Raw genomic sequence first — 55618 nt, 5'->3', positions numbered from 1 at the left:
CATCATACGGGGCCGGCAGTTTACCCCTGCCCGGCCGCCCGGCTCAACGCGCTCGCACCGCGCCGGTGTGCAAATCGGCCCAGATGTGGCCGTTGGCGTAACTGAGGAACTGCACATACACCGTGTCGTTGCGCAGCAGGTCCATCACCACGCGGTATTGAGCGAGCGGGTAAAACAGCGTCAGGGTTTTGCTTTTGTCGTCGTAAAGCGGCTTTTTCAGGCTTTTGCTTTCGCCATCGAAACTCACCAGCACCTGATTGATGGTCGCGCCTTTATTCAGCGACTTGCCCTTGAGGCGAATCAACAACGACGAAGTGACCGGAATCGGCTGCTGATTCGATTGACGCTGCGCGCCGACCACCACCGAATATTCGCTGACCTGCAGCAGTTGCTGCTGCTCGGGTTCGGCGTCGCGCAGGGTCAGGTCGTCCGGCGGCAGGAATTGACTGTGCATCGGCGCGGCGGCCAGCGGCAGGCTGAGGGTCAGAAACAGGGCGGCGAGAATGCGGATCAAGAGGCGCATGACAGGCTCCGGAGGGCGGGGCCAAGCACTCTAGCATGGGTATCACACAAACAAATGTAGGAGAGAGCCTGCTCGCGATAGCGGTCTGTCAGCAACGTAGATGTTGGCTGGTATGACGCTATCGCGAGCAGGCTCACTCCTACAGGGGGATGGTGCAGAGGATTACATGCCTTTAACGGCGTAGATCCCATTGGCGTTGCGCCAGTAGCCCTTATAGTCCATGCCGTAGCCGAAGATGTAGCGGTCGATGCACGGCAGGCCGACGAAATCGGCTTTCAGGTCAGGGCGCGCCTTGCGGTCGTGGTCCTTGTCGATCAGCACGGCGGTGTGCACTTTGCGCGCGCCGGCGTGTTTGCAGAAATCGATGATCGCGCCCAGGGTGTGACCTTCATCGAGGATGTCGTCGATGATCAGCACGTCGCGGTCGATGAACGAGACTTCCGGCTTGGCTTTCCAGAACAGGTCGCCGCCGCTGGTTTCGTTGCGATAACGGGTCGCGTGCAGGTAGGACGCTTCCAGCGGGAACTGCAGATGCGTCAGCAGTTTGCCGGAGAAGATCAGGCCGCCGTTCATCACGCAGAAGACCACCGGGTTGCTGTCGGCCAGTTGTTCGTTGATTTGTGCACCGACGCGGGCGATGGCCGCCTCGACTTCAGACTCGGTGTACAGGCAGTCAGCCTCTCGCATGATTTGACGGATATGCTCGAGATCAGCGGACATGGCGCTCTCCAGGGGTTGGCGGGTGGGGGGCATGGTTGCGAAAAGCGGGCAAAGGTACGCATCTCGCAGGACCGAATCAAGCTCTTATGGACTAACGTACAGAATGTCCTATAGGACATCACTGTCGGATAGATTAATCTAGGCCGGTTTTTTTGCCCGCCGCCGGAGCCTTTCCCATGCCCATCCTCGAGATCCGCCATCCGCTGATCCGTCATAAACTCGGCCTGATGCGCCGCGCTGACATCAGCACCAAGAATTTCCGCGAGCTCGCTCAGGAAGTCGGCGCCCTGTTGACCTATGAAGCCACCAAAGATTTGCCGCTCGAATCCTACGACATTGCCGGCTGGTGCGGCACCGTGTCGGTGGAGAAGATCGCCGGCAAGAAGATCACCGTCGTGCCGATCCTGCGCGCCGGTATCGGCATGCTCGAAGGCGTGCTGAGCCTGATCCCGGGTGCCAAGGTGTCCGCTGTGGGCGTTGCCCGCAACGAAGAAACCCTGCAAGCGCATACGTATCTGGAAAAACTGGTTCCGGAAATCGACGAACGCCTGGCCATGATCATCGACCCGATGCTCGCCACCGGCAGTTCCATGGTCGCGACCATCGACCTGCTGAAAAAGGCCGGTTGCCGCGACATCCGCGCCATGGTCCTGGTGGCCGCGCCGGAAGGCATTGCCGCCGTAGAAAAGGCGCACCCGGACGTGACCATCTACACCGCGTCCATCGACGAACGTCTGAACGAGCACGGTTACATCATCCCTGGGCTTGGCGACGCCGGTGACAAGATCTTCGGCACCAAGCAGAAGGACGCGTAAGCATGCAGCAAGAGTTCAACGATCCGCTCTGGCGCACGGTGCTGTCCGGCGCGCAGATGCTGTTCGTGGCGTTCGGCGCTTTGGTGCTGATGCCGCTGATCACCGGCCTTGATCCGAACGTGGCCCTGTTTACCGCAGGTCTGGGGACGATCCTGTTCCAGATCGTCACCGGGCGGCAGGTGCCGGTGTTTCTGGCGTCGAGCTTCGCTTTCATCACCCCGATCATCCTCGCCAAGGGCCAGTTCGGCCTCGCCGCGACCATGGGCGGGGTGATGGCGGCCGGTTTCGTCTACACCTTCCTCGGCCTTGCCGTGAAGATCAAAGGCACCGGTTTTATCGACCGTTTGCTGCCTCCGGTGGTGATTGGCCCGGTGATCATTTCCATCGGCCTGGCCATGGCGCCGATCGCCGCGAACATGGCGATGGGCAAGGCTGGCGACGGCACCGAGCTGATCCACTACCAGACCGCCATGTTGATCTCGATGCCGGCACTGCTGACCACGCTGATCGTGGCGGTGTTCGGCAAAGGCATCTTTCGTCTGGTGCCGATCATCTCCGGTGTGCTCGTCGGTTTCGCCATGTCGTTTTATTTCGGCGTGGTCGATACCGCGAAGATTGCCGCGGCGCCCTGGTTCGCCCTGCCGCACTTCACCGCGCCGGAGTTCAACTGGCAGGCGATTCTGTTCATCGTTCCGGTGGCGCTGGCCCCGGCGATCGAGCACATCGGCGGCGTGATTGCCGTGGGCAGTGTGACCGGTCGCGATTACCTGAAGAAGCCGGGCCTGCATCGCACCCTGCTCGGTGACGGCATCGCCACCACCGCGGCCGGGCTGTTCGGCGGCCCGCCCAACACCACCTACGCTGAAGTAACCGGCGCGGTGATGCTGACCAAAAACTACAACCCGAAAATCATGACCTGGGCGGCGATTTTCGCCATCACCCTGGCGTTCATCGGCAAGTTCGGCGCGCTGCTGCAAAGCATTCCGGTGCCGGTGATGGGCGGGATTCTGTGCCTGTTGTTCGGTTCGATCGCGGCGGTGGGCATGAATACCCTGATCCGCCACAAAATCGACCTGGGCGAAGCGCGCAATCTGGTGATCGTCTCGGTGACGCTGGTGTTCGGCATTGGTGGTGTGCTGGTCGGCACCGGCACTGGCCCGGATGACTTCGGCCTCAAAGGCATCGCACTGTGCGCAGTGGTGGCGATTGCGCTGAACCTGATCCTGCCGGGCAATGACGGCTGGAAGCAGAAGAAGGCGGATGAGCCGCTGATTTAAGTCTTTAGATCTTCATCGTCTGAGACATCGCTATCGCGAGCAGGCTCACTCCTACAGGGGTACGCATTCCAAATTGTAGGAGTGAGCCTGCTCGCGATTTGCTTTAGAGGGCCAGCGGCGCTCGTTCGCAGAGAGTCGCCAACGCCCTGGCCCATTGCGGGTCGTCGTTCAGGCAGGGCACCAGCACCAGCTCCTCGCCCCCCGCTTCGCGGAATTGTTCCTTGCCGCGATCACCAATTTCTTCCAGCGTCTCGATGCAGTCAGCGACGAACGCCGGGCACATCACCAGAATCTTTTTCACGCCACTTTTGGCCAGCTCATCCAGCCGCGCTTCGGTGTAAGGCTCGATCCACTTCGCTCGCCCCAGGCGCGACTGAAACGATACCGACCATTTTCCGTCCGGCAAGCCCACGCTCTTGGCGAAGGCGGCGGCGGTACGGAAACATTGCGCCCGATAACAGGTCGCCAACACCGCCGGCGAGGCGGTCTGACAGCAGTCGGCGCCCTTGAGGCAGTGCTTGCCGCTCGGGTCGAGTTTGGTCAGATGCCGCTCCGGCAAGCCATGAAAGCTCAGCAGCAAATGATCGTAATCCTGCTGCAGATGCGGGCGGGCGCTGGCGGCCAGTGCTTCGATGTATTCCGGCTGATCGTAGAACGGTTGCAGGATCGATAACTTCACGTCGAGCTTGTTCTCGCGCAGCACGCGTCGCGCTTCTTCGATCACGGTGGTCGTGGTGCTGTCGGCGAACTGCGGATACAGCGGCGCCAAGGTGATTTTCCTGTGCCCTGCTTTCACCAGCCGCAACAGACAGGTTTCGATCGACGGCTCGCCATAACGCATCGCCAGATCCACCGGGCCGTGTTTCCACGTCTCGGCCATTTGCGCTTGCAAGCGGCGGCTGAGCACCACCAGCGGTGAGCCCTCCTCCCACCAGATCGACGCGTAGGCATGCGCCGATTGCTCTGGGCGCTTGATCAGGATCAGCGACACCAGCAGCCGCCGCAGCGGCCATGGCAGGTCGATCACGTACGGGTCCATCAGAAATTGATTGAGGTAGCTGCGCACATCGGCCACCGAGGTGGAGGCCGGAGAGCCCAGGTTGACCAGAAGCAAAGCGTGATCGGTCATGCAACGTCCTATTTCAGAGGCGGCTGGAGAGATCATCCAGGGCCGCGCGTAAATCCGTAAAGCGGAAGGTAAAGCCCGCTTCGAGCAAACGTGCCGGCGTGGCGCGCTGGCCGCCGAGCAATAACAGTGACAGCTCGCCGAGCATGACCTTCAGCGCCAGGGTCGGCATCGGCATGAACGCCGGGCGGTGCAAGACACTGCCCAAGGTCTTGGCAAATTCGCGGTTGCGCACAGGTTTCGGCGCGCAGGCATTATAAGGACCGCTCGCCTGATGATGGTGCAGAAGAAAATCAATCAAGGCGATTTGATCTTCGATGTGAATCCACGGCATCCACTGCCGACCATTGCCCAAAGGCCCGCCAAGCGCGAGCTTGAACGGCAGCAACAGCCGCGACAAAAAGCCGCCCTCGGCCGACAGCACCAGACCGGTTCGCAGCAGCACTACGCGGATGCCGAGGTTCTCGGCGCGCAGGGCGGTCTCTTCCCAGGCGATACACAGCTGGCTGGCAAAATCGTCGATGCCGGGCGGCGATTCTTCTGTCAGCTCGCGTTCGCCACCGTCGCCGTACCAGCCGATCGCCGAGCCGGATATCAGCAACGCCGGTTTCTGTACGCGAGTTTCCAGCCACGCCAGCAAGGTCTCGGTCAGGGTGATACGGCTGCTCCACAACAACGCCTTGCGTCGATGGGTCCACGGCCGGTCGGCAATTGGCGCGCCGGCGAGATTGACGATTGCGTCCAGCGGCTCCTCGCCGAGGTCCTCCAGTCGTGCAATCGCGCGAACGCCCGGCCCACAAATCTGCGCGACCTTGTGCGCGCGTCGACTCCACACGGTCAGGCGATGCCCCTGCTCCAGCCAGTGCCGGCAGAGCTGACGTCCTATCAAACCAGTACCGCCGGTCAGCAATATGTGCATGACATCTTCCTCGCGTGGCGTTTAACCCGGATCACTAGTCTATTTTTATAGGCAGGGATCTTTTCGATCGAGCAGGCTCTATGGTTTAACAATAGGCCAAGCTGTCAGAACGAGAATGCTAGAAGTTATACCAAAAAACATAATTGTACAGGTTTCATCGACGGCGTAGTCTGTACAGAAAGGTAAACGAGGCCCCTATGACTGTACCTATCGCAATCATCGGCACCGGCATCGCCGGACTCTCCGCCGCTCAGGCTCTGACAGAGACCGGGCATACCGTTCAACTGTTCGATAAAAGCCGCGGCAGCGGCGGGCGCATGTCCAGCAAGCGCAGCGATGCAGGTTCGCTGGATCTGGGTGCGCAATATTTCACTGCGCGCGACCGGCGTTTTGTCACGGAAGTGCAACGCTGGCAAAGCAAGGGCTGGGCCGCCGAATGGGCGCCGCAGCTGTACACCTTTCAGGGCGGGCAATTGAACCTGTCCCCGGACGAGCAGACCCGTTGGGTCGGCACGCCGCGCATGAGCGCCATTACCCGTGGCCTGCTCGACGGTCTGGACGTGCAGTTTGCCTGCCGGATCACCGAGGTTTATCGCGGTGAAGAGCACTGGCACCTGCAAGACGCCGAAGGCTTCACCCACGGGCCGTTCAGCCATGTGGTCATCGCCACGCCAGCACCACAAGCGACAGCGCTGCTGGCGGCCGCACCGAAACTCGCCGGGGCCGCCGCCGGGGTAAAAATGGACCCGACCTGGGCCGTCGCCCTGGCCTTCGAGACACCGCTGGACACACCGATCGAAGGCTGCTTCGTACAGGACAGCCCCCTCGACTGGCTGGCGCGCAACCGCAGTAAACCTGGGCGCGACACCACCCTCGACACTTGGGTGCTGCACGCCACCAGCGCATGGAGCCGGCAGCATATCGACTTGCCCAAGGAAGCCGTGATCGAGCAACTGCACGGTGCGTTCGCCGAATTACTGCACAGCGCCATGCCCGCGCCAACCTTCAGCCTCGCCCATCGCTGGCTCTACGCGCGCCCCGCCACCGGCCATGAATGGACGACGCTGGCCGACGCCGATCTGGGCCTGTACGCCTGCGGCGACTGGTGCCTGTCTGGACGGGTCGAAGGGGCTTGGCTCAGCGGTCAGGAGGCTGCACGTCGCTTGCACGAACACCTGCAATGAATCGCATCAACCCGCGCAAATTGCTGCTGTCGAAATGGACAGCAGCCCACCCGCAGAATCGCGAGAAACATTTTCTGGTCACCGAACTGATCCGTGATGAAGACGGCACGGTGCTGGAGGTTGAATTGCAGGCGGTGCTGACCCAGCGCAGCGAGCGCCTGGATTGGCAGGTGCTGAAAGACAGCAAGCACTGGTTACTCGGCTGGAAATAGAATTCCCTTGTGGGAGCGAGCCTGCTCGCGAAAGCGCTGTATCAGATACGAATTCTTCTACTGACCCACCGTTTTCGCGAGCAGGCTCGCTCCCACAGATTCAGCGCTGTAGAAAAAACTTATACAAACCATTTGACTTGTACATCCACGGATCTATGCTGAGCAAAGTTGTACAGAGACAACCCTCTGTACAGGTATAGATTCGAGGTGCTCATGTCTACTGCTTCCCTGTCCAAGCCGAAGATCGCCATCAGCGCCTGCCTGTTGGGCGAAGAAGTGCGCTTCAACGGTGGGCACAAGGAATCACGGCTGTGCAGCCGAACCCTGGCGGAATACTTTGACTTCGTGCCGCTGTGCCCGGAAGTCGCCATCGGCATGGGCATTCCTCGCGAGCCGATTCGGCTGGTCGGCGACCCGCAACAGCCCGAGGCGGTCGGCACCGTAAATCCGAGCATCAACGTCACCCGGCCACTGGCCGAATACGGCGAAAAAATGGCCGGTGAGCTGCAAGATCTCTGCGGCTATATCTTCATGCAGCAATCGCCGTCCTGCGGGCTGGAGCGGGTCAAGGTCTATCACGCCAACGGCGCTCCGGTGAATGGCGGCGGCCGTGGTATCTATGCCCAGGCGTTCTGTGCACAGCATCCGGATTTGCCGGTGGAAGAAGCCGGACGCCTCAACGATCCGGTGCTGCGGGAAAATTTCATCACCCGCGTGCTTGCCTACAGCGCCTGGCAGCAAGTGCTCGCCCAGGGCCTGAGCCGCCGCGCCCTCACTGAATTCCACTCGCGCTACAAATACCTGCTGATGGCGCACAACCCGCTGCAATACAAAGCCTTGGGCAAATTGCTCGGCAACATGGCCGACAGCGACCCAGCGGAGCTCGGCCCGCGCTATTTCAGCGAACTGATGGCCGCACTGAAAAAATGCGCGACCCGCGGTACCCATTGCAACGTGCTGCTGCACATCAGCGGATATTTGAAACAATCGCTGAGCGCCGAAGACAAACAGGAAATGCAGCAGGTCATCGGCCAGTACCGTCAGGGCATCGTGCCGCTGGTGGTGCCGTTGACCCTGCTCAAGCATCATTTTCGCCTCCATCCGGATCCCTACATTGCGCAACAGGTGTACCTGCAGCCGCATCCGGAAAACCTCAGTCTGCGAAACGCTATCTAATGAACGAAAAAACCGACAGCAGCGCCCAGGAAGACCTCGGCGCCGACTTCAAGAAAGCCCTCGACGAGGGCTGGCTGCCGATCCGCGAAGTCGCGCGGCAGACCGGGGTCAACGCCATTACCTTGCGTGCGTGGGAACGCCGCTACGGGCTGGTCGTGCCACAGCGCACGCCCAAGGGCCACCGTTTGTATTCAGCCGAACATGTGCAGCGGATTCTGGCCATTCTCACCTGGCTCAACCGTGGCGTTGCCGTCAGCCAGGTCAAGCCTCTGCTCGACACGCCGCAAGCGTTCACTGAAACCGTGGAAAACGATTGGCAGCGCTTGCAGCAGACGTTGCTGGTGGCCGTTACCGCGCTCAATGAACGCGCGCTGGATGACAGCGTCAACCAGGCCATGGCGCTGTACCCACCGCGCACGCTATGCGAACAACTGCTGATGCCGTTGCTGAGCGAACTCGAACAGCGCTGGCAGGGCCAGTTCGGCGCGCAGATGGAACGGGTGTTTTTCCTGTCCTGGCTGCGCAGTAAATTCGGCGCACGCATCTACCACAACAACCGCCAACTGCATGCCGCACCGCTGCTGCTGATCAATCATTCCGACCTGCCACTGGAACCCCAACTGTGGCTGTGCGCGTGGCTGATCAGCAGCGCCGATTGCCCGGTGCAGGTGTTCGACTGGCCGCTGCCGGCCGGTGAACTTGCGTTGACCGTCGAACAGCTCCAGGCCCGTGGCGTTCTGCTGTATTCCAGCAAAGCCCTGCAACTGGCGCAGTTGCCAAAACTGTTGGCAAACGTCGGTTGCCCGACATTGATCGCCGGACCGGCGGTGCATATCCACCACGCCGAGTTGTCCGCCAGAACTGCCGAATCCGCCGATTTATTCCTGGCTGAAGATCCGCTTGCTGCGCACCAGGCGCTGCTCGAGCGCGGCCTGATTTGATGACGAGTCCAACGACATGCAACTGATCTGGCTGCGCAGCGACTTGCGCCAACACGACAACACTGCCCTGGCGGCCGCCGCAGCCCGCGGCCCGACCGTGGCCGTGTACCTGTTGAGCCCGCAGCAATGGCTGGAACATGACGATGCGCCGTGCAAGGTGGATTTCTGGCTGCGCAACCTGCGCCAGCTGAGCCACAGTCTCGGCGCGCTGAACATCCCGCTGTTGATTCGCAGCGCAGCGCACTGGGACCAGGCGCCGGCAGAACTGCTCAAGCTCTGCCGGCAATTGAAGATCGAAGCGGTTCACGTCAACGAGGAATACGGCGTTCATGAAAGCCGTCGCGATGAAGCCGTGGCCGAAACGTTGCGGGCCGAGGGCATCGAATTCCACAGTTATCTGGATCAGTTGCTGTTCAAACCCGGCACCGTGCTGACCAGAACCGGTACTTACTTTCAGGTCTTCAGCCAGTTCCGCAAAGTCTGCTACGAACGCCTGCACGGTTCGCTGCCGTCACGGCTCAAGGCACCGGGCAAACAGGCTGCGCTGAACATCGCCAGCGATGCGATTCCCGACGAGGTCAAAGGCTTCGCCACGCCGAGCGAATCGCTGCGCGCATTGTGGCCGGCCGGCGAAGAAGAAGCGCGACGCCGTCTCGATACCTTCACCGATGCGCAGATCGACTATTACCAGAGCGAACGCGACTTTCCGGCCAAGCCCGGCACCAGCCAGCTCTCGCCTTATCTGGCCGCCGGAGTGATCTCGCCACGCCAGTGCCTGCACGCCGCATTGCACAGCAATCAGGGCGAGTTCGAGAGCGGCAAGGTCGGCGCGGTCACCTGGATCAACGAACTGCTGTGGCGCGAGTTCTACAAACACATCCTGGTCGGCTATCCGCGAGTTTCGCGGCACCGCGCCTTCCGCCCGGAAACCGAAGCCCTGGCCTGGCGTAACGCGCCGGAAGATTTAAAGGCCTGGCAAGAGGCGCGCACCGGTCTGCCAATCATTGACGCAGCGATGCGCCAATTGCTCGAAACCGGCTGGATGCACAACCGCCTGCGCATGGTGGTGGCGATGTTTCTGACCAAAAACCTGCTGATCGACTGGCGCGAAGGCGAACGCTTTTTCATGCGCCACCTGATCGATGGTGATCTGGCGGCGAACAACGGTGGCTGGCAATGGAGCTCGTCGACCGGCACCGACTCAGCGCCGTACTTCCGCATTTTCAACCCGGTCAGCCAGTCGGAAAAGTTCGACGCCGAAGGCGTGTTCATCAAGCACTGGCTGCCGGAACTGGCCGGGCTCAACAAGAAGCAAGTGCACAACCCGGCCAGCGCTGGAGGGCTGTTCGGCGTGGCGGATTATCCGGCGCCGATCGTCAACCTTGGCGCTTCACGCGACCGCGCGCTGACGGCGTTCAAGAATCTGCCGTCGCGCCAGCCTGTCGGAGCCGTCGATGAGTGAATTCCTGCGCAGCTTCGCCCGGCAATTTTCCGGGTTGAACAAAGACAACCTGCATCGCCTGGGCGAGCTGTACAGCAGCGACATTCATTTCACCGATCCACTGCATGAAGTGCAGGGTCTGGCGCAACTGCAAGATTACTTCACCGAGTTGTACGCCAACGTCAGCGATCTGCGTTTCGATTTTCACGGTTTCGACCCGATCGGTGAGGGTGAGGGCTACCTGCGCTGGGTCATGAGTTACCGCCACCCGCGTCTGGCCGGCGGCCGCGAGATTCGCGTCAACGGCTGTTCGCACCTGCTCTGGCGGGACAAGGTTTATCGCCATCGGGATTATTTCGATGCCGGGGCGCTGCTGTATGAGCACTTGCCACTATTGGGCCGGGTGATTGCCTGGCTGAAAAGGAGAATGGGATGAGTCGTACACCTCCACGGCGTTATTGGCTGACAGGGGCCAGCAGTGGCATCGGCGCTGCATTGTGTGAGTACATCCTCAAAAGCGGCGCGCATCTGGCCGTCAGCTCACGCAACGTTGCGCCACTCAAAGTCCTGTCCCAACGCTATCCGGGACAGGTGCTGGTGGTGCCGGGAGACCTGACCGACAGTCAGACCGTGCGTGAAATCGGTGAGCAGATCACCGAGGCCTGGGGTTCGCTGGACAGCGTGATTCTCAACGCCGGCACCTGTGAATATGTCGACGCCCGCCAGTTCGATGCCTCGATCATCGAACACGTGGTGCGCACCAATCTGCTTGCCAGCAGTTACTGCATCGAAGCCGCCCTGCCCCTGCTGCGCAAAGGCACCGCGCCGCACCTGGTCGGCATGGCCAGCTCGGTGACTTACCTGCCCCTGCCACGGGCTGAAGCCTACGGCGCATCGAAGGCCGGGCTGCGTTATCTGTTCGAATCACTGCGTATCGATCTGGCGGATGAAGGCATTGAAGTCACGGTGATCAGTCCCGGTTTCGTCGAAACGCCGCTGACCGAGAAGAACGATTTCCCGATGCCGCTGAGCTGGCCTGTGGATAAAGCGGCTCGTCACATCTACGCCAAACTCAAGGACCGTCCGCTGGAAATTGCCTTTCCGGCGCTGTTCATGGCGGCGCTGTGGCCGCTGTCGAAACTGCCCGCCCGGGCTCAGCTCGCCATCGGCAAACGCATGGTGCGCAAAAACCCACCGCAGCGAGACCCGATATGAAAATCGCCGTGATTGGCAGCGGTATCGCCGGGCTCACCTGCGCCTACCTGCTCAAGCGCCGTCATGACATTACAGTGTTCGAAGCTGGCGACTGGGTCGGCGGTCATACGCACACCGTGCCGGTCAAGCACCAAGGCCAGGAGTTCGCCGTGGACACCGGGTTCATTGTCTTCAATGACTGGACCTATCCGAACTTCATCCGCTTGCTCAACCAGCTCGGCGTGGCTTTCAAACCGACCGAGATGAGTTTCTCGGTGACCGACCCGGACACCGGTGTGGAATACAACGGCAACAACCTCAACAGCCTGTTCGCCCAGCGCAGCAACCTTTTGTCGCCGGGTTTCTGGGGCATGCTGAAAGACATTCTGCGGTTCAACAAACAAGCCCAGCGTGATCTCGCCGAGTTGCGCATTGGCGCCGATACCACACTCGATGAATACCTGAAGGCTGGCGGTTACGGGGAGCGCTTCGTCCTGCATTACATCGTGCCGATGGGCGCGGCCATCTGGTCGATGCCCATGGCGCAGATGCTTAATTTCCCGCTGCAGTTTTTTTTGCGTTTCTTCAAGAATCACGGGCTGCTGTCCGTCAGCGATCGGCCGCAGTGGCAAGTCATTGTCGGCGGTTCGAGCGCTTACATCGCGCCGCTGACGGCGTCATTCAGGGGCAATATTCGCCTCAATTGTGCAGTGACTCGCGTCGAGCGCAACCAACACGGCGTGGTTATCCACAGCCCGGCCGGCATCGAACATTTCGATAAAGTGGTGTTCGCCTGCCACAGCGACCAGGCCCTGCAACTGCTGGCCATCCCGAGCGATGCCGAACGGGCGATCCTCGGCGCCCTGCCCTATGCCGATAACGAAGTGGTGCTGCACACCGACACCGGCCTGCTGCCGACGCGCAAACGGGCCTGGGCCAGCTGGAACTATCGCCTTGGCGGGCCCGGCCATACCCGCGCGGCGGTGACGTACAACATGAACATCCTGCAGGGCATCGAGAGCGACACGACGTTTTGCGTCAGCCTCAACCAAAGCGCGGGCATCGCCCCCGATAAGGTCCTCGCTCGCTACACCTACGCCCACCCGCAATACAGCCTCGCAGCGATGGCCGCGCAAAATCGCTGGGCTGAGCTTGATGGTGCGCAACACACGCATTACTGCGGCGCGTACTGGGCCAATGGTTTTCATGAGGATGGTGTGGTCAGCGCCTTGCGCGTGGCGGCCTCGTTCGGTGAGACCTTATGAACAGCGCCCTGTATTCGGGCTGGATCGGCCACCGACGCTTCTCGCCCCGTCGCCACGAGTTCCGTTACCGGATCGGCCTGCTCTATCTCGACCTCAGCGAGCAGGAGGCCGTGTTGGCCTTGTCGCCCCTGGCCGGTCGCAGTCGCTTTGCGCCGTTTTCGTTCCGCGAAAGCGATTATCTGAAAGCATTTACCGCTCACGGCATGCGCCTGATCGACGCCGTACGCCAGCAGGTCGGCGCGGCCATCGGTCATGAGCCGCAAGGCGCGGTGTGCCTGCTGACCCAGCCACGCAGTTGGGGGCTGGCGTTCAATCCGGTGAGTTTCTTCTACTGCCACGAAGCCGACGGGCAACTGGCGGCGATTGTCTGCGAAGTGACCAATACGCCGTGGCGCGAGCGTTATCACTACGTGCTGCCAGCGCGGACGCCGACCAGCCTGGTGGATTTTCATCAGCATTTCGCTGTGGCCAAGGCGTTTCACGTTTCACCGTTTCTGCCCCGCGACCTCGAATACCGCATGAGCTTCAGCCCGGCCGCGCAAAGCCTCGGCGTGCACATGGCTGACTGGCAGGGCAACGAGAAACTGTTCGACGCCACGCTCAATCTGCGCCGCGAACCGCTCGATCGTCGCAGCCTGCACGGCTATCTGCGGCGCTTCCCGTGGATGACCGCGAAAACCGCCCTGGCGATTTACTGGCAAGCGCTGCGACTGCTGCTCAAGCGCGCGCCGATCTTCGCTCATCAGGCTGCCGACGGCAGCTTTCAAACCGCCTCTGTGCCTCCGAAGGAGCCGCACCATGAAATCCTCTAGCCTGCCGCTCAGTCGCTTGAGCACCAACGGTCTGACCGGCTCGCTGCTGCGCCGTGGCGTGCTGCGCCAGTTGGCGCAGCTCAAACACGGGCAATTGATGGTCGTCGAGGATGGCGAGCAAATGCTCTTCGGCACCCCCGGCAGCGCTCTGCTCGGCGAAGTCCATGTGCTTGATCCGGCGCTGTGGGGCCTGATCGCCAGCAGCGGTTCCATCGGTGCCGGCGAAGCGTTCATCCACGGTTATTGGAGTTCACCGGACCTGACTGCCGTCGTCCGCGTCTTCGTCAGTAATCTCGATGTGCTCGATGCCATGGAAGGGGGGCTGGCGCGCCTTGGTCGGCCATTGGTGCAAGGCTTGCACTGGCTCAACCGCAACACGCGCAAGGGCTCGCAGAAAAACATCGCGGCGCATTACGACCTTGGCAATGAACTGTTTGAACAGTTTCTCGACCCGACCATGATGTATTCCGCCGGGCAATTCCTCACGCCCACCGACACGCTGGAACAGGCGCAGTTGAACAAACTGGAACGGATCTGCCAGAAACTCGCCCTCCAGCCCAGCGACCATCTGCTGGAAATCGGCACAGGCTGGGGCAGCATGGCGCTCTACGCGGCGCAGCATTATGGCTGCCGCGTGACCACCACCACCCTGTCGAAAGAGCAGTACGCGTTCACTGCCAAACGCATCGAACAACTGGGCTTGCAGGATCGCGTCACCCTGCTGCTAAAGGATTACCGCGACCTCAGCGGCGAGTACGACAAACTGGTCTCGATCGAGATGATCGAAGCGGTCGGCCATCGCTTCCTGCCGACCTATTTCAAGCAATGCGCGCGCCTGCTCAAGAGCAACGGCTTGATGCTGTTGCAGGCAATCACCATTCGCGAACAGCGCTATGAACAGGCCCGGCGCAGCGTCGACTTTATCCAGCGCTATATCTTCCCTGGCGGCGCCTTGCCCTCGGTGCAGAAAATGCTCGACGTGGTCAGCCGCGACACCGACATGAACCTGCTGCACATGGAAGATTTCGGCCTGCACTACGCCAGGACCTTGCGCCTGTGGCACGAGAACTTTCGCCTGGCCCACGGCCGTTTGAATGAATTGGGCTACGACGATTATTTCCTGCGGCTGTGGGAGTTTTACCTGTGCTACTGCGAGGGTGGCTTCCTCGAGCGCACCATCGGCACCGCGCAACTGTTGCTGGCCAAACCGGCGGCGATGCCGACGCCTCTGCTCGGCCGCTTCGATGCTTGAGCGTGCGGCCAATGCCGTGCTGTTTCAGCTCGGCTGGCTGGCCTGCGTGCTGGGCGGCGACAGCTTGTGGCTACTGCTGGCCCTGGCGGTGTTGGTGATCCATCTGCGCTGGATCGGCAGTTGGGCGGTGGAGGGCCGTCTGATTCTTTGCGTGGTCATTGTCGGCACGGCGGTGGACGGGGTTTTGCGTTACCTCGGGGTGTTTCGGTTCGAGGATGCTTCGCCGCTGATTCCGCTCTGGCTGATGCTGCTCTGGGCGCTGCTGGCCACGACTTTGCGTCATTGCCTTGAATGGAGCGCCCGGCCATGGTGGCTGGCCAGCGGGCTCGGTGCGGTGGGCGGGGCGCTGTCCTACTACGGCGGCGGGCGCCTGGCCGGGGTGCAATTCCCCTACGGCGAGGTCGCCACGCTGATCGTCATCGGCCTGCTCTGGGCTCTGCTGTTTCCACTGCTGCACGTAATGGCTCGACGCTTGGCGCCTTGAGCGTCCGTCTGCGCGTTCACACCCACAGCGATCACTGCCTTACACTGGCGCCATGAAAACCATTCCTCATACGCAAATCGCCGAACCGGCAGTCACCTGTTCGACCTGCGCTGCGTGCTGTTGCCAGCTCGAAGTGCTGCTGATCACCGATACTGGCGTGCCGGATCGCTTTATCGATACCGATGAGTGGGGCGGCGAAGTCATGCTGCGCCTGGACGACGGCTGGTGCGCGGCGCTGGACCGCGACAGCATGATGTGCACGATCTACGAGAAACGCCCACTGATCTGCCGCGAGTTTGAGATGGGCGCAGCCGAGTGCATCGAAGAGCGCCGGGGCATATCTACCGCCTACCGCTGATTTTCGAACACCACAGAAACAACTGTGGGAGCGGGCTTGCTCGCGAATGCGGTGGGTCAGCGCCCTATGTGCTGACTGACACACCGCATTCGCGAGCAAGCCCGCTCCCACAATGGGATTGCGCGTAGCGACTGATTACAGCGGCATCGAGTAATGCAGTGAGTAGCTTTCTACACCATCGTTGTCGCTGGACAGACCGGCGTTGGAATAGTGCGTGGCACGGATTCCGACTTCGTGGCCGCCATTGAAGCGCAGGCCGAAACCGAGACGGTCTTCGAACTGGAAGGAGCCGCCCAGTTTGTTGTCTTCGTATTCGGTGTTGGAGAACAACGCAACGCCGATACCGGCTTCAACGTAAGGTTTAACCGACTGACCGGCAAATTCGTAAACAAACACTGGCGAGAACGACAGGCTGTTGTTGCTGGAAGTCTTGTCACCTTCCCAATAGGTGTAGGCGCCACTCCAGTAGCCGGTCAGGCGGCCGACATCGCTCTGCAGCCAGCTCTTGTCCCAATCGAAATTCATCCCCAGACGATAAGTCATGGTCGAATCGCTGGTCCCGCCCACCGCAAACTCTACGTCCGCAGCCTGTGCAGAAAGACTTTGCCCCATCAGTGCGGCCGCAATCGCGGCCAAGCAGAATAGTCGCTTCACTTTGAAACTTCCTTTTCCGGAACGATCGTTTGGTTTTTAGTGCTTCTGTCGCTATAGAAATCTGCGCTTGGTCAGAAGTTCAGCGTTTTTTTTGTTATTTCACATTTTTTTTACAAGTCGAAGTTTTGCACATTCGACGCAGTTTGGCCCAGCAACGGTAGGATTTTTCTGAGGGATTGCGGATCAGCGCTGGTCCAGAACTTCACAGGCAGGCTCGGACCCTGCGCGAGCAGATCGCGCTCGGCGAGCAAACGCTGAAGCTGCCGGGCCACGGCGGCTCCGGTGTCGATCAGGCTTATATCGTTGCCGATCATCGACTTGAGCAGCGGCCTGAGGAACGGATAGTGCGTGCAGCCAAGAATGATCGTGTCGCAGCCTTGAGCCAATAATGGCGTGACATAACCTTGCAACAACGTGCGCAGGTCGGCGCTGTGCAAATCGCCGTTTTCAATCCGTTCGACCAGCCCCGGACACGGCTGGGTGATGACTCTGACATCAGCCGCAAAGCGATCAAGCAACGCGGCAAACCTGGCGCTTTGCAGAGTACCTGTCGTCGCCAGCACGCCCACTACACCACTGCGTGTGGCCGCTGCGGCGGGTTTGACCGCCGGTTCCATGCCGACAATCGGCCAGTCGGGATAGTCGCGACGAAGATCGGCGACGCCGGCCACTGTCGCGGTGTTACAGGCCAGCACCAGCGCCTTGGCGCCCTGCTCGCGGAAAAAAGCAGCCATCACGCTGCAACGCTGACGGATGAACTCCGGGGTTTTTTCACCGTAAGGAATGTGCCCGCAATCGCCGAGATAAAGCAGCGATTCTTTGGGCAGCAAACGCTGGATCTCCGCCAATACCGACAAGCCGCCGACGCCGGAGTCGAACACGCCGATCGGCGCTTCACGCATGGCGCGAACCACAGACGCTGCACCCCGGATCACGCTTGACGCGCAACTCACGGAACCGCGAACCCAACGCATCGATCAGCAGCAAGCGGCCAACCAGCGGTTCGCCGAAGCCGACCAGCACTTTCAAGGCTTCCAGCGCCTGGAGGCTGCCGACCAGACCGACCAGCGGCCCGACCACGCCGGCCTCGCTGCAGGTCAGTTCGGCCTCGCTGCCGTGACCATACAGGCAGTGATAACAAGGGCTTTCGGCACGCCGTGGGTCGAACACCGACAACTGCCCTTCCAGGCGAATCGCCGCGCCGCTGACCAAAGGTTTGCGTGCGACAACACACGCGGCGTTGACCGCTTCGCGGGTGGCAAAATTATCCGAACAGTCGAGCACCAGATCCACCGCCGCCACGGCCGCGGCCAGTGAGTCCTCGTCCAGCGCCTGACGAAGGGCGACCAGTTGAATCTCGGGATTGATCGCGCCCAGGCGTTTGAGCGCCGAGTCGACTTTGCTCAGACCGACGCTGTCGGTGTCATGAATAATCTGGCGCTGCAGGTTGGTCAGGTCGACCGTATCGAAATCCGCCAGATGCAACTCGCCCACGCCCGCCGCCGCCAGATACAGGGCCACCGGCGCGCCAAGTCCGCCGAGGCCGACAATCAACACCCGACTGGCTTTGAGCTTCAACTGGCCGTCAATGTCGATGTGTTGCAGCAGAATCTGCCGGCTGTAGCGCAGCAACTCCTGATCATTCAGCACGGCAGGCGCCCCAGACTGATGCGTTGATGGCCGCCCAGATCGGTACGGCTGTGGACCTCTTCAAAGCCACGGCTCAGCAGCAGATCACGCACAACCTCGGCCTGATCATAGCCGTGCTCGAGCATCAGCCAGCCGCCGGCCTGCAGATAATCCGGCGCCTGGGCGACGATCAGGCGCAAATCGTCGAGGCCGTCCTCCCCGGCGATCAGTGCGCTGGCCGGTTCGAAGCGCACGTCACCTTCGATCAGATGCGGATCGGCCGCGGCGATGTAGGGCGGGTTGCTGATGATCAAGCCAAAGCGTTGGCCTTCAAGTGCACTGAACCAATGGCTGCTGAGCACCGTGACGTTATTCAATTGCAGGCGCTGGCGATTGCGTTCGGCCAGGGCCACGGCTTCGAGCACACGATCCACGGCGGTGACTTTCCACGCCGGACGCTCACTGGCCAGGGCCAGAGCGATGGCGCCGCTGCCGGTGCCGAGGTCAAGCACCGTTGCCGGGGTTGCTGGCAACAGTTCCAGCGCCGCCTCCACCAGCAACTCGGTGTCCGGGCGCGGAATCAGCGTATGCGGCGCGACTTCCAGGTCGAGTTTCCAGAAACCTTGCTGGCCGAGGATATACGCCACCGGCTCACCACTGCGGCGCCGTTGCAGGTACTCGGCAAAGGTCAGCGCCGCTTCGCTCGGCACAATGCGCTCGGGCCAGGTGTGCAGAAAACTGCGCGACTTACCCAAAGCGGCGGCAAGGAGCAGTTCAGCGTCCAGGCGCGCAGTGGGCGAGTCCGGCAGCTCGGCGGCGCGCAACAGGCTGGCAATGATGGTCATTTATTCACCTATCGCGGCGAGTTGGTCAGCCTGGTATTCGGCCAGCAACGGCTCGATTACGGCCTCCACGCCGCCGGCGAGAATTTCATCAAGCGAATACAGCGTCAGGTTGACCCGATGGTCAGTGACCCGGCCCTGAGCGAAGTTGTAGGTGCGAATCCGCTCGGAGCGATCGCCGGAGCCGACCAGCAACTTGCGCTCGCTGGCGATGGCGTTGGCCGCCGCAGCAGTCTGCTGATCGTTGAGCTTGGCAGACAGCCAAGCCATCGCCCGGGCACGGTTCTTGTGCTGGGAACGTTCTTCCTGGCACTCGACGACGGTGCCGGTCGGGATGTGGGTGATGCGGATCGCCGAATCGGTCGTGTTGACGTGCTGACCACCGGCCCCGGAGGAGCGGAAAGTGTCGACACGCAAATCCGCCGGGTTGATCTCGATGGCTTCCCGTTCGTCCGGCTCGGGCAACACCGCCACGGTGCAGGCCGAGGTGTGGATACGGCCCTGGGATTCGGTGGCGGGTACACGCTGTACGCGGTGCGCGCCGGACTCGAATTTGAGCTTGCCGTAAACGTTATCGCCTTCAATGCGGGCGATGACTTCTTTATAGCCACCGTGCTCGCCTTCGTTTTCCGAGAGGATCTCCACCCGCCAGCCACGGCGCTCGGCGTAGCGTGAGTACATGCGGAACAGGTCCCCAGAAAAGATCGCCGCCTCGTCGCCACCGGTGCCGGCGCGGATCTCGAGAAACACGTTGCGGCCGTCGTTGGGATCCTTGGGCAGCAGCATGCGTTGCAGATCGGACTCCAGCGTGACCAGCAACTCCTTGGCTTCGCGGACTTCTTCCACGGCCATTTCGCGCATGTCGGGGTCGTTGTCCTTGAGCAGCGCCTGCGCGCCTTCAAGATCACTTTGTACGCCGAGCAGCTTTTTATAGCCGGCCACTACAGGCTCCAGTTCGGCATACTCCTTGGAATACGCGCGGAATCTGGCCTGATCGGAAATGACTTCGGCGTCGCCGAGCAGCGCGGTCAGTTCCTCGAAACGGTCCTGGAGAATGTCCAGCTTGTTGAGCAGTGACGCTTTCATTGCGGTTTTTTATCCGAAAAACTATCCGGTGAGCCCTCAAGGGCAAAGAGTTCCTGGGCCATGGCCAGCGCATCGAGGCGGCCTTCGGCAGACAGCTTTTTCAGTTGCACGCTGGGCGCATGCAAGAGTTTGTTGGTCAGGCCACGGGCCAATTGGCCCAGCACGTCTTCGGCGTTGCCGCCGTTGGCCAGCAGGCGCAGAGCCTTCTGCAACTCTTCGTCGCGCAGCCGTTCGCTCTGTTGACGATAGGCCTTGAGCACGTCAACCGCCGCCAGCTCGCGCAGGCGCACCATGAAATCGTCGGCGCCGACCGAGACCATCTCTTCCGCCGCCTGGGCTGCGCCCTGACGACTCTTGAGGTTCTCGGCGACCACTTCGTGCAGGTCGTCGACGCTGTAGAGGTAAACGTCGTCGAGTTCGCCGACTTCCGGCTCGATGTCCCGGGGCACGGCAATGTCGACCATGAAGATCGGCTTGTGTTTGCGCAGCTTCAACGCGCTTTCCACCGCGCCTTTGCCGAGAATCGGCAACTGACTGGCGGTCGAACTGATGACGATGTCGCTGCGCACCAGTTCCGCGGGGATGTCCGACAGCAGCACCGCGTGGGCGCCAAACTGTTCGGCCAACTGGCTGGCGCGCTCCAGCGTACGGTTGGCGACGACGATGCGCTTGACCCCCAGTTCATGCAAATGGCGGGCGACCAGCGTAATGGTCTCCCCAGCGCCGATCAGCAGCGCCTGGCTGCGCTGCAAGTCGCTGAAAATCTGTTTCGCCAGGCTGACCGCGGCGAACGCCACGGAGACCGGGTTTTCGCCGATGGCCGTGTCGGTGCGCACCTGCTTGGCTGCATTGAACGTCGCCTGAAACAGCCGTCCCAGCAGCGGGCCGATGGTGCCGGCCTCGCGGGCCACGGCGTAGGCCGACTTCATCTGGCCGAGAATCTGCGGTTCGCCCAACACCAGCGAGTCGAGTCCTGCGGCAACGCGCATCATGTGACGAACGGCCGCATCGTCTTCATGCACGTAAGCACTGGCCCGCAGCTCATCGAGGCTCAAATGGTGATAGTCGGCCAGCCAGCGCAGCACGGTATCGGCCGACAGCTGATCCTGTTCTATATAAAGCTCACTGCGATTGCAGGTGGAGAGGATCGCAGCTTCGCGGCTGTCGGTCAGTCGGCAGAGCTGTTGCAGAGCCTCCACCAGTTGCTCAGGCGTAAAGGCCACGCGCTCGCGCACGTCTACTGATGCAGTCTTGTGGTTGATACCGAGTGCAAGGAAGGCCATTCAAGGTCGCTGATGGTGACGTGAAGCCGGCAATTGTCCTACTTCGAAAGATTCAGAACAACTACCGCTGACTATTGTCCCAATCGTCAGCCCCTATAATGGCCACAATTGAGTCTCGGTTATGTTTGGCCGAAGGCTTGTGTCATGATGATCCGACCGCAGGTTAGTCGTCCTCTTCCTATATGAATAGATCTTCCGCGTTGCTCCTCGCTTTTGTCTTCCTCAGCGGCTGCCAAGCCTTGGCCCCCGTTGCGCCGGACGGTACTCCGCCGACCGAAGACACCACGCCCGCGCCTGAAAAACCCAAGGTCTACAGCTCTTTCAGCGAGGAAACCGTGTTCAGCCTGCTGAGCGCCGAACTCGCCGGTCAGCGCAATCGTTTCGACATTGCCCTGGACAACTACGTGACCCAGGCCATCAACACGCAGGACCCGGGTGTTTCCGAGCGCGCCTTTCGCATCGCCGAATACCTGGGCGCCGATCAACCGGCCCTCGACACCGCTCTGATCTGGGCGAAAAACGCTCCGGACGACCTTGAAGCGCAACGCGCCGCCGCCGTGCAACTGGCCCGCGCCGGGCGTTACGACGACTCCATGGTCTACATGGAAAAAGTCCTGCAGGGCAAGGGCGACACCCATTTCGATTTCCTCGCGCTGTCGGCCGCCGACACCGATCAGGAAACCCGCAACGGCCTGATGAAAAGCTTCGACCGTTTGCTGCAACGGCACCCGAACAACAATCAACTGATTTTTGGCAAGGCTTTGCTCTTGCAGCAGGACGGCGACAATCAAGGCGCCCTGACGCTGCTCGAAGACAACCCGCCGGAAGACGGCGAAGTTGCCCCGATTTTGCTGCGCGCGCGTCTGCTGCAAGTGTTGAACCGTGGCGACGAAGCGCTGCCGCTGTTGCAGAAAAGCATCAAAAAATACCCGGACGACAAGCGCCTGCGCCTGACCTATGCGCGCATGCTGGTCGAGCAGGACCGGATGGATGACGCCAAGACCGAGTTCTCCAGCCTGGTTCAGCAGTACCCGGAAGACGACGAATTGCGCTATTCCCTCGCGCTGGTGTGCCTGGAAGCCAAGGCCTGGGAAGAAGCCAAAGGCTATCTGGAAGACCTGATCGCGCGCGAAAGCCATGTCGATTCGGCGCACCTGAACCTGGGGCGCATTGCCGAAGAGCGTAACGACCCGCAAGGCGCGCTGATCGAATACGCGCAGGTCGGTCCGGGCAACGACTATCTGCCGGCGCAATTGCGTCAGGCCGATATCCTGATGAACAACGGCAAGACCGCTGAAGCACAAAGCAAACTGGCCGCCGAACGTGACGAGCAGCCTGATTATGCGATCCAGCTGTACCTGATCGAGGCGGAAACCCTGTCGGCCAACAAGCAAGAAGCCAAAGCCTGGCAAGTCTTGCAGCAGGCCCTGCAGAAATACCCGGACGATCTCAATCTGCTGTACACCCGGGCGATGCTCGCAGAAAAACGCAATGACCTGGCGCAGATGGAAAAAGACCTGCGCCTGATCATCAAGCGCGACCCGGACAACGCCATGGCACTCAACGCGCTGGGCTACACCCTGTCCGACCGCACCACCCGCTACGCTGAAGCGAAAACGCTGATCGAGCAGGCCCACCAGATCAACCCGGAAGACCCGGCCGTACTCGACAGCCTCGGCTGGGTGAATTACCGCTTGGGCAATCTGGACGACGCGGAGAAATATCTGCGCCAGGCGCTCGAGCGTTTTCCTGATCACGAAGTGGCCGCGCATCTGGGCGAAGTGTTGTGGGCCAAGGGCAATCAACGCGAAGCCAGACAAGTGTGGGGCAAGTTCCTCAAGGATCAGCCCGACAGCACCATCCTGCGCAGCACCATCAAGCGCCTGACCGGATCCGAGACTCTTTAACTCATGTTTTTGCGCCACGTTATTGTTTTCAGCTTTATCGCCCTGCTCGCCGGTTGCGCGGGTTTCGGCGCCCGTGAATCTGTCGAAGGCCACGGCAGCCCGGCCCAGTGGGCGGCGAACAAACAACAACTGACCGGCCTCGATGGCTGGCAGATCGACGGCAAGATCGGCATCCGCGCGCCAAAGGATTCCGGCAGCGGCACACTGTTCTGGCTGCAACGCCAGGATTACTACGACATTCGTTTGTCCGGCCCATTGGGTCGCGGCGCGGCACGCCTGACCGGGCGTCCGGGCAAGGTATCGCTGGAAGTCGCCAACCAGGGCCGCTATGAATCGCAGTCCCCGGAAGCCCTGCTGGAGGAGCAACTGGGCTGGAAACTGCCAGTGTCGAACCTGGCATGGTGGGTCCGTGGCCTGCCAGCGCCGGAAAGCAAAAGTCGCCTGAATCTGGACGCCGACAGTCGCCTGGCCAGCCTCGAACAGGATGGCTGGAAAGTCGAGTACAGCGCCTACACCCAGCAGAACGGCTACTGGTTGCCCGAGCGCATCAAGTTGCACGGCACTGATCTCGATGTCACGCTGGTGATCAAGACCTGGCAACCGCGCAAGCTGGGGCAATAACCCATGGCCGCTGCACGCTTGACCCTGCCTTCGCCGGCCAAACTCAATTTGATGCTGCACATTCTGGGTCGCCGCGAAGACGGTTATCACGAGTTGCAGACGTTGTTTCAGTTCGTCGATTACGGTGACGACATCACCTTTGCCGTGCGCGATGACGGGGTGATCCGACTGCACACCGAATTCGTCGGCGTGCCCCACGACAGCAACCTGATCGTGCGCGCAGCGAAAATGCTGCAACAACAGTCCGGCTGCGCGCTGGGCATCGATATCTGGATCGACAAAGTGCTGCCTATGGGCGGCGGCATCGGCGGCGGCAGTTCGAATGCGGCCACGACCTTGCTCGGCCTCAACCATCTCTGGCAACTGGGTTGGGATGAAGATCGCCTGGCCGCTCTGGGCTTGTCACTGGGCGCTGACGTACCGGTTTTCGTCCGTGGCCACGCGGCGTTTGCCGAGGGCGTGGGCGAGAAACTGACCCCGGTCGATCCCGAAGAACCGTGGTATCTGGTGCTCGTGCCGCAAGTCTCTGTAAGTACGGCAGAAATTTTTTCCGATCCTTTGTTGACACGTAACACGCCGCCCATTAAAGTGCGCCCCGTTCCCGAGGGAAACAGTCGAAATGACTGCTTGCCGGTGGTTGCAAGGCGTTATCCAGAAGTACGTAACGCATTGGATTTGTTAGGTAAATTTACCGAAGCAAAGCTCACCGGAACTGGAAGTTGTGTGTTTGGGGGCTTCCCAAGCAAAGCTGAAGCTGATAAAGTCTCGGCCCTTCTGACAGAGACCCTTTCAGGGTTTGTAGCAAAAGGAAGCAACGTTTCGATGTTGCATCGCAAGCTGCAAAGTCTGCTCTAAAGGAATCAAGTGCCAGGCGCTTGAAGCAACAGATACAGGGGCGTCGCCAAGCGGTAAGGCAGCAGGTTTTGATCCTGCCATGCGTTGGTTCGAATCCAGCCGCCCCTGCCATTTTCTCTACTCATCCAGGTTACCCTCAGCCTCTAGGTACTGCGCGTGTCCAAGATGATGGTCTTTACGGGGAACGCTAACCCCGATCTGGCTCGGCGTGTTGTACGTCAGCTGCATATCCCTCTCGGTGACATCTCTGTCGGTAAGTTTTCCGACGGCGAAATTACAGCCGAGATCAATGAAAACGTTCGTGGTAAAGACGTTTTCATTATTCAGCCGACCTGCGCTCCGACAAACGATAACCTGATGGAACTGGTAGTGATGGCTGACGCCTTCCGCCGCTCCTCGGCTACTCGTATCACTGCTGTTATTCCTTATTTTGGTTATGCCCGTCAGGATCGCCGTCCGCGTTCCGCACGTGTGGCCATCAGCGCGAAAGTCGTCGCTGACATGCTTACCGTAGTCGGCATCGACCGTGTTCTCACGGTTGATCTGCATGCTGACCAGATTCAGGGCTTCTTCGATATTCCGGTAGATAACATCTACGGCTCCCCGGTTCTGGTGGATGACATTGAAGATCAGCGCTTCGAAAACCTGATGATCGTATCCCCGGACATTGGTGGCGTCGTGCGTGCACGTGCCGTGGCCAAGTCGCTGGGCGTTGATCTCGGGATCATCGACAAACGCCGTGAGAAAGCCAATCACTCTGAAGTGATGCATATCATCGGTGATGTCGAAGGGCGTACCTGTATTCTCGTCGATGACATGGTCGATACCGCCGGCACTCTGTGCCACGCGGCCAAGGCCCTGAAAGAGCATGGCGCAGCCAAGGTCTTTGCCTACTGCACACACCCTGTGCTGTCGGGCCGGGCCATCGAGAATATCGAAAATTCCGTGCTGGACGAGCTGGTGGTCACTAACACCATCCCGCTGTCCGCAGCAGCACAAGCCTGTGCACGTATCCGTCAACTGGATATCGCACCGGTTGTTGCCGAAGCGGTTCGCCGCATCAGCAATGAAGAATCGATCAGCGCGATGTTCCGTTAAGGGCCCTGCCCTTCACGAAATGTCTCGTTGACGAAAAGCGCCCCGCCCCGGCATACCTGTCGGGGCGGGGCTTTTTTGCCCATACCGTGTTCGGCGCTGGTCGCAAACGCCACTCGGTCATGGCTATTTTGGAGATACACAATGAACGATTTTACTCTGAATGCTGAAGTGCGTTCCGACCTGGGGAAAGGTGCGAGCCGCCGCCTGCGTCGTCTCGCAAGCCTGGTTCCAGCTGTAGTTTACGGTGGCGAAAAAGCCCCTGAATCCATCAGCATGCTGGCCAAAGAAGTTGCCAAACTGCTCGAAAACGAAGCGGCTTACAGCCACATCATCGAGCTGAACGTTGGTGGCACCAAGCAAAACGTCATCATCAAGGCACTGCAGCGTCACCCGTCCAAGGGCCACGTGCTGCACGCTGACTTCGTACGCGTTGTTGCCGGCCAGAAACTGACCGCCATCGTTCCTGTGCACTTCATCAACGAAGCTGCTCCAGTGAAGAAAGGCGGCGAGATTTCGCACGTTATCGCTGAAATCGAAGTGTCCTGCCTGCCGAAAGATCTGCCTGAATTCATCGAAGTCGACCTGGCTGACGCTGAAATCGGCTCGATCATTCACCTGTCGGACCTCAAAGCTCCTAAAGGCGTTGAGTTCGTTGCTCTGGCACACGGCGATGACAAGGCTGTTGCCAACGTCCACGCTCCACGTGTTGCTCCAGAAGCTACTGAAGAAGGCGCAGCAGAGTAATTCACTCTGTATAGCCTGAGTGAGCAAGTAACATCGCGGACTGGAACGTAGCGAGAAAGCGGGCGAGAACGCGAAGTTTACATCCATGGTAAATGAGCATTTTTCGTCCACTTTCGCCGCTTTCCCTGATCGCGGCGATGTTATCCACCACTCCAAGGAAGGGCCCCTATCGTGACTGCCATCAAACTGATCGTTGGCCTGGGTAATCCAGGCGCTGAATACGAACAGACCCGGCATAACGCAGGGGCCCTTTTTGTTGAGCGCATCGCCCACGCACAGAATGTGAATCTGGTGGCCGATCGCAAATATTTCGGCCTGACCGGGCGCTATTCGCATCAGGGTCAGGATGTTCGTCTGCTGATTCCCACCACCTACATGAACCGCAGCGGCCAGGCCGTGGCGGCACTCGCCGGTTTCTTCCGCATCCAGCCTGAAGAAATCCTCGTGGCGCACGACGAACTCGATCTGCCTCCGGGCGTTGCCAAGCTCAAGCAGGGCGGCGGCCATGGCGGTCACAACGGGTTGCGCGACATCATTGCGCAACTGGGCAATCAGAACACGTTCTACCGCCTGCGGCTTGGCATTGGCCACCCGGGCGTTGCCAGTATGGTTTCAAATTTCGTCCTGGGTCGTGCGCCACGCGCCGAACAGGAAAAACTCGATGCCAGCATCGATTTTGCCCTCGGCGTGCTGCCGGATATCCTCGCCGGTGAATGGAACCGCGCGATGAAAAACCTGCACAGCCAGAAGGCCTGACTCTACTCCGAGGGGAAACACCATGGGATTCAATTGCGGCATCGTCGGCCTGCCTAACGTCGGCAAGTCCACCCTGTTCAACGCCCTGACCAAGTCCGGTATCGCGGCCGAGAACTTCCCCTTCTGCACCATCGAGCCGAACAGCGGCATCGTGCCGATGCCGGATCCGCGTCTGGAAGCACTGGCGGCCATCGTCAATCCGAAGCGCATCCTGCCGACCACCATGGAATTCGTCGACATCGCAGGCCTCGTCGCTGGCGCCTCGAAAGGCGAAGGCCTGGGCAACAAGTTCCTCGCCAACATCCGCGAAACCGATGCCATCGCTCACGTCGTGCGCTGCTTCGAAGACGACAACGTGATCCACGTCTCCAACAGCGTCGACCCGAAACGCGACATTGAAATCATCGATCTGGAACTGATTTTCGCCGACCTCGACAGCTGCGAAAAACAACTGCAGAAAGTCGCGCGCAACGCCAAGGGCGGTGACAAGGATGCAGTGGTTCAGAAAGCGCTGCTGGAGCAACTGATCGCGCATTTCACCGAAGCCAAACCGGCACGCAGCCTGATGAAGAACATGAGCGCGGATGAGAAAGCCGTGATCAAGGGCTTCCACCTGCTGACCACCAAACCGGTCATGTACATCGCCAACGTTGCTGAAGACGGTTTCGAGAACAACCCGCACCTGGACGTGGTTCGTGCCATCGCCGAAGAAGAAGGCGCCATGGTCGTTCCGGTCTGCAACAAGATCGAAGCGGAAATCGCCGAGCTCGATGACGGCGAAGAGAAAGACATGTTCCTCGAGGCCCTGGGCCTGGAAGAGCCTGGCCTGAATCGTGTGATCCGCGCCGGCTACGAAATGCTGCACCTGCAGACCTACTTCACCGCCGGTGTCGAAGAAGTCCGCGCCTGGACCGTCAAAGTCGGTGCCACCGCGCCACAAGCCGCTGGCGTGATCCACACCGACTTCGAAAAAGGCTTTATCCGCGCTGAAGTCATCGCCTACAACGACTTCATCCAGTACAAAGGCGAAGCCGGTGCGAAAGAGGCCGGCAAATGGCGCCTGGAAGGCAAGGATTACATCGTCAAGGACGGCGACGTGATGCACTTCCGCTTTAACGTCTAAGCGACAGCCGCCCAAGAAAAAGCCGCGTTTGATACGCGGCTTTTTTGTGCCTGAAACATTCTCCGTCACACCGCATTCCCACTGTAGGAGTGAGCCTGCTCGCGATAGCGGTGTATCAGGTACCTATTTGTTAACTGACACACCGAAATCGCGAGCAGGCTCACTCCTACAATTGGCCTGTGTGGGGTCAGGCCTTTTTGGTACGCGGCAGGAAAATCGCCAGCACACCAAACAACGGCAAAAACGAGCACAGGAAATACACATACTCGATCCCGTGCACATCCGCCAGATGTCCGAGCAGCGCCGCACCAATCCCGCCAAAACCAAACATCAGTCCGAAGAAAATCCCGGCGATCATCCCGACATTCCCCGGCACCAGTTCCTGCGCATACACCACGATGGCGGAGAACGCCGAGGCCAGGATGAAGCCGATCACCACGCTGAGAATGCTGGTCCAGAACAGATCGACGTGCGGCAGGATCAGCGTAAACGGCGCCACGCCGAGGATGGAAAACCAGATCACGGCCTTGCGCCCGATCTTGTCGCCAATCGGCCCGCCGAAAAACGTGCCCGCAGCCACCGCGCCCAGGAACAGGAACAGGTGCAGCTGCGAACTGGCCACCGACAGGTCGAACTTCTCGATCAGGTAGAAGGTGAAGTAACTGGTGAAACTGGCCATGTAGAAGTACTTGGAGAACACCAGCAAGCCCAGCACCACCAGCGCACTGGTCACCCTGCCCTTCGACAGGCCGTGCGTCGCCGCCTGCCCGGCCTTGAGCTTGAACAGGTTCAGGTGATTGGCGTACCAGCGGCTGATGCGATACAGCACGAACAGCGCAAACACCGCGAACAGGCCAAACCACGCCACGTTGCCTTGGCCGAACGGAATAATGATCGCCGCCGCCAGCAACGGGCCGAACGCGGAACCGGCATTACCGCCGACCTGAAACGTCGACTGCGCCAGGCCATAGCGCCCGCCCGATGCCAGCCGCGCGACCCGCGACGCTTCCGGGTGAAAGGTCGATGAGCCGATACCAATCAACGCCGCTGCCAGCAGAATCAACGGGAAGCTGCCAACTACCGACATCATCAGAATGCCGATCAAGGTACACACCGTACCCGCTGGCAGCAGCCAGGGTTTCGGATGCCGATCGGTGTGATAACCGACCCACGGCTGTAACAGCGACGCGGTCAGTTGGAAGGTCAAGGTGATCAGGCCGACCTGGGTGAACGTCAAGCCATAGTTAGCCTTGAGCATCGGGTAGATCGACGGCAGCACCGACTGGATCAGGTCGTTGATCAAATGCGCCAGCGCCACCGCGCCGATGATGCGCATTACCAGTGGACTGCTTTGGGGAGCAGCGGTCGCCGAGGCAGCGGCGGTCTGAACGTTGCTGATAGCCATGGAAATTTCCGGACAGCAGAGAATTGCCCGCAGGCAGGTACGTCAATGTGCCATTTTTCGGTGCGTGAGCGCCATCCCCTTAGGCAGCTAACTAACTGGCTGGCCGCCGACAAAAAATGATAGCGCAACGCCATGGTCTGAATCTTGCCTTGCTTCTGCCCTTGAACACGATCGCCTTACAAAGGCGCTCGACAATGGGAAGTTTCGCTACAGAGCCGGCCTACAGAGCGGGCACAGGTGAACTTTCGAGGCCTTTTAGAGGGCACGGTCGTGGGCGAGAAGCTCGCGATGCACGCCAATGGTGCGTGGTGTCCAGAGGAGTCATGAGGCATGCAGGCTTTCCTTTCACCGGGGATCAAATTGCTGGGGCGGTTTGGCTTCGCGCGTAAATTCCAGATGTTGTTTCTGCTGTTCATTCTGCCGTTGGCCGGCAGCCTGTTGATGATCGGCCAGGACTATAAAGAGAAGCTCAACCTGATTTCTGGCGAGCGCGCCGGGGTGCGTCAATTGCTGGCGCTGGATGCGCTGGACAACCTGCTCGCCGCTCAACGTGACCGCGCCGCCCGCTGGCGCGCCACGGAAACCAATCGCCAGCCGACACCGGCCACCCTTGCCGCCATGGCCGCGTTCGACGGCGTGCAACCGGCGGTGCTGCAAGCCACCACCGACCTGGGTAACGCGCTGAACCAGGAAGGCGCCGAGGGCGAAACCCTCGCGCGCTTTCAAGCGCTGCAATCGGCGCTCAAGAGTCTGGATTCGAAAAGCCTCAGCGGTGTTGGCTGGTGGCCGGACGGTTACGACCGTTTCACCAATGCCCTGGGCGCACTGCAAGCCTTGCGCGAGCAGATTGTCATGGACAATCGCCTGACGCTGGCGCCGTGGCTGGAAACCTACCTGCTGACGCAGATCTCCACGCAACACGCCCCGGACCTGATCGAGCGGGTCGGTCGCCTCGCGGCAGTCGGTCAGGCCTCGGTCGTCTCCGGCCAGTTCACCTTGCAGAGCCGCTTGCAACTGCGTGACCTGCGCAGCCGCATCGGCGACGCCCGCGAGCAACTGGTGAAAACGGCGGGGCTGCTGGAAGCGCGTCTGCCAGCCGATCTGCAAGCCTGGGCCAGCCAATACCACGACAGCCTCAAACACCTCGACAGCGGCCTGAAGGTACTCGACGACGGCGTGTTCGGCGGCAGCATTAACCTGAAACCGGAAGACTTCGAACGTAGCCTCGATGCGTTGCTCACTGATCTGGCATCCCTGCGCCAGCAATCGCTGGTAGCGCTGGATCAGCGGCTTGATGCCTATCACGGCACGGCGATCCGCCAGTTCATCCTTGTTGCCGTGATCTTCGGCTGTTTGCTGCTGGCCGCGCTGTACCTGTTCGTCTGCCTGCAGGCATCAATCCGCCGCAGCGCCAGCGGCATCACCCTGCTCGCCGAAGCCTTGCGCGACGGCAACCTGAGCCTGCAAGTGCCGGTGGTGGGTCGCGATGAACTGGCGGCGATCAGCACAGCACTCAACGTTGCCGTGGTGCAACTGCGCAGCAGCATGCTTGGCGTCGATCACGAAACTTCGCAATTGAGCAACGCGGTGCGCAGCCTCAACCAACACTCCAGCGGCGCCCTCGGCGAAGTCGAGGCGCAGCAGTTGCAGATCAGCCAGATCGCCGCAGCGGCGACGCAACTGGCCGCCACCTCGCAAGGCGTGGCGCAGAGTTGCGAACAAGCCTCCGGCAGCGCCCAGCACACCCGCCGCATCGCCGCCGACAGCAGCCGCGACAGCCAACGCACAACGGCGAGCATTCAGCAGCTCAATCAACGCCTGAACGACACTGCCGCAGCGCTCGGCCGGGTCAGCGAGCAAGGCCAGCAGATTCAACTGGTCGTGGACACCATTCGCGGCGTCGCCGAGCAGACCAACCTGCTCGCACTCAACGCCGCCATCGAAGCGGCGCGCGCCGGCGAACAGGGACGCGGGTTTGCGGTGGTCGCCGACGAGGTGCGCAGCCTTTCACAACGCACGCAATCGTCTACCGCTCAGATTGCCGGCACCGTCGACAGCCTGCGCGCCACGGTCAATGAAGCGGTGAGTCTGATGGAAGCCGCCTGCGGCCAGGCGCAATCCGATGCCGAAGCGGTCACCGGTCTCGGCGAACGCCTGGGGGAAATCGCCAGCGCGGTACAGAGCGTCACCGACACCCTGGCGCAGATCGCCACGGCCGTTGAAGAGCAGGCGAGCACGGCTGATGAGGTCAGCGGTAATATCCAGCAGGTCGATCAAGCGGCGGTGCGTTTGCTCGAAGGCGCGCGCGCCGTGAACCTCGCGGCGGACACCTTGAGCCAGGGCAGCCAGGCCCTGAGCGCCAATACCGCCAGATTCCAGCTGCGCTGACGCCCTCCCCGGCCCCGATTTTCGGGGCTTGAGGATAAGCGGTTGAAAACAGGAAGAAATATTTTTGATTTACGCTTGACGCTTTATCATTTCAGGGGAATAATGCGCGCCACTTGGCTACATAGCTCAGTTGGTTAGAGCATAGCATTCATAATGCTGGGGTCCGGGGTTCAAGTCCCTGTGTAGCCACCAAGTACTAAAAACGGCTTACCGAAAGGTAGGCCGTTTTTTTATGCCTCGAGAAAAACTCCTCTCTCGTTACTTCGTGTCTACCGCTCAACGCCAGCAGATCAATGTGACGCATCTCCAGAAAGCGCCGCAGGAAAAACAAAAAGCCAGGCGCCGAGCCGGGCTTCTGATTTCAACTGCTGATCAAGCAGCAGTATGTTCTTGCTCATCCTGACTGTGAGTGACCACTTTCGACAGACCGAGCCCTACAGCGGACAGAACCTTCAATAGCGTAGACAGTCCTGGGTTTCCGTCTGCTGAAAACTGTCTATAAAGATTCCCTCTATTCAGACCGGTTGCGTTGGAAACAGCGGCAAACCCGCCTCTCGCCTCTACCACACGTCGTACCGCGGTAAGAAAAACAGACTCACCGCCCTCCTCGTCAATTTCTTCTAATGCTGCAACGAGATACTCAAGAGCGAATTTCTCGTCCGTGCGCAGCATTTCGAGAACACTGCCCTCGTGATTGCTTACGCTTTTCATGTGCTACCTCTTCAGCGCCTTCCAGATGTCTATCGATTGATCGATGTCATGCTGCTGCCTTTGCTTCGTTCCGCCACCCAGTCATCGCGCGAATTAGGTCGGCGGGTGCTGATCGGCGCGAGAGCCAAGTCTGGGTGATGCCGCGTGCGACTGAAAACAGAAGTGACTAACAACGGACCCACCCTTTTTTAAAGCCCCATCCTGGGGACCGTACAGAAACCATCCTCAACCAGCACCCCGTAGGCTGTCGACCTGAATAACCTGTAAGAGAAATCCAGCCTGACCAGCAATTCAAACCCAAAGACTACGTGCAAGGAATATCGCAACCCCCTCCCGATTTGCACCCCGCCCGCCCGCTCGATAAAGTCCCCCAAGACTTCTACCCCACGGACGGAGAGCCCGCGTGTTTCCAGCCCAGCCCTTGAAGCGCTTTCGCCTGCCAGCCCTGACACTGCTTGTCAGCGCTCTGACCCTCACCGCATGCAACGCCCCGCCCTCTTCTTCCTTGCCGCTGGCACCGGAAGCCGCTTCCGGTTACCGCGCTGATCTGCACACCCGCCACGCCAGCAAACACATGGCTGCCGCTGCCAATCCGCTGGCGGCCGAAGCCGGGCGGGAGATTTTGCGTCAGGGCGGTTCGGCGATTGATGCGGCGATTGCGATGCAGGCGGTGTTGACGCTGGTTGAGCCGCAGTCCTCCGGGATCGGTGGCGGGGCGATGATTGTGTTGTGGGACGGCAAGCAGGTGCGCAGCTATGACGGCCGTGAAACGGCGCCGGCCGGGGCCACCGAGAAGCTGTTCCTGAATGCTGACGGAAAACCGATGGCTTTTACGCAAGCGCAGATCGGCGGGCGCTCGGTGGGTACGCCCGGGGTGTTGCGCGCGCTGGAGCTGGCGCATCGGCAACACGGTCGCTTGCCGTGGGCGAAGCTGTTTGAGCCGGCGATCAAACTGGCCGAGCAAGGCTTCGCGATTTCCCCGCGCCTGCATTCGCTGTTGACTGCTGATCCACTGATTCGCCAGTCGCCAGACATGGCCGCTTACTTCCTTAATGACGATGGCAGCGTCAAAGCTGTTGGCACGCGCCTGCAAAACCCGAAACTGGCCGCCGTGTTTAAGCGCATCGCCAGCGAAGGTGCCGATGCGCTGTACAAAGGTCCGATCGCCGAAGAGATCGTCGCCAAGGTTCAACAGCACGCCAACCCCGGCAGCCTGTCGCTGAACGATTTGCAGCGTTATCAGGCCAAGGAGCGAGCGCCGCTGTGCACCGATTACAAGCGCTGGCAGATCTGCGGCATGCCGCCACCATCGTCGGGCGGGATCGCCGTAGCGCAAATTCTCGGCACGTTGCAGGCGCTGGCCCGCGACCCGCGTTTGTCCCTGACCCCGCTCAAACCAGTCAAAACCAATAAGCCGGCCGGCATCGAACCGGATCCGCAAGCCGTGCATCTGATCGCCGAGGCCGAACGCCTGGCCTACGCCGACCGCGCGCAATACGTGGCCGACACCGACTTCGTCCCGGTGCCGGTCAAAGGTCTGCTTGATCCGGCCTATCTGGCCAGCCGCGCCAGCCTGATCGGCGAGCGCAGCATGGGCAGCGCCAAACCGGGCACACCGCCAGGCGTGCAAGTGGCCTACGCGCCGGACCGCTCGCCGTTGCGCATCTCAACCTCCCAAGTGGTGGCGGTCGATGACCTCGGCGGCGCCGTGTCGATGACCACCACCATCGAAGCCGCGTTCGGCTCGCACCTGATGGTTCAGGGTTTCCTGCTGAACAACCAGATGACCGACTTCTCTTTCATTCCCGAAGAGAACGGCCGGAAAGTCGCCAACCGCGTCGAGCCGGGCAAACGCCCACGCTCGTCCATGGCGCCAACATTGATCTTCGATCGCAACACTGGTGACTTCCTCGCCACGGTCGGCTCACCGGGCGGCTCGCAAATCATCGAATACGTGGCGAAAACCACCATCGGTCTGCTCGATTGGAACCTCGACGCGCAAAGCGCAATCAGCCTGCCCAACTTCGGCAGCCGCAACGGCCCGACCGAACTGGAACAAGGCCAGTTCAGCCCGGCGCTGATTCAGGCATTGAAGGACAAGGGCCACACAATCAGCGAAATCGACATGACCAGCGGCACGCAGGCAATCGTACGGGTCAAGGATACGCAGGGAAAAGCGACGTTGACGGGGGGTGCCGACCCCCGGCGTGAGGGAGAAGCGCTGGGGGATTAGTATTACGAAGTGGACAGAAAAGGCTTACCGGGAGGTAGGCTTTTTTTGTGGGCGATAGGCTCTGTTCATATGCACCTCGTCGCCTTTTCCTACCCCGAAAATTAGCTGGGGCAGATAGAGTAAGGAACCTTTCAGGAAATAAAGCCGGAGAGTTGTGTTCAACATCAAGGGCAACGACTTTCGCCTGATCGTAGCTGTGGCCTATCGCTACGGCGCGATTTATATAAAATTCGTCGGTACTCACAAGCAGTACGATGCGATCGACGCTGATACCGTCGAAATGGAGTAACCCATGAACATACGTCCAATCCATAACGAAGAAGACTACCGAGCCGCGCTCAAAAATATATCTGCGTTCTTCGATAACGAGCCAGAACCGGGCCCCCCTGAAGGTGACTACTTCGAAATCATGATCACCCTCATCGAGGCCTACGAATCCAAAAACTTTCCGCTGGATTTGCCGAATCCGATCGATGCCATCAAATTCCGGATGGAACAATCAGGCCTGTCGGCTGCTGATCTGGCTCCGGCTATCGGTCGAACGAACCGGGTCTATGAGGTATTGAACGGCAAGCGAGCACTGATCTTGCCAATGATCTGGAAGCTTCATGAGTTATTTGGGATTCCTGCGGAAAGCCTGATCAAACCTATGAAACACTGTTGAGGCTGGAGACTCAGCGATTCGCCACCAAATGCACCCCAAACAACAGATAGCACCCACCCGCCAGCCGATCCAGCCACTGGCGTGACCGCTCGTAAACACCAGCAACCCGGCGGCTGGCGAAGAACAGCGCGACGCTGCAATACCAACTGAACGACAGCGTCGCCATGGTCAGCACGGCCAGCGCCAGCAGGAGTGGCGGTACGTAAGCCGGCATGGCCGTAGCGAAGATGGTGGCGACGAACAACGCCGATTTCGGGTTGGTCATGTTACCGAGGAAACCGCGAGCGTAGACGCCCAGATAGGTCTGGCGGGCGGCAGCCAGCGCACCGGGGACAATCGGGGGCTTGCGCTTGAATTGTTTCAGGCCCAGGTAAATCAGATAGCAGCCACCGGCAATCTTGAAGCCCAGATAAAGGGCCGGCGCGGCGCTGAACAAAGTCTTGATCCCAAGGCCGCCGGCCAGCCCCCACAGCACTGTGCCGGTGGCCACGCCCAGCGCAGCCACCACGCCATGCCGACGGGATTGACTGGCCGCCAGTTGCGCGATGTTGAAGAAATTCGGCCCGGGCGTGACTACGGCCAGCGTCCACAACAGCGCCAGCGACAGCAACGGGGCGAGATAACCGGCAACAGATAAGTCCATGTGCGTTGCGCCTGATAGATGGAATTTGGCCTCTACCTTGCTACATCCGCTGAAGGTTTTCCATCAACGCCATTTAAATCGTCAACGTCTTGCCGTCCACCCCATCGCCAATCGTCAGGAAATGCCCGCCCGCAACATGGTGCAGTGTGCGCAAGCCATCATGCCCTTCGAAATGCCAGCGGCCGTCGCTGAACACACGCTCGTCGGCCTGGGCGGCGATGACTTCGGCAAGGAACAGGTCGTACTGCTCATGATTGCGCGGCTCCGGCAGCAGGCGACATTCGAGCCAGGCGACGCAGCCCTCCAGCAGCGGCGCTTCAACCTGTTCGCCAGCGAAGGTCTGCAGGCCGTACGCCTGAAATTTGTCCTGCCCCTGGGTCCGGGTGATGTCCAGGCCGGAGGTGTTGCCCACGGTTTGCACGATATCGGCCTGATTGACGCACGGCACGTTCAGCACGAAGGTGCCCGAGGCTTCGAGCAACTGGCGGGTCCAGGTGGATTTATCGAGGACGACGGCGACCTTCGGCGGTTCGAAATCCAGCGGCATCGCCCAGGCGGCGGCCATGATGTTGCGCTGGCCGTCATGGGCGGCGCTGACCAGTACGGTCGGTCCGTGGTTGAGCAGGCGATAGGCTTTGTTCAGGGGCACCGGACGGCGGTGGGAGTCGCTCATGGGATCTGCTCCGGGAGAAAAGGAGCCGATTGTAGCGCTGCCACTGAAGAAACACCGAACCTGTAGGAGTGAGCCTGCTCGCGATTGCGGTATGTCAGTCGACGTTAATATTGAATGTCATACCGCAATCGCGAGCAGGCTCACTCCTACAAGGGAACGATCAGTGCGGTGTCAGTGGGAGAGCTGATTGGCAAACTGCCCCACCGCATCCACGACTTTCTGCGCACCGTCCTGAATTTCGACAATCACCGTCCCCGCTTCTGCCGCCAACGCCAGCCCTTGCTCAGCCTGAAGCTTGCCGTCGGTCATCAGCGCCACGGCGTTACGCGCCATTTCCTGGTTCTGTCGCACCACGCCGATGATTTCATCGGTCGCCTGGCTGGTGCGCGAGGCCAGTTGCCGCACCTCGTCCGCGACCACGGCAAAACCACGGCCCTGTTCGCCGGCACGGGCGGCTTCGATCGCGGCGTTGAGCGCCAGCAGGTTGGTCTGTTCGGCAATGCCGCTGATGGTTTTGACGATCGTGCCGATCACCAGCGATTGTTCGTTCAGTGCTTCGATGCCCTCACCGGCGGCTTGCATGTGGCGTGACAAATCACGCATCACGTTCACCGCTTCGGTGACTACCGTGGTGCCGCGCTGCGCGGTACTGTCAGTTTGTTGCGAGGTGCTGTAAGCAATGCTGGCCGCGTCGGCAACCGCCTGCTCGCGGTTGACCTGATCGGTGATCACCGTGGCGAACTTCACCACTTTGTACAGTTTGTCGTTGGCATCGACCACCGGGTTGTAAGACGCCTCCAGCCACACCGTACGACCATGGCTGTCGATACGCTTGAAGCGGCCTGCGACGAACTCACCGCTGTTCAAGCGCCGCCAGAAATTCTGGTACTCGGCGCTGGTGTATTCTTCCGGAGCGCAGAACGTGCGGTGATGTTTGCCCTTGATCTGCGCCAGGCTGTAACCCATGCCGTTGAGGAAGCGGTCATTGGCGCTGAGCACATTACCGTTGAGGTCGAACTCGATCACGGCGGTAGAACGTACCAGTGCACCGATCAGGTTTTCATGCTCGCGGGAGGCCTCGATGGTGCGGGTCAGGTCACTGGCGTAGAACGATATGTGTCTGATCCGCCCATCAGAGGCGCGCACCGGTTGCACGATCGAGCGCAGCCACGCTTCGGCGCCGTTGCCGCGCAACAGGCGCACGGCGCCGGCGAAATGCTCGCCGCGGGTCATGGCGTTCCTGAAGCGCTGATGGAATTCGTCGGTTTTGACGTGGGCCGGCACGATGTCTTCAATCGCCCGGCCGATCAGGTCCTGGCTTTTGTAGAACATCTCGCTGAGGAAGTTCTGATTGACCGAGCGAATCCGCCCGTCGGGTTCGAGGGTCAGCGCGAGCATTTCGCTTTCCAGGCTTTCCTTCACTTGTACAAGGCTGGAGAGTTCTTCACGGAGAGCGGCCAGCTCTTGCTTCAAGCGTTTATTGAACATAGGGAAAGCACCGATGGCAGGTTTGGAAGCGGCGTACTACCTAGCCATCGGCCTTGGAAGGCTTTTCTGAAGCGACTTTGCGACCCGTCAGTCGAAAATAGTTCGGCGCTTTCGGCTCAGACGGCGCCGGCAGCCTGACACGGTCCCGTGCGCGGCATGCGCGCACCGAAATACGCCGCCGTCAGCATCCCCACCGCGCCCATCACCGCACAGAACATTACGCATATCCATGGGCTCCACGGCATCAGACCAATCAGCATTAGCGGTGTGATACTTGCCCACGCGGCGTAGGCAATGTTGTAGGTGAAGGAAATGCCCGACACGCGAATACGCGCTGGGAACAATCCCACCATCACCGACGGGACCGCGCCGACGACGCCGCAGGCGAGACCCGCCACCGCGTAAGCAATGCCGACCCAGTGGCCACCCGTGATCAGGCAGCCATACAACACGCCAATGCCCAGCGGCAGCAACAGGCTGTACAGCATGACCGTGCGCCACGCGCCAATGCGATCGACCAACAGCCCGGCGATCACGCAGCCGATATTGAGGAAGACGATGCCCAAGGCACTGAGACCAAAGGTATGGCTGGCGGTCATGCCGAAAGTTTTCTGCATCATCGTCGGCGTGACGACGACGAACACCACCACCGCGGAAGTCAGCACACAGGTCAGCAGCATCGCCGGCAGCATGGCCAGACGGTGTTCACGCAGCACCGTGCGCAGCGGCAGCTCGATCCGCGCCTCACGCTGCGCCTCCATGGCCATGAACACCGGGGTTTCGCTGAGCCAGCGACGCAGATAAACGCCGATCACACCGAACACGCCGCCGAGCAGAAAGGGGTAACGCCACGCGTAGTCGAGGATTTCTGCGGGCGTGAAAACTTGCGCGAGAAAGGTCGCGGTCAGTGCGCCGATCAAGTAACCGAAGGTCAGGCCGGCCTGAAGAAATCCCAGCGCGTAGCCGCGATGGCCGGTCGGCGCATGCTCGGCAACGAACACCCAGGCGCTCGGCACTTCGCCGCCCACCGCCGCGCCCTGGAGGATGCGCAGCGCCAGCAACAGCAGAGGTGCGAAATAGCCGATCTGGGCGTAGGTCGGCATGATGCCGATCAGCAGGCACGGCAGCGCCATCATCAGGATGCTCAGGCTGAAAACCTTTTTGCGGCCCAGGCGATCGGCGAAATGCGCCATCAGTATCCCGCCCAATGGCCGCGCCAGGTAACCGGTGACGAAGATGCCGAAGCTTTGCAGCAGACGCAGCCACTCGGGCATTTCCGGCGGGAAGAACAGTTGACTCAGGGTCAGCGCGAAGAATACGAAAATGATGAAATCGTAGATTTCCAGAGCGCCGCCGAGCGCCGCAAGGCCGAGGGTCTTGTAGTCGGAACGGCTGAATGGCGCCGGTCGGGCTGGGGAATTGGCAGTCATGACAAAAAACTCAGGCATCGGCAAAAACCAAGGCGCCCATGGTCTACGCAAAAGCACTGATCGACAACCCGTCAGACCATAGTCTCGGTTTGCGAAAAACCTGCTCAACAAATGGGCAGCGCTTGATTTACTGTTAGTGCCTGTCCAAGGGACCACGCCAACACCGACCAGCCGCCCATGTGGGAGCGAGCCTGCTCGCGAAAGCGTCAGTTCAGACAACCTGATGCTGAATGTGCCGACGTCTTCGCGAGCAGGCTCGCTCCCACAGGGGATCTCTGTGACTGTCGAGCCGGGCGACTGCTCCCACGGATCAAAATAACCATAAAAATCCGAGGTACATCCCGTGGCCGTTGATATCGAAGATAGCCGCTCCGCGCGCTTTGCCCTGCGCTGTTCAAGTTTTGCCGAACGCTGGTTTCCCGACTCCTGGGTGTTCGCCGCGTTGGCCGTGATCATCGTTGCCCTGGCCACGCTGGCCATGGGCGCTAAACCCACCGCTGCAGCCATGGCCTTCGGTGACGGCTTCTGGAGCTTGATCCCCTTCACCATGCAGATGGCTTTCGTGGTGATCGGCGGCTACGTTGTCGCCAGCTCACCGCCCGCGGTCAAACTGATCGACAAGCTGGCGCGCATCCCAAAGAACGGTCGCTCCGCCGTAGCCTGGGTAGCGCTGATCTCGATGGTCGCGTCTCTGCTCAACTGGGGCCTGTCGCTGGTGTTCGGCGGGCTGCTGGTGCGCGCCCTTGCCCGCCGCACCGATCTGAAAATGGATTATCGCGCCGCCGGTGCCGCCGCCTATCTAGGCCTCGGCGCGGTGTGGGCGCTGGGCTTGTCGTCATCGGCCGCGCAGTTGCAGGCCAACCCTGGCAGCCTGCCGCCGTCGATTCTATCGATCACCGGGGTGATTCCGTTCACCGAAACCATTTTCCTCTGGCAGTCCGGCGTCATGCTGCTGGCGCTGATCGTTATCTCGATCATCATCGCCTACGCCACCGCCCCCGGACCGAACTCGGCACGCGACGCCGAGGCCTGCGGCATCGACCCGGCCTTCAATCTGCCGCCGCTGCAACCGCGCACTCGCCCCGGCGAATGGCTGGAACACAGCCCGTTGTTGATCATTGTGCTGGTGCTGCTGGCGGCCGGATGGCTGTTTCATGAGTTCTCGACGAAACCGGCGATTACGGCGATTTCCGGCCTGAATACCTACAACTTCCTGTTCATCATGCTTGGCGCACTGCTGCACTGGCGCCCGCGCAGCTTTCTCGATGCCGTGGCCCGCGCGGTACCGACCACCACCGGCGTGCTGATCCAGTTTCCGCTGTATGGCTCGATCGCCGCGCTGATGACCACGGTCAAAGGCGCAGACGCACAGACCCTGGCCCATCACATTTCAACGTTTTTCGTCAGCATCGCCTCCCACGACACCTACGCGTTGCTGATGGGCGTGTACTCGGCGATTCTCGGCTTTTTCATTCCGTCGGGCGGCGGCAAGTGGATCATCGAAGCGCCGTATGTGATGCAAGTCGCCAACGACCTGCAATACCACCTCGGCTGGGCGGTGCAGATCTACAACGCAGCAGAAGCATTGCCCAACCTGATCAACCCGTTCTACATGCTGCCGCTGCTCGGCGTGCTCGGTTTGAAAGCGCGGGACCTGATCGGCTTCTCGTTCGTGCAACTGCTGGTGCACACGCCGCTGGTGCTGCTGTTGCTGTGGGCGCTGGGGACGACATTGGCGTATACGCCGCCGGTGATGCCGTAGGTTGATGTAAATGCACTTGCTCAAGGGCAGGTGCATTCAAATACTTCGCAAGGACTTGCTCGCTGTTTTAGACGGGGCGCGCCTGATCAAGCACCTGCTGACGAAATTTCACTGGCAGGTCTCCCGGCGTCAATACTTCGACCGCAACGCCTAGCAGGTCTTCAAGTTCAACCTGAAGTCCGCCCAGATCAAAAAGCGTGGTGCCGGGCAGCGGATCCACCAGCAGATCCAGATCGCTACCGTCCAGATCCGTTCCCGACAATGCCGAACCAAATACACGCGGGTTGGCCACGCGAAAGCGCCCGATCACTTCGCGGACGGCGGACCTTTGCATATCAAGAGCAGTAGAAGGTTTCATGACTCACCCGTGAAAAATTCAATGTCGCTGCAGTCTAGCAGTGCGCACGCGTGCCAGGCAGCGCGCTTGCTGGCCCAGCCGTAACATTGCATGTGCACTGCCTGAGCAAACAGCATTCCGGCAAGAATCCACAACCAACCGCTTTCCTGTCAAACACAGCTGATCCACTATGAAGCGCCCCCACGTTCGCGGGGAACCCACGCTGAAAAGGATCTGAGCATGTTCAAATTCGCAGGACTTACCCCCGCCGCACTGGCCCTCGCCGCGCTCACGTTGAGCGCCGCCGCCCACGCCGATGTCGACCTGAAGCTGGGCAGTACCGAGCGCGTCACCCGCCTCTTCGCCTACCCCAACAACTGCAGCGTGATCTGCTTCCGCAACTGGACGCTGGAGCAGACCGTCGCCCATTATCTGAGCCAGAGCGTACAGCGCGACGGTTATCCCGATGCAAAAGTGCGGGTGAAAACCGATAACGATCAGCTCTACGCCGAAATCACCGGCGTACCTGTGGGCTACGACAAGCCGCTGTCCGCGCTGCTCGATGCCGGCGACCTGGCCTATAGCGGTGCAAGCAGACTCAACGCCGATGGCAAGTGGGCTTACAGCTGGTACCTGTTCCTGCCGCTGGGCATGGCCCTGGAAAACCGCAAAAGCGTCGAGTTGCTGCACTTCCCGCCGGATTACTCGCTGACCCAGGCGCAGGACTACCTGCGCTCCAACACCACCGATCGCTGGGCAACGCTGCTCACCGACAACGGCATCCCGGCGGAGCAGACGCCGGCGTTCCAGACCATCATCGACATCGCCCCGATTGCCGCGCCGTCCAACGCCGGCAGTGATCTGGAAGGCGTTTATGCTTACTTCAAGGATTACCAGACCACGCTGGTCAAACAGTTCAGCCAGACCGCCAGCGGCACAACGCTGCCGATGGTTGCGTTCGGCGCACCGGTGCGTAACTGGATCAAGCAGCAATACGGGCCGACGGTGGCTGTACTGGGGCTGGCGACCATCAGCCCGAGCGAAGGGGTGAACGTGCCGGTGCTGGGTTCCAACCATCCGAGCTATATCTGGTACGCCGCCGACCCGAAGAGCTACACCGGCGAAGATGCACAGGCCAAGGCTGACGCGGCGGGCCTGCGCGTCATGGGACAGGATTTGAGTGCGGCTTGCTGGCAGGCGGGGATGGGCAGCAAACCGGGCAGCAACCCTTCCGCTCTGCTCAATAGCTGCACGCAGACCTGGCAAGTCACTCAGAAGGTCAAAACCTGCGAATTGTTCTACACCTCGATCCGCAACCTGACCCCGGAGCAGGCCGCCACCCAGTGCGCGAGCACGCCGGTCAAAGCGCAACTCCAGCAACTCAGAGCGCCTCTGCCAACACCGGCCGTTGCAGCGCCGCACCTGTAACCGCTTCGGTGCGGTTCCCGTGTCGGCAAAGGCTGACGCGGGAATACGCCTAAATCGCCTGTCAGATCTGACAGTAGACCGGCTATACCTAATGCGACAAGATTGGATCCAAGTGATACGCAAGTTGACAGGACGTCAACCGAGGAAGTCGCAATGGCATTGCGACAAGGATCGTGATGAATACCCACGCCATGGCTTCAACCGCACCACCGGATACCAAAGGTATCTACCCGTTCGCCGGCCTGCCCGTGCGTCTCGGTTTTCCTTCCAGCAGCGATTTTGAGATCGTCCACGACGACGGCGGTCACGGGGTAGCGGTGGCAACGCGCCGCGAATTCCTGCAAGCGCGGCGAATGTGCAGGGTTTCCGGTCAATTATTGCCCTACCGCTGCCGACACACGCGGCAATTGCTGACCGGCATTCATGTCTACGATCCGCGCTTCTGCGGATTGCTCCAGCATGCCTGCGACCCCAACGTCTTTCTCGACGTGAGCGAGTTATGGCTATGGGCGTTGAAAGATATCCACAGCGGCGAACGCTTGACCATGGATTACGCCACCACCGAAGACAGACTGCTGCGCCAGTTCGCTTGCCAGTGCGGTTCGCCACGTTGCCGCGGGTGGATCACCGGTTACGACGAACCACCCACGATCGAGGGCCTGCATTTTCTGCAACGCTGGCGCTGCCGATGATCACACTGAACGGTGCGATCAAGGCGCGCCGACCGGACGCAGGCGATACTGCGGCGGCAACTGCTCGAAACCGCTGATGGTCGTATTCAGGCTTTTCCAGCGGCCGTCCTTGATGCCATAGATGCAGCCGTGGATCGACAGGCTCTGCCCGCGATGCCAGGCGTTCTGGATGATGCTGGTGTGCGCGACATTCGCCACTTGCTGGATCACGTTGAGTTCGCACATCCGGTCGACTTGCTCTTCTTCGGTCGGCAACTTGGCCAGCTCTTCGCGTTTTTCGTAATACAAGTCGCGGATCGAACGTAGCCAGCCGTCGATCAGGCCGAACTGGCGATCCTGCATCGATGCGCGCACGCCGCCGCAGCCGTAGTGACCGGTGACGAGGATGTGTTTGACCTTGAGCACATCGACCGCGTACTGGATCACCGACAGGCAGTTGAGGTCGGTGTGCAGCACCACATTGGCAACGTTCCGGTGAACAAACAGATCCCCCGGCAGCATGCCGACGATTTCGTTGGCTGGCACGCGTGCGTCGGAGCAACCGATCCACAGGTATTCCGGGGTCTGCTGGCGCGCCAGTTTGGCGAAGAAATCCGGGTCTTCCTTGGTGATCGCGTCAGCCCAACGCTCGTTGTTATCAATCAGGTCTTGTAGATCGTGCATGTGTAAGGCCTCAAGAAAGATGCGCTGGTATGACAGACAACCGCCCGTCGGGGTCACGCCATCATCGCAAAGTGTTTCCGTTGGAATTCTTGCGCGCCCGGTGAGTCCACCTCAGTAAGGCCCACAGTACGAGGAATTGCCATGACTGATTCACGACGCCCTTATGATGCGGTGCAACCGGAGCCCATCGATGATAACGAAGACCGCATGGGTTCGGTGCGTGAGCTGGATTTTGACGACGAGGAGACCGCGAAGATTGGTGATGAGCTGCCCGAGCGTGAACGCGACCAACTGATGCCCCGTGAGCGCGTGCGTGAGGCGGGCATGACGGGCGCGTCGATGGATGATCGTCAGCCCACCGACGATGATATGAGCCCGGAAACCCTGATTCGCGACGATGGCGCCCGGGATGCCGAGGAAATCGGCGAGGGTGAGCAGGCGGATTGGGATTTGAGTGTGGTCGATGAGAATGACATCGGCGGGGGTGACGGGCTGGATGAGGCTGAGATGGCGGATCTGGATCCGCTGGATGGCAAGCGGTGATCAGCGGCGCTTGATAAATCGCTATCGCGAGCAGGCTCACTCCTACAGGGGAACACATTCCAAATTGTAGGAGTGAGCCTGCTCGCGATGCTTTTAAGGCCTAATCCACCAAGGTGCAGGCCATGACCACCGCATCCTCGCGCCCACCCACCGCCGGATAATAATCCCGACGCCGGCCTATCTCGTTGAAGCCATACCGTTCATACAACTTGAATGCCGCGGTATTGCTGTCCCGTACTTCGAGGAAACACTCCCGGGCCTCGGCCGCATACGCACGCGACATCAAATGCTCGAGCAACGCCAGCCCCAGGCCGCGCCCCTGATTTTCCGGCTTCACGGTGATATTGAGCAGGTGTGCCTCATCGAGAATGATCTGCACCACACCGTGTCCAACCTGCTGCTGCCCTTCGAACATCAGCCAGATCTGGTATTTGCCCAGTCCATCAAGAAAAATCCCCCGAGTCCACGGATGACTGTACGCGGCATATTCGATTTTCAGCACTGCCTCGAGATCCGCCTCGGTCATCGGACGGAAGGTTACCGCGTCACTCATTCGATTCTTTCCAGCGCGCCATCAGCCGACGCATGGCTTGCCACACAGCGGCCTTGCGCTGGGGCTCTTCCATTAACAATTCCAGACCGGGAATGGCCCAGGCCGAACCGAGACCTTCGATCTGCAATTCACGATTGAATGCTTCCGCGTCCGCTTCACCGGCAAACCGCACCGCCGGCAGACCGATCAGCCAGAGGCAGGCGCATGGCGCCGTTTCCATTTGCACGGACAGGAAGCCCTGAACGAAGTCACGCGCCGCTTCCGGGCCTTGATCCAGCGTGCCGCGGTTAAGCCATGGCCAGCGCACCGGCTCGCCGACAATCTGCGGCGCATCCGGCAGACCGGCGGCGCGCAACATGTCCTTGAGCAGCAGATACGCCGGATCGCGGCTCTGGAACGCTTCGCCTGTGGGTAACTCGACCAGCAGCAGACAGCGTCCGGCGCGCAGCAGTTGCAGGGCAAAACGCGGCGGCGGCACTGGCGCAGGCTTGACGACCACAGGCGTGTCGTCGACCACCTCCACCGGTTTGGCGCCGTTTCGGGTACTGGCCAACGACGGACGCGGAACTTCGATTTTCGGTCGCTCGGGCGCACGCGCGGCAGGGGCTACCGGCGCTTCGGCCTGAGGCGCCGGCACAACCGCAACCTCGACCTCAGGCTCGGGCATCTGCAGCAGCTCGGGCCGCGACGGTGCGGCGAAAGGCAGTTCGGTGCGCGGCAGCCAGTTGACCACCTGCATGGCGTTCAAATAGGCGCGGCGGCGGGACTCGATAAGCAAGGGTCGGCCACTTGTGGATAACGGAAAGTGTGCTGATTCTACCGCCCTTCGTTCAAGATCGCCCGTTGTTGATCGACACTCTTTGTCGACGCGCTTTAAGCAAAGAATGCGACAGCCCGTCCCGAGAGTGAATCGACACGCCTGCGATGCAGTACAATCGCCGCTTTTAATCGCCAACCAGCCGGCCATTCCGATGATCGAACCCAAGCGCGTCTTGCGCGCCCTCGCTGAACACTGGGCACTTCTGGAGCCACTGTGCGAGCACTTCGACCAAGGCACCCTGAGCCTCAACGAACTGCGCACGCAACTGGCCGCCCAACAACTCGACAGCACGCCGCAGGACATCACCAGCCTGCTCGACGTGTGGATCCGCCTCGATATTCTGGTTCCGGTGGCGAAAAGCCCGAACCGCTTCGAGCTGAACGCGCAAATTCATGACTTCCTTGCCTATCTGCGCCGCGAACACCGTCTGGGGCTGTGCCTGGAGATCGAAGCCTACCTGCGCCACCTCGAACGTCTGGCCGGTTATATCCAGGACGCGTTCGACGTTCGCGACGGCAACGACCTGGCCCGCCAATTGCGTCTGCTCGACATGCGCGTGCGCGACGTACTGAAGAAACTCGACAACGACGAACAGGCGCTGGTGGCGGTCGCCGAACGGGCCAAGACCAGCGACCGGCAGATTCCGCTGCGTCAGCGTTATGCCGAAGTGTTGGCGACGTGGGACGAATACGTCGAACCGATGATCGATCTGGTCAACGCCGACGGCGCCTTCGAACAAGGCGTGCGCAAGGTCGAAACGGTATTGCTGAAGATGCTCAGCGAACAGCAGCGCCTCGGCCATCTGGTCGATGACGACATGCTCCTGCGCACCCACGCGCGCATCCTCGAAATGCAGACCAGCGCGCAACTGACCCTACGCCATGCCCGCGAACTGCTACTGCCGTTGCGTGAAGAAGCGCGCCGGCACAACGCCGTGACCCGTGGCGCCGCACTGGCGCTGGCGGCGATTCGCCGTAAAGGCATCGACGCCGTACCGCAGGCGGCAATGCCGCTGTTCACCCGCCCGCAAAGCACTTTCCTCGGCAGCGCCAGTCAGGTCGAAGCTTACGTTTACGCCTTGGCGCGTTTCGAGCCGAAACCGGCGCGCTTCCCCAAGGCGCACAAGACACAAAAGACTGGCGATGCTCCACGTGCGCCACGTACCGTGCGCGAGATGGTCGACCGTTGTGAAGAGTCCCTGCCGATGCCGGATCTGATGACCTGGCTGCTGGAGCAGGAACCGGACGGCGCCACCGACGAATTGCTTTACTGGTTCTCGCGCCTGTCGCGGGAAAAACGCTTCAAGCGCGAGCGTCTCGAACGCCGCGAATACCACACTCACGAGCACCAGGTCAGCCTGCGCTCCTTCGCCCTGCTCTCGGCCAGCGACACTGCCGCCGAGGATTCTGCGAGCATCCCCCATGCATCTTGATCTATCCGAACTGTCGCAACTGGCGCCGATCTTCCGCGAGTTGTTCAAGGGTTACCACGTCAGCCGCCGTGATCCTGAGCTGTACGCACAACTGTCGAATTTCCAGGACCAGTACCGCATGCTGTTCAAGGCGTTGGGCTTTGAACTGGTCTGCGATACCCGTGGTTTTTATTACTTCGTGCCAGACATGGCCGCCGCCGCGGTGAACAAGACCGCCCAACGTCTGGCGCTGTTCACCTTCATCCTCGTCGAGCATCTGGCCGACCAGGGCCGCGACCCGATCGCCGTGCTTGATGGCGGCAGCCTCGGCCGCGAAGAACTCCCGTCGCTGCTGGACAAGTACCGCGACCTGTTCATTCAGGCCGAAGTGCAGACCGTCGAAGAACTCGAAGAAAAGATCATGCGCCGCATGACCCAGCTCGGTTTCGCCGGCGAAGAGAACGGCGTGTACCGCTTCCTGCCGCCGATGCACCGCTTCCTCGACGTGTGCCTGTCAGTCCAGCAGGACCGCGATCTGGCCGCCAGCGTACACAGCGTCCTGCCGCTGCCGGCGCCGGTGCTGATCGACGAAGAAGCCGAAGCGAAATTCCTCGAAACCGACGATCCGCTCGACCTGAGCGAATTTGAAGAAGAAAGCGAAGAAGACGCACTGGCCCGCGCCATTGCCGAAGAACAGGAGTCCGACGCATGAGCCAGGAACGCTACGGCATCCGCCGCTTTGCCCTTTTGAACACCGCCGGTTACAGCCTCGGCCTGTTCCCGCTGGAAGAACCGCTGTCGGTCTACGGCGCGAACAACCTCGGTAAATCGGCGTCGATCAACGCTTTGCAGTTTCCGATTCTGGCGCGCATGTCAGACATGAGTTTCGGCAAGTACAGCCTCGAACAATCGCGGCGTTTCTACTTTGCTTCCGACACCAGTTACATCCTCGTCGAAGTCAATCTGCCCCACGGCCCGCACGTGATCGGTGTGGTCGGCCGCGGCCCGGGCGGTGGTTTCGGTCACCAGTTCTTCGCCTACGCCGGCAAGCTCGATCTGGCCCATTACCAGAAAAACGACACCTGCCTGCGCCAGAAAGAACTGTTCAGCAATCTCGAGAAAGAAGGCCTCAAAGCCTACGAACTCAAGCCGGACGAACTGCGCCGTTTGCTGGTCGGCGGTCACACGTCGATCCCGCTCGACCTGACGCTGATCCCGCTGCGTTCGACCAGCGAGCAGAGCCTGAAGACTTTCCGTGCGCTGTTCATCAACTTGCTGCACATGCGCGAAATCACCGCGGCCAAGCTCAAGCAACTGTTCCTCGATGCTTTCGAGCACAGCTTGCGTTCCGGCAGCGTCGATTACATCGCCGCGTGCGAAGAAGCCTTCCGCGATGTGCGGCGCATGGAGCAGGATTACAACTCGCTGGTGGCTGCCGGCCCGTTGGTTGAAGCGTTGGCCAACGGCGTGAAGCAGCGCGACGTGCTGCGCGGCAAATTGCATCGCTTGTCGCCGCTGCTCGATTCCTTGCTCGGCACCTGGTCAGACTACGCGACTGCGCGTAAGGAAGAGCTGACCATTCAGGCCGAACACTACCGCCGCGAGCAAGACGATCTGCAAAACGATCAGCGCGGCGGCACACAGGAACTGATGCGCCTGGAGCGGGAGATCTCCGGTATTCAGCGCTGGCTCGGCGAGCTGTCGGTGTTGAAGAACCGCTTCGCCCTGGTCGATGACGTCAAAGTGCTCGAGCAGCAATTACTCGCCGCCAAGGATGCTCACGACGAACTGGCCGGTGCCTTGGCGCAGTCGCGTCAGTTCAGCGCCGAAGATCTCGAAGAGCGCCTGCGCGATCTGGAAAAACGCCTGAAGTCGGTGAAGCAGCAACTCGATCACGCCGACAACAACAGCTACGCGCGCCTGCGCGAAGAGTTTTCGCAACAGGACGTCGAGCGTCTGATGCGCCTGTTCAACAGCGCACTGTTCAGCCTGCCGCTGGGCGAACACGGCATTACCCTCGATGAGAACGGCGAGTGGGTCAAATCGGTCGAGCTGATTCTTGATGGCTTCAAAGGCGAGCGTTTCGAAGTGCCGGGTCTGTCCATCGACATCTCGCACATCGAGCCGCCAGCTCTGCAAGCGCTGGCCGACCGCGCCGCGTTGCGTGATCAGAAAGAGCGTTTGGAAAAAGAGCTCAAGCAGCTGAAGACCCAGCAAGCCGTGGCCGCCGACCGCGCCGCGAGCAAGACCCAGACCGAAGCGCTGTACCAGCAGGTGCTGGATGCGCAGAAGGCGCTGGAAGATTTCCGTCGCACCCAGACCCTGAGCGCCGAAGAAGGCGACAAGCTCGAACAACTGGCGCAGATGGAAGCCGCGCAGGACGAACTCAAGCGCTCCAGCGACGCCTTCACCGAGCGCGTCCAGCAACTGTCGGCCAAGCTGCAACTGGTCGGCCGGCAGATCGCTGACATGGAAGCCAAGCAACGCACTCTCGACGATGCATTGCGCCGTCGTCAGCTGCTGCCGGCGGATCTGCCGTTCGGCACGCCGTTCATGGATCCGGTCGATGATTCGATGGACAACCTGCTGCCGCTGCTCAACGACTATCAAGACAGCTGGCAGGGCCTGCTGCGTGCCGATGGCCAGATCGAAGCGCTGTACGCGCAAGTGCGTCTGAAAGGTGTGGCGAAGTTCGACAGCGAAGACGATATGGAGCGGCGTCTGTCGTTGCTGATCAACGCTTACGCGCATCGCACCGATGAAGCGCTGACGCTGGGCAAAGCGCGGCGCGCGGCAGTCACCGACATCGCCCGCACTCTGCGCAACATCCGCAGCGACTACGACAGCCTCGAGCATCAATTGGCGCTGTTCAACCGTGAGATCAACAAGCGTCAGGTTTCGAACCTGCAGAGCTTCCGCATCGTCCTCGCACCGAACAAGGAAGCGCTCAAGCACATCGACCAGATCATCCACAGTGCCGGCCAGTACGAGGAAGGCGAAACCCTGTCGGTATTCGACCTGAGCCAGAGCGCCGAGCAGGACAACAAGAACGAAGAGGCCAAGGAATACCTGGCGCGGCTGGTGGCGGCAAACCACAACCAGCTCGGCCTCAAGGACTTGTTCGAACTGGCCTTCGAGATCACCAAGGTCAATGGTCAGCCAGTGATCCACACCGACATCGACGGCGCGGCGTCCAACGGTACGACCATGACCATCAAGGCGCTGACCAACATGTACTTGTTGCTGCACTTGATGGACCGCGATCTGGCCGGCCGCGTGCGTCTGCCGTACTACCTCGACGAGGCGGCGGACATCGACGAGAAAAACCAGGCGGCCTTGCTGGAAACCAGTCTGCAACTGGGCTTCGTGCCGATTCTGGCGAGCGTGAAGCCGCAGGTCTGCGCCAGTGTCGCGATTGACCTAGAAGGTGGCAGCGGCCCGGCGGGGATCTACATCGATGAAGCGGACTGGAAGTACATCCGCCGGCATGATGCGGTCAAGGCCACGTTGAATGTTCAAGCGGATGAGCCGGAGCTGGATGCGGTTTGATCGGCGTTAACTGAAAACATAAAAGGGCCGCGATCTGATGGGATCGCGGCCCTTTTTTATTGTCTGGGATATGTGTTGATTAGCAGGGCCCTATCGCGAGCAGGCTCACTCCTACAGTTGGAATGCGTTCCCCTGTGGGAGCGGGCTTGCTCGCGAAGGCGTCTTGATAGACGCCACATAAACTTCAGATTACTTACCGAGCTGAATCTTCGGCGCCCACGTCAGCCACTCATCCTCAAACTTGTCGAACAACGGGAATGTCTGCTCGGCCCGCGCCGGATTGCCCATGCGCTCGCCGTCCGGGGTGGCGAAAGCGATACCGCCCTGAATCAGCGTCTCCAGCGACTCGGTTCGCACCGTCACACCTTTGAACAAACCGTAATCGAAACCTACGCCACTGGTGTTCCAGAACCGACTGCCGCTGCGCACCAGCGGCGCGTACTTCGGCTCGATCAGAATGTGCACCAGCACGCGATCCGCGGTCTGCCCCAGTTCATATCCGGTCACCTTGCCGACCGTGATTTCACGGTAAGTCACCGGCACGCCAGGCTTCAGCGAGCCACGACGGGCAGCGCTCAATACCAGGCTCAGGCCGGCTTCCTGTCGAGTGACTTCCGGTGCTTGCGCCAAGGCGACAAAGTTTTTCTGCGGCCCCAGATTTTTCGGCGCGGGCTGTACCTCGATGTATTTACCGGTGACGAGGGTTTCCAGATTTTCAGTCTTGATCAGCCCCAATTCCGGCTTGACCACCCAGAACTGACTGCCCACTCGCGCGATCTTGTCCGGCACCTCGGTGATCCGCGCAGTGAGGATCACCGACTGCAGATCGTCGGTCAGATCGACGCTTTCGATCTTGCCGACATCCAGCCCCTTGAAGCGGACCGGCGTGCCGCTGCGCAGGCCATCAGCGCGGTCGACCTTGATGGTGACCACCGCACCCTTCTGATTGGCATCGTCATGGCTGGCGAACAGACGGAAGCGCGGGATACGTTTTTGCAGCGGCGCCTTGGCCTGCGGTGTTTCAAAAGCGATGCCGCCGGCCATCAGGGTTTGCAGTGATTCACTTTTCACCTGGATGCCACCGGTCAGGCCGCCTGTCAGCGTAATGCCGCTGACGTTCCAGAAGCGCGTCGACGCGTTGACCAGATTCTCGTATTCCTTCTCGATATGCACACCGATGATCACTTGCTGACGGGTCCTGGAGAACTGATAGCTCTGCACCGAACCGACTTTGACCTGCTTGTACAGAATCGGGCTGCCGACTTCGATCGAGCCGAGGGCATCGGTAAACAGCACCAGATGCAGGCCCGGCGAACGTAGATCCAGCGGCGGCGCCTTGGGTCGTGCCTCAAACTCGCGTTTCGGTGCCGCGCCTTTATCACCGGGGCGCACAGCGATGTAGTTGCCCTTCACCAACGCTTCCAGGCCGGTGATGCCGGCCAGGGAAATCGACGGTTTGACCACCCAGAACTGCGTGCCGTCGACCAGATAATCTTCAGCCAGCGGGTCGAGGGTCAGCTCGGCGGTGGCGCTGTTCAGGTCCGGATCGACCTTGAGCGCCTTCAGATTGCCGACCTGAATGCCTTTGTACATCACCGGCGTGCGGCCGGCTTGCAGGCCTTCGAAGTCACTGAGTTTGACCTTGACGCGAATGCCGGCAGCGGCGGCGTCAAAGTCCTCATACAGGCGGAACGGCAGGCTTGGATCAGTCGGTGGACTGTCCTTGCGATTCTCCGGGGTCGCGAACGCGATACCGCCAGCGACGATGCTCGCCAGCGATTCGCTGCGCACTTTCACCCCGGACAGGTTGGCGTCGATACTGATGCCGCTGGCGTTCCAGAAGCGCGTGTGTTTGCGCACCAGTTTGGCGTAAGTCGGCTCGATGAAGACTTTGAGTTCTACCGTGCTCTGGTCTTCCGAGAGCAGGTAACTTTTGATCTGACCCACTTTGATCTGCTTGTAGAACACCGGACTTCCACGGCTCAGCGAACCGAGCCGATCTGCCTTGATGGTCAGGTGCAAGCCTGGCTGGGCGTCAGACAGCGGCGGCTCTTCGGCGAGCGCCTTGAACTTGCGCACGGGTTCGCCTTCCCCGGGGCTGATCGCCACGTAGTTACCGGACACCAGCGTTTCAAGCCCGGTGATACCGGCCAGGGTCACGCTCGGTTTGACCAGCCAGAAACGCGTGCTGGTCTTGAGGTATTGCCCGACATCCTTGTTCATCTCGATAGTGGCGATCACCCCTTTGGAGTTGCCTTCATCGTCGAGTTTGAGGGTCTTGACCTTACCGACCGACATGCCTTTGTACATGACCTCGGTCTTGTTGGCCTGGATGCCTTCACCGCTTTCGAAACGCACCTGGATCTCGATACCGGTCTCGGACCAGGCACGCCAGCCAAGCCAGCCGCCGATGATCAGCGCAATCAGAGGCAGTACCCAAATGGCAGACCAGTTGGAAGCCGGTCGGGTTTTCGCTACAGGCAAATCAGTCATGGTCGTCGTCCGACTCCGTGTTATCCCAAATCAGTCGGGGATCGAAAGTTACTGCGGCGAGCATCGTCAGGATCACCACACTGGCGAAGGCGATGGCGCCAAGGTTGGCTTCGACACTGGCTAGCCGGCCGAAGTTGACGACCGCCACGAGAATGGCGATCACAAAAATATCGAGCATCGACCAGCGGCCAATGAACTCAATGAAGCGGTACATCCAGATGCGCTGACGGGCCGACAACGGCTGACGTCGCTGCACCGAAAACAACAACAGCGCGATACCGACCAGTTTGAAAGTCGGCACGAGAATACTGGCGATGAACACCACGGCGGCGATCGGAATCATGCCGTGCTGCACCAGTTGAATCACCCCGGACATGATCGTGCTCGGATCCCCCTGGCCCAGCGAACTGACCGTCATGATCGGCAGCACATTGGCGGGGATGTAGATAATCGCTGCGGTGATCAGCAAGGCCCAGGTTCGCGCCAGGCTGTTCGGCCGGCGCGCGTGGACCAATGCACCGCAGCGGGTGCAGGTTTGCTCATCGGTGTCCGCGGCCTGCCTGTTCAATTCGTGACATTCGATGCAAATCAGAATGCCCGCATCAATCGCCCGCATGAGCATCTTCTCCTGATAACGCCTGCCAGATCTGATGCGGTGACATCACCACTTCCAGCCAGACCTGGACCAACAACAAACCAATGAAACACACCAGGCCCAGGCCAACAGTGATCGCTGCCATGTCCGCCAACTTGACGATCGCCACCAGCACACCCATGAGGTATACCTCGAGCATCCCCCAATCTTTGAGGTGGTGATAAATGCGATACAGCAGCAAGCCGTAGCTGCGGCCGACGTTAAAACGAATGGTCAGCAAAACGAACAACTGACACAACAACTTCACCAGCGGTATGGCCATGCTGCACAGAAAGACAACAATCGACACACCCTTCATGTCCGTGTTGAACAGGCCGAGTACGCCACTCCAGACCGTGTCCTGGGAAGATTGTCCGAGGATGTTGAGCTGCATGATGGGTAAAAAATTTGCCGGGATGTACAACAGCAATGCTGCGATCACCAAGGCAAGGCTGCGCTGCACCACGTTATGGCGGTGGGCATATAATTCATAACCGCAGCGTGGGCAGAGTGCTTTTTCGCCGTGGGCAAGTTGTGGCTTGCGCATCAGCAGGTCGCACTCATGACAGGCCACCAAGTCTTCCAGCGGTAAATCTGACAGCCCGGGGGCGTCAACCGACTCTGACATACAGGCTCTGGCTCCGAATAAGGTGGGGCTATTCTAGTGTTCTGCTTCGAAAATAACTGTGCAATTTTGTTCGTCATTACGAGCAAAACTTTTCCACAGGCAAAACAAAACCCCAACTGCTTTCGCAATTGGGGTTTCGGAATTTAATCTTGACGATGACCTACTCTCACATG

The 55618-nt window shown here is 60.4% G+C and carries 54 protein-coding genes, 2 tRNA genes and 1 pseudogene; 34 read left to right on the top strand and 23 right to left on the bottom strand.

The genetic code is table 11. The annotated features are described in order from the left end of the window. Positions 1-43 precede the first annotated feature (43 nt). Both HU755_RS23125 and HU755_RS23120 read right to left on the bottom strand, forming a co-directional pair. Positions 44-523 carry a hypothetical protein gene (locus tag HU755_RS23125; protein WP_186636857.1) on the bottom strand — a complete coding sequence of 160 codons (480 nt, stop codon included), beginning with the start codon at positions 521-523 and terminating at the stop codon, positions 44-46. Positions 524-685: 162 nt separating this feature from the next. Beyond that, complete coding sequence (locus HU755_RS23120) at positions 686-1243, bottom strand: hypoxanthine-guanine phosphoribosyltransferase (protein ID WP_016773231.1); 558 nt, start codon at positions 1241-1243, stop codon at positions 686-688. A gap of 176 nt (positions 1244-1419) precedes the next feature. Here HU755_RS23120 and upp point away from each other — a divergent pair, with 176 nt between their 5' ends. Together upp and HU755_RS23110 are read left to right on the top strand one after the other, a co-directional pair. Beyond that, complete coding sequence (gene upp / locus HU755_RS23115) at positions 1420-2058, top strand: uracil phosphoribosyltransferase (RefSeq protein WP_090286199.1); 639 nt, start codon at positions 1420-1422, stop codon at positions 2056-2058. Positions 2059-2060: 2 nt separating this feature from the next. Then, positions 2061-3335, top strand: coding sequence for a uracil-xanthine permease family protein (locus HU755_RS23110; RefSeq protein WP_186551183.1), 1275 nt, complete (start codon positions 2061-2063; stop codon positions 3333-3335). Positions 3336-3438: 103 nt separating this feature from the next. On the opposite strand, the gene hemH is transcribed toward HU755_RS23110, so the two are convergent. Beyond that, positions 3439-4464, bottom strand: a complete 1026-nt coding sequence (hemH, locus tag HU755_RS23105) for a ferrochelatase (RefSeq protein WP_186636855.1) — start codon at positions 4462-4464, stop codon at positions 3439-3441. 13 nt (positions 4465-4477) lie between these two features. Next, positions 4478-5380: a TIGR01777 family oxidoreductase gene (locus tag HU755_RS23100; protein WP_186636853.1), complete on the bottom strand. Its 903-nt coding sequence runs from the start codon at positions 5378-5380 to the stop codon at positions 4478-4480. Positions 5381-5577: 197 nt separating this feature from the next. Here HU755_RS23100 and HU755_RS23095 point away from each other — a divergent pair, with 197 nt between their 5' ends. The 12 genes from HU755_RS23095 (at position 5578) to HU755_RS23040 (ending at position 15699) form a co-directional block, all read left to right on the top strand. Next, positions 5578-6564 (top strand): NAD(P)/FAD-dependent oxidoreductase, encoded by a 987-nt coding sequence (locus HU755_RS23095; RefSeq protein WP_186551180.1) that lies wholly within the window; start codon positions 5578-5580, stop codon positions 6562-6564. Further along, complete coding sequence (locus tag HU755_RS23090; protein ID WP_186636851.1) at positions 6561-6776, top strand: TIGR02450 family Trp-rich protein; 216 nt, start codon at positions 6561-6563, stop codon at positions 6774-6776. Before HU755_RS23095 ends, HU755_RS23090 begins: the two co-directional genes overlap by 4 nt. 213 nt (positions 6777-6989) lie before the next feature. Then, positions 6990-7952 carry a DUF523 and DUF1722 domain-containing protein gene (locus HU755_RS23085; RefSeq protein ID WP_186551178.1) on the top strand — a complete coding sequence of 321 codons (963 nt, stop codon included), beginning with the start codon at positions 6990-6992 and terminating at the stop codon, positions 7950-7952. Further along, on the top strand, positions 7952-8893 hold the full coding sequence (locus HU755_RS23080; RefSeq protein ID WP_186636849.1) for a MerR family transcriptional regulator: 942 nt from the start codon (positions 7952-7954) through the stop codon (positions 8891-8893). The genes HU755_RS23085 and HU755_RS23080 overlap by 1 nt, the downstream gene beginning before the upstream one ends. A 16-nt stretch (positions 8894-8909) precedes the next feature. Next, complete coding sequence (phrB, locus tag HU755_RS23075; protein ID WP_186636847.1) at positions 8910-10355, top strand: deoxyribodipyrimidine photo-lyase; 1446 nt, start codon at positions 8910-8912, stop codon at positions 10353-10355. Then, positions 10348-10770, top strand: coding sequence for a nuclear transport factor 2 family protein (locus tag HU755_RS23070; RefSeq protein ID WP_186636845.1), 423 nt, complete (start codon positions 10348-10350; stop codon positions 10768-10770). Before phrB ends, HU755_RS23070 begins: the two co-directional genes overlap by 8 nt. Further along, positions 10767-11549, top strand: coding sequence for an SDR family oxidoreductase (locus HU755_RS23065; RefSeq protein WP_186551174.1), 783 nt, complete (start codon positions 10767-10769; stop codon positions 11547-11549). Before HU755_RS23070 ends, HU755_RS23065 begins: the two co-directional genes overlap by 4 nt. Further along, positions 11546-12793, top strand: a complete 1248-nt coding sequence (locus HU755_RS23060; protein ID WP_186636843.1) for an NAD(P)/FAD-dependent oxidoreductase — start codon at positions 11546-11548, stop codon at positions 12791-12793. Before HU755_RS23065 ends, HU755_RS23060 begins: the two co-directional genes overlap by 4 nt. Further along, positions 12790-13605, top strand: a complete 816-nt coding sequence (locus tag HU755_RS23055) for a DUF1365 domain-containing protein (protein ID WP_186636841.1) — start codon at positions 12790-12792, stop codon at positions 13603-13605. The genes HU755_RS23060 and HU755_RS23055 overlap by 4 nt, the downstream gene beginning before the upstream one ends. Then, positions 13592-14857, top strand: a complete 1266-nt coding sequence (locus HU755_RS23050; protein ID WP_186636840.1) for a cyclopropane-fatty-acyl-phospholipid synthase family protein — start codon at positions 13592-13594, stop codon at positions 14855-14857. The genes HU755_RS23055 and HU755_RS23050 overlap by 14 nt, the downstream gene beginning before the upstream one ends. Next, positions 14850-15341, top strand: a complete 492-nt coding sequence (locus HU755_RS23045; protein ID WP_186636839.1) for a DUF2878 domain-containing protein — start codon at positions 14850-14852, stop codon at positions 15339-15341. Before HU755_RS23050 ends, HU755_RS23045 begins: the two co-directional genes overlap by 8 nt. A gap of 52 nt (positions 15342-15393) precedes the next feature. Continuing rightward, complete coding sequence (locus HU755_RS23040) at positions 15394-15699, top strand: YkgJ family cysteine cluster protein (RefSeq protein WP_186551169.1); 306 nt, start codon at positions 15394-15396, stop codon at positions 15697-15699. A 135-nt stretch (positions 15700-15834) separates the two neighbouring features. Here HU755_RS23040 and HU755_RS23035 read toward each other — a convergent pair whose 3' ends face one another. From HU755_RS23035 to hemA, 6 genes are all read right to left on the bottom strand, one after another. Beyond that, entirely contained in the window at positions 15835-16353 is a 519-nt protein-coding gene (locus HU755_RS23035; protein ID WP_186551168.1) for an acyloxyacyl hydrolase, read from the bottom strand. A 110-nt stretch (positions 16354-16463) separates the two neighbouring features. Continuing rightward, positions 16464-17255 (bottom strand): glutamate racemase, encoded by a 792-nt coding sequence (murI, locus tag HU755_RS23030; protein WP_186636838.1) that lies wholly within the window; start codon positions 17253-17255, stop codon positions 16464-16466. Next, complete coding sequence (locus HU755_RS23025) at positions 17248-18003, bottom strand: molybdopterin-synthase adenylyltransferase MoeB (RefSeq protein WP_186636837.1); 756 nt, start codon at positions 18001-18003, stop codon at positions 17248-17250. The genes murI and HU755_RS23025 overlap by 8 nt, the downstream gene beginning before the upstream one ends. Further along, complete coding sequence (prmC, locus tag HU755_RS23020; RefSeq protein ID WP_186636835.1) at positions 17997-18827, bottom strand: peptide chain release factor N(5)-glutamine methyltransferase; 831 nt, start codon at positions 18825-18827, stop codon at positions 17997-17999. The genes HU755_RS23025 and prmC overlap by 7 nt, the downstream gene beginning before the upstream one ends. Then, positions 18828-19910: a peptide chain release factor 1 gene (gene prfA, locus HU755_RS23015; RefSeq protein WP_186636833.1), complete on the bottom strand. Its 1083-nt coding sequence runs from the start codon at positions 19908-19910 to the stop codon at positions 18828-18830. Beyond that, entirely contained in the window at positions 19907-21193 is a 1287-nt protein-coding gene (gene hemA / locus HU755_RS23010) for a glutamyl-tRNA reductase (protein WP_186551163.1), read from the bottom strand. Before hemA ends, prfA begins: the two co-directional genes overlap by 4 nt. A 182-nt stretch (positions 21194-21375) precedes the next feature. Between hemA and HU755_RS23005 the strand changes: the two genes are divergently transcribed. The 8 genes from HU755_RS23005 (at position 21376) to ychF (ending at position 28297) form a co-directional block, all read left to right on the top strand. Further along, a complete protein-coding gene (locus HU755_RS23005) occupies positions 21376-23100 on the top strand; it encodes a tetratricopeptide repeat protein (RefSeq protein ID WP_186551162.1) in 1725 nt (574 codons plus the stop codon). Between the two features lie 3 nt (positions 23101-23103). Next, positions 23104-23721 carry a lipoprotein insertase outer membrane protein LolB gene (gene lolB / locus HU755_RS23000; protein WP_186636831.1) on the top strand — a complete coding sequence of 206 codons (618 nt, stop codon included), beginning with the start codon at positions 23104-23106 and terminating at the stop codon, positions 23719-23721. A 3-nt stretch (positions 23722-23724) separates the two neighbouring features. Continuing rightward, complete coding sequence (gene ispE, locus HU755_RS22995; RefSeq protein ID WP_186636829.1) at positions 23725-24576, top strand: 4-(cytidine 5'-diphospho)-2-C-methyl-D-erythritol kinase; 852 nt, start codon at positions 23725-23727, stop codon at positions 24574-24576. 36 nt (positions 24577-24612) lie between these two features. Beyond that, positions 24613-24687: transfer RNA gene (locus HU755_RS22990), tRNA-Gln, on the top strand. Positions 24688-24732: 45 nt separating this feature from the next. Then, the gene (locus HU755_RS22985) at positions 24733-25674 is read left to right on the top strand and encodes a ribose-phosphate pyrophosphokinase (protein WP_003171603.1); all 942 of its coding nucleotides are present in this window, start codon (positions 24733-24735) and stop codon (positions 25672-25674) included. Between the two features lie 141 nt (positions 25675-25815). Beyond that, entirely contained in the window at positions 25816-26418 is a 603-nt protein-coding gene (locus HU755_RS22980; protein ID WP_186551159.1) for a 50S ribosomal protein L25/general stress protein Ctc, read from the top strand. Between the two features lie 171 nt (positions 26419-26589). Beyond that, positions 26590-27174: an aminoacyl-tRNA hydrolase gene (pth, locus tag HU755_RS22975; protein ID WP_186530541.1), complete on the top strand. Its 585-nt coding sequence runs from the start codon at positions 26590-26592 to the stop codon at positions 27172-27174. 22 nt (positions 27175-27196) lie between these two features. Beyond that, the gene (gene ychF / locus HU755_RS22970) at positions 27197-28297 is read left to right on the top strand and encodes a redox-regulated ATPase YchF (protein ID WP_186551158.1); all 1101 of its coding nucleotides are present in this window, start codon (positions 27197-27199) and stop codon (positions 28295-28297) included. 187 nt (positions 28298-28484) lie between these two features. On the opposite strand, the gene HU755_RS22965 is transcribed toward ychF, so the two are convergent. Next, entirely contained in the window at positions 28485-29702 is a 1218-nt protein-coding gene (locus tag HU755_RS22965; RefSeq protein WP_186551157.1) for an MFS transporter, read from the bottom strand. Positions 29703-30032: 330 nt separating this feature from the next. Here HU755_RS22965 and HU755_RS22960 point away from each other — a divergent pair, with 330 nt between their 5' ends. After that, positions 30033-32090 (top strand): methyl-accepting chemotaxis protein, encoded by a 2058-nt coding sequence (locus tag HU755_RS22960; protein WP_186636827.1) that lies wholly within the window; start codon positions 30033-30035, stop codon positions 32088-32090. A 115-nt stretch (positions 32091-32205) separates the two neighbouring features. Beyond that, positions 32206-32282, top strand: a tRNA-Met gene (locus HU755_RS22955). 180 nt (positions 32283-32462) lie between these two features. Here HU755_RS22955 and HU755_RS22950 read toward each other — a convergent pair. After that, positions 32463-32801 (bottom strand): DNA-binding protein, encoded by a 339-nt coding sequence (locus HU755_RS22950; RefSeq protein ID WP_186636825.1) that lies wholly within the window; start codon positions 32799-32801, stop codon positions 32463-32465. Between the two features lie 403 nt (positions 32802-33204). On the opposite strand from HU755_RS22950, the gene ggt reads away from it, so the two are divergent. The 3 genes and pseudogenes from ggt to HU755_RS22935 all read left to right on the top strand — a co-directional run bounded on the left by ggt (position 33205) and on the right by HU755_RS22935 (position 35698). Beyond that, positions 33205-35034 (top strand): gamma-glutamyltransferase, encoded by a 1830-nt coding sequence (gene ggt, locus HU755_RS22945; protein WP_186636824.1) that lies wholly within the window; start codon positions 33205-33207, stop codon positions 35032-35034. A 136-nt stretch (positions 35035-35170) separates the two neighbouring features. Beyond that, positions 35171-35323 (top strand): annotated as a pseudogene (locus tag HU755_RS22940) (type II toxin-antitoxin system HigB family toxin); the annotation flags it as partial. Positions 35324-35326: 3 nt separating this feature from the next. Continuing rightward, positions 35327-35698 carry a type II toxin-antitoxin system HigA family antitoxin gene (locus tag HU755_RS22935; protein ID WP_186636821.1) on the top strand — a complete coding sequence of 124 codons (372 nt, stop codon included), beginning with the start codon at positions 35327-35329 and terminating at the stop codon, positions 35696-35698. Positions 35699-35708: 10 nt separating this feature from the next. Here the strand turns inward: HU755_RS22935 and HU755_RS22930 are convergent, their stop codons facing one another. The 4 genes from HU755_RS22930 to HU755_RS22915 form a co-directional block, all read right to left on the bottom strand. After that, positions 35709-36341: a LysE family translocator gene (locus tag HU755_RS22930; protein ID WP_186636818.1), complete on the bottom strand. Its 633-nt coding sequence runs from the start codon at positions 36339-36341 to the stop codon at positions 35709-35711. A gap of 73 nt (positions 36342-36414) precedes the next feature. Beyond that, the gene (locus HU755_RS22925) at positions 36415-37014 is read right to left on the bottom strand and encodes a flavin reductase family protein (protein ID WP_186636808.1); all 600 of its coding nucleotides are present in this window, start codon (positions 37012-37014) and stop codon (positions 36415-36417) included. 171 nt (positions 37015-37185) lie between these two features. Further along, positions 37186-38502, bottom strand: a complete 1317-nt coding sequence (locus tag HU755_RS22920) for a PAS domain-containing methyl-accepting chemotaxis protein (protein ID WP_186636806.1) — start codon at positions 38500-38502, stop codon at positions 37186-37188. A gap of 116 nt (positions 38503-38618) precedes the next feature. Next, positions 38619-39932, bottom strand: coding sequence for an MFS transporter (locus HU755_RS22915; protein WP_186636805.1), 1314 nt, complete (start codon positions 39930-39932; stop codon positions 38619-38621). A 343-nt stretch (positions 39933-40275) separates the two neighbouring features. Here HU755_RS22915 and HU755_RS22910 point away from each other — a divergent pair, with 343 nt between their 5' ends. Continuing rightward, positions 40276-41694 (top strand): short-chain fatty acid transporter, encoded by a 1419-nt coding sequence (locus HU755_RS22910; RefSeq protein WP_159245687.1) that lies wholly within the window; start codon positions 40276-40278, stop codon positions 41692-41694. Positions 41695-41761: 67 nt separating this feature from the next. On the opposite strand, the gene HU755_RS22905 is transcribed toward HU755_RS22910, so the two are convergent. Next, on the bottom strand, positions 41762-42052 hold the full coding sequence (locus HU755_RS22905; protein WP_186551147.1) for a nucleotidyltransferase family protein: 291 nt from the start codon (positions 42050-42052) through the stop codon (positions 41762-41764). 219 nt (positions 42053-42271) lie between these two features. Here HU755_RS22905 and HU755_RS22900 point away from each other — a divergent pair, with 219 nt between their 5' ends. Both HU755_RS22900 and HU755_RS22895 read left to right on the top strand, forming a co-directional pair. Further along, positions 42272-43459 carry a hypothetical protein gene (locus HU755_RS22900; RefSeq protein WP_186636804.1) on the top strand — a complete coding sequence of 396 codons (1188 nt, stop codon included), beginning with the start codon at positions 42272-42274 and terminating at the stop codon, positions 43457-43459. A 176-nt stretch (positions 43460-43635) separates the two neighbouring features. Then, positions 43636-44151 (top strand): SET domain-containing protein-lysine N-methyltransferase, encoded by a 516-nt coding sequence (locus tag HU755_RS22895; RefSeq protein WP_186636801.1) that lies wholly within the window; start codon positions 43636-43638, stop codon positions 44149-44151. 18 nt (positions 44152-44169) lie between these two features. Here the strand turns inward: HU755_RS22895 and can are convergent, their stop codons facing one another. Beyond that, positions 44170-44814 (bottom strand): carbonate dehydratase, encoded by a 645-nt coding sequence (can, locus tag HU755_RS22890; protein WP_053123831.1) that lies wholly within the window; start codon positions 44812-44814, stop codon positions 44170-44172. A 141-nt stretch (positions 44815-44955) separates the two neighbouring features. On the opposite strand from can, the gene HU755_RS22885 reads away from it, so the two are divergent. Further along, positions 44956-45357, top strand: a complete 402-nt coding sequence (locus HU755_RS22885) for a serine kinase/phosphatase (RefSeq protein WP_186622822.1) — start codon at positions 44956-44958, stop codon at positions 45355-45357. 100 nt (positions 45358-45457) lie between these two features. On the opposite strand, the gene rimI is transcribed toward HU755_RS22885, so the two are convergent. Together rimI and HU755_RS22875 are read right to left on the bottom strand one after the other, a co-directional pair. Continuing rightward, complete coding sequence (gene rimI, locus HU755_RS22880) at positions 45458-45910, bottom strand: ribosomal protein S18-alanine N-acetyltransferase (RefSeq protein ID WP_186636799.1); 453 nt, start codon at positions 45908-45910, stop codon at positions 45458-45460. Then, complete coding sequence (locus HU755_RS22875) at positions 45903-46649, bottom strand: energy transducer TonB (RefSeq protein WP_186636891.1); 747 nt, start codon at positions 46647-46649, stop codon at positions 45903-45905. The genes rimI and HU755_RS22875 overlap by 8 nt, the downstream gene beginning before the upstream one ends. 232 nt (positions 46650-46881) lie before the next feature. On the opposite strand from HU755_RS22875, the gene mksB reads away from it, so the two are divergent. The 3 genes from mksB to mksF are packed head-to-tail and all read left to right on the top strand — an operon-like array spanning position 46882 to position 51690. Next, positions 46882-48162 carry an Mks condensin complex protein MksB gene (gene mksB, locus HU755_RS22870; RefSeq protein ID WP_161806067.1) on the top strand — a complete coding sequence of 427 codons (1281 nt, stop codon included), beginning with the start codon at positions 46882-46884 and terminating at the stop codon, positions 48160-48162. Then, the gene (gene mksE, locus HU755_RS22865; RefSeq protein ID WP_186636782.1) at positions 48152-48853 is read left to right on the top strand and encodes an Mks condensin complex protein MksE; all 702 of its coding nucleotides are present in this window, start codon (positions 48152-48154) and stop codon (positions 48851-48853) included. Before mksB ends, mksE begins: the two co-directional genes overlap by 11 nt. Continuing rightward, positions 48850-51690: an Mks condensin complex protein MksF gene (gene mksF, locus HU755_RS22860; protein WP_186551141.1), complete on the top strand. Its 2841-nt coding sequence runs from the start codon at positions 48850-48852 to the stop codon at positions 51688-51690. The genes mksE and mksF overlap by 4 nt, the downstream gene beginning before the upstream one ends. Positions 51691-51879: 189 nt before the next feature. On the opposite strand, the gene HU755_RS22855 is transcribed toward mksF, so the two are convergent. The 3 genes from HU755_RS22855 to HU755_RS22845 are packed head-to-tail and all read right to left on the bottom strand — an operon-like array spanning position 51880 to position 55445. Beyond that, on the bottom strand, positions 51880-54183 hold the full coding sequence (locus HU755_RS22855) for an intermembrane transport protein PqiB (RefSeq protein WP_186636780.1): 2304 nt from the start codon (positions 54181-54183) through the stop codon (positions 51880-51882). Further along, positions 54176-54799, bottom strand: coding sequence for a paraquat-inducible protein A (locus tag HU755_RS22850; RefSeq protein ID WP_186551139.1), 624 nt, complete (start codon positions 54797-54799; stop codon positions 54176-54178). The genes HU755_RS22855 and HU755_RS22850 overlap by 8 nt, the downstream gene beginning before the upstream one ends. Beyond that, positions 54786-55445 (bottom strand): paraquat-inducible protein A, encoded by a 660-nt coding sequence (locus HU755_RS22845; RefSeq protein ID WP_186551138.1) that lies wholly within the window; start codon positions 55443-55445, stop codon positions 54786-54788. Before HU755_RS22845 ends, HU755_RS22850 begins: the two co-directional genes overlap by 14 nt. Positions 55446-55618 lie beyond the last annotated feature (173 nt).

Source organism: Pseudomonas sp. SWRI111, assembly GCF_014268555.1.
Taxonomy (GTDB): Bacteria; Pseudomonadota; Gammaproteobacteria; order Pseudomonadales; family Pseudomonadaceae; genus Aquipseudomonas; species Aquipseudomonas hamedanensis.
This window is presented reverse-complemented; position numbering and strand designations above follow the sequence as displayed.

What these genes read in the sequence shown, in the direction of transcription:
- HU755_RS23125 (WP_186636857.1), bottom strand. Translation starts at nt 523, where the DNA reads ATGCGCCTCTTGATCCGCATTCTCGCCGCCCTGTTTCTGACCCTCAGC.
- HU755_RS23120 (WP_016773231.1), bottom strand. Translation starts at nt 1,243, where the DNA reads ATGTCCGCTGATCTCGAGCATATCCGTCAAATCATGCGAGAGGCTGAC.
- upp (WP_090286199.1), top strand. Translation starts at nt 1,420, where the DNA reads ATGCCCATCCTCGAGATCCGCCATCCGCTGATCCGTCATAAACTCGGC.
- HU755_RS23110 (WP_186551183.1), top strand. Translation starts at nt 2,061, where the DNA reads ATGCAGCAAGAGTTCAACGATCCGCTCTGGCGCACGGTGCTGTCCGGC.
- hemH (WP_186636855.1), bottom strand. Translation starts at nt 4,464, where the DNA reads ATGACCGATCACGCTTTGCTTCTGGTCAACCTGGGCTCTCCGGCCTCC.
- HU755_RS23100 (WP_186636853.1), bottom strand. Translation starts at nt 5,380, where the DNA reads ATGCACATATTGCTGACCGGCGGTACTGGTTTGATAGGACGTCAGCTC.
- HU755_RS23095 (WP_186551180.1), top strand. Translation starts at nt 5,578, where the DNA reads ATGACTGTACCTATCGCAATCATCGGCACCGGCATCGCCGGACTCTCC.
- HU755_RS23090 (WP_186636851.1), top strand. Translation starts at nt 6,561, where the DNA reads ATGAATCGCATCAACCCGCGCAAATTGCTGCTGTCGAAATGGACAGCA.
- HU755_RS23085 (WP_186551178.1), top strand. Translation starts at nt 6,990, where the DNA reads ATGTCTACTGCTTCCCTGTCCAAGCCGAAGATCGCCATCAGCGCCTGC.
- HU755_RS23080 (WP_186636849.1), top strand. Translation starts at nt 7,952, where the DNA reads ATGAACGAAAAAACCGACAGCAGCGCCCAGGAAGACCTCGGCGCCGAC.
- phrB (WP_186636847.1), top strand. Translation starts at nt 8,910, where the DNA reads ATGCAACTGATCTGGCTGCGCAGCGACTTGCGCCAACACGACAACACT.
- HU755_RS23070 (WP_186636845.1), top strand. Translation starts at nt 10,348, where the DNA reads ATGAGTGAATTCCTGCGCAGCTTCGCCCGGCAATTTTCCGGGTTGAAC.
- HU755_RS23065 (WP_186551174.1), top strand. Translation starts at nt 10,767, where the DNA reads ATGAGTCGTACACCTCCACGGCGTTATTGGCTGACAGGGGCCAGCAGT.
- HU755_RS23060 (WP_186636843.1), top strand. Translation starts at nt 11,546, where the DNA reads ATGAAAATCGCCGTGATTGGCAGCGGTATCGCCGGGCTCACCTGCGCC.
- HU755_RS23055 (WP_186636841.1), top strand. Translation starts at nt 12,790, where the DNA reads ATGAACAGCGCCCTGTATTCGGGCTGGATCGGCCACCGACGCTTCTCG.
- HU755_RS23050 (WP_186636840.1), top strand. Translation starts at nt 13,592, where the DNA reads ATGAAATCCTCTAGCCTGCCGCTCAGTCGCTTGAGCACCAACGGTCTG.
- HU755_RS23045 (WP_186636839.1), top strand. Translation starts at nt 14,850, where the DNA reads ATGCTTGAGCGTGCGGCCAATGCCGTGCTGTTTCAGCTCGGCTGGCTG.
- HU755_RS23040 (WP_186551169.1), top strand. Translation starts at nt 15,394, where the DNA reads ATGAAAACCATTCCTCATACGCAAATCGCCGAACCGGCAGTCACCTGT.
- murI (WP_186636838.1), bottom strand. Translation starts at nt 17,255, where the DNA reads ATGCGTGAAGCGCCGATCGGCGTGTTCGACTCCGGCGTCGGCGGCTTG.
- prmC (WP_186636835.1), bottom strand. Translation starts at nt 18,827, where the DNA reads ATGACCATCATTGCCAGCCTGTTGCGCGCCGCCGAGCTGCCGGACTCG.
- prfA (WP_186636833.1), bottom strand. Translation starts at nt 19,910, where the DNA reads ATGAAAGCGTCACTGCTCAACAAGCTGGACATTCTCCAGGACCGTTTC.
- hemA (WP_186551163.1), bottom strand. Translation starts at nt 21,193, where the DNA reads ATGGCCTTCCTTGCACTCGGTATCAACCACAAGACTGCATCAGTAGAC.
- HU755_RS23005 (WP_186551162.1), top strand. Translation starts at nt 21,376, where the DNA reads ATGAATAGATCTTCCGCGTTGCTCCTCGCTTTTGTCTTCCTCAGCGGC.
- lolB (WP_186636831.1), top strand. Translation starts at nt 23,104, where the DNA reads ATGTTTTTGCGCCACGTTATTGTTTTCAGCTTTATCGCCCTGCTCGCC.
- ispE (WP_186636829.1), top strand. Translation starts at nt 23,725, where the DNA reads ATGGCCGCTGCACGCTTGACCCTGCCTTCGCCGGCCAAACTCAATTTG.
- HU755_RS22980 (WP_186551159.1), top strand. Translation starts at nt 25,816, where the DNA reads ATGAACGATTTTACTCTGAATGCTGAAGTGCGTTCCGACCTGGGGAAA.
- ychF (WP_186551158.1), top strand. Translation starts at nt 27,197, where the DNA reads ATGGGATTCAATTGCGGCATCGTCGGCCTGCCTAACGTCGGCAAGTCC.
- HU755_RS22965 (WP_186551157.1), bottom strand. Translation starts at nt 29,702, where the DNA reads ATGGCTATCAGCAACGTTCAGACCGCCGCTGCCTCGGCGACCGCTGCT.
- HU755_RS22960 (WP_186636827.1), top strand. Translation starts at nt 30,033, where the DNA reads ATGCAGGCTTTCCTTTCACCGGGGATCAAATTGCTGGGGCGGTTTGGC.
- HU755_RS22950 (WP_186636825.1), bottom strand. Translation starts at nt 32,801, where the DNA reads ATGAAAAGCGTAAGCAATCACGAGGGCAGTGTTCTCGAAATGCTGCGC.
- HU755_RS22935 (WP_186636821.1), top strand. Translation starts at nt 35,327, where the DNA reads ATGAACATACGTCCAATCCATAACGAAGAAGACTACCGAGCCGCGCTC.
- HU755_RS22930 (WP_186636818.1), bottom strand. Translation starts at nt 36,341, where the DNA reads ATGGACTTATCTGTTGCCGGTTATCTCGCCCCGTTGCTGTCGCTGGCG.
- HU755_RS22925 (WP_186636808.1), bottom strand. Translation starts at nt 37,014, where the DNA reads ATGAGCGACTCCCACCGCCGTCCGGTGCCCCTGAACAAAGCCTATCGC.
- HU755_RS22920 (WP_186636806.1), bottom strand. Translation starts at nt 38,502, where the DNA reads ATGTTCAATAAACGCTTGAAGCAAGAGCTGGCCGCTCTCCGTGAAGAA.
- HU755_RS22915 (WP_186636805.1), bottom strand. Translation starts at nt 39,932, where the DNA reads ATGACTGCCAATTCCCCAGCCCGACCGGCGCCATTCAGCCGTTCCGAC.
- HU755_RS22905 (WP_186551147.1), bottom strand. Translation starts at nt 42,052, where the DNA reads ATGAAACCTTCTACTGCTCTTGATATGCAAAGGTCCGCCGTCCGCGAA.
- HU755_RS22900 (WP_186636804.1), top strand. Translation starts at nt 42,272, where the DNA reads ATGTTCAAATTCGCAGGACTTACCCCCGCCGCACTGGCCCTCGCCGCG.
- HU755_RS22895 (WP_186636801.1), top strand. Translation starts at nt 43,636, where the DNA reads ATGAATACCCACGCCATGGCTTCAACCGCACCACCGGATACCAAAGGT.
- can (WP_053123831.1), bottom strand. Translation starts at nt 44,814, where the DNA reads ATGCACGATCTACAAGACCTGATTGATAACAACGAGCGTTGGGCTGAC.
- HU755_RS22885 (WP_186622822.1), top strand. Translation starts at nt 44,956, where the DNA reads ATGACTGATTCACGACGCCCTTATGATGCGGTGCAACCGGAGCCCATC.
- rimI (WP_186636799.1), bottom strand. Translation starts at nt 45,910, where the DNA reads ATGAGTGACGCGGTAACCTTCCGTCCGATGACCGAGGCGGATCTCGAG.
- HU755_RS22875 (WP_186636891.1), bottom strand. Translation starts at nt 46,649, where the DNA reads ATGCAGGTGGTCAACTGGCTGCCGCGCACCGAACTGCCTTTCGCCGCA.
- mksB (WP_161806067.1), top strand. Translation starts at nt 46,882, where the DNA reads ATGATCGAACCCAAGCGCGTCTTGCGCGCCCTCGCTGAACACTGGGCA.
- mksE (WP_186636782.1), top strand. Translation starts at nt 48,152, where the DNA reads ATGCATCTTGATCTATCCGAACTGTCGCAACTGGCGCCGATCTTCCGC.
- mksF (WP_186551141.1), top strand. Translation starts at nt 48,850, where the DNA reads ATGAGCCAGGAACGCTACGGCATCCGCCGCTTTGCCCTTTTGAACACC.
- HU755_RS22855 (WP_186636780.1), bottom strand. Translation starts at nt 54,183, where the DNA reads ATGACTGATTTGCCTGTAGCGAAAACCCGACCGGCTTCCAACTGGTCT.
- HU755_RS22850 (WP_186551139.1), bottom strand. Translation starts at nt 54,799, where the DNA reads ATGCGGGCGATTGATGCGGGCATTCTGATTTGCATCGAATGTCACGAA.
- HU755_RS22845 (WP_186551138.1), bottom strand. Translation starts at nt 55,445, where the DNA reads ATGTCAGAGTCGGTTGACGCCCCCGGGCTGTCAGATTTACCGCTGGAA.